This window comes from Williamsia sp. M5A3_1d, from assembly GCF_053345315.1.
This window is the reverse complement of the sequence record NZ_JBKEZX010000005.1, coordinates 1-57,671: the sequence shown is the minus strand read 5'-3', so window position 1 is coordinate 57,671 and position 57,671 is coordinate 1. Positions and strand designations below refer to the sequence as shown.

General features: G+C 67.6%; 47 protein-coding genes and 1 tRNA gene (1 of these 48 running past the window's edge). 29 read left to right on the top strand and 19 right to left on the bottom strand.

What is annotated here, in order from left to right; all coding sequences use genetic code 11:
* The 5 genes from ACLBW1_RS20590 to ACLBW1_RS20570 all read right to left on the bottom strand — a co-directional run.
* Window positions 1-563, bottom strand: the 5' portion of a protein-coding gene (locus ACLBW1_RS20590; RefSeq protein ID WP_447813682.1) for a D-alanine--D-alanine ligase family protein. It extends 496 nt beyond the left edge of the window; only the first 563 of its 1,059 coding nucleotides appear in the window; its start codon is at window positions 561-563; its stop codon lies beyond the left edge, outside the window.
* Window positions 556-1,878 (bottom strand): ATP-grasp enzyme, encoded by a 1,323-nt coding sequence (locus ACLBW1_RS20585; RefSeq protein WP_447813681.1) that lies wholly within the window; start codon window positions 1,876-1,878, stop codon window positions 556-558. The genes ACLBW1_RS20590 and ACLBW1_RS20585 overlap by 8 nt, the downstream gene beginning before the upstream one ends.
* Window positions 1,875-2,750: an O-methyltransferase gene (locus ACLBW1_RS20580; RefSeq protein ID WP_447813680.1), complete on the bottom strand. Its 876-nt coding sequence runs from the start codon at window positions 2,748-2,750 to the stop codon at window positions 1,875-1,877. Before ACLBW1_RS20580 ends, ACLBW1_RS20585 begins: the two co-directional genes overlap by 4 nt.
* Window positions 2,743-3,954, bottom strand: coding sequence for a sedoheptulose 7-phosphate cyclase (locus ACLBW1_RS20575; RefSeq protein ID WP_447813679.1), 1,212 nt, complete (start codon window positions 3,952-3,954; stop codon window positions 2,743-2,745). Before ACLBW1_RS20575 ends, ACLBW1_RS20580 begins: the two co-directional genes overlap by 8 nt.
* 63 nt (window positions 3,955-4,017) lie before the next feature.
* Window positions 4,018-4,689 (bottom strand): HAD family hydrolase, encoded by a 672-nt coding sequence (locus ACLBW1_RS20570; RefSeq protein WP_447813678.1) that lies wholly within the window; start codon window positions 4,687-4,689, stop codon window positions 4,018-4,020.
* 289 nt (window positions 4,690-4,978) lie between these two features.
* Between ACLBW1_RS20570 and ACLBW1_RS20565 the strand changes: the two genes are divergently transcribed.
* Both ACLBW1_RS20565 and zwf read left to right on the top strand, forming a co-directional pair.
* On the top strand, window positions 4,979-5,548 hold the full coding sequence (locus ACLBW1_RS20565) for a TetR/AcrR family transcriptional regulator (protein WP_447813677.1): 570 nt from the start codon (window positions 4,979-4,981) through the stop codon (window positions 5,546-5,548).
* 74 nt (window positions 5,549-5,622) lie between these two features.
* Complete coding sequence (gene zwf, locus ACLBW1_RS20560; RefSeq protein WP_447813676.1) at window positions 5,623-7,098, top strand: glucose-6-phosphate dehydrogenase; 1,476 nt, start codon at window positions 5,623-5,625, stop codon at window positions 7,096-7,098.
* A gap of 178 nt (window positions 7,099-7,276) precedes the next feature.
* On the opposite strand, the gene ACLBW1_RS20555 is transcribed toward zwf, so the two are convergent.
* From ACLBW1_RS20555 to ACLBW1_RS20545, 3 genes are all read right to left on the bottom strand, one after another.
* The gene (locus tag ACLBW1_RS20555) at window positions 7,277-8,266 is read right to left on the bottom strand and encodes a hypothetical protein (RefSeq protein WP_447813675.1); all 990 of its coding nucleotides are present in this window, start codon (window positions 8,264-8,266) and stop codon (window positions 7,277-7,279) included.
* Window positions 8,267-8,978: 712 nt separating this feature from the next.
* On the bottom strand, window positions 8,979-9,944 hold the full coding sequence (locus ACLBW1_RS20550; RefSeq protein WP_447813674.1) for a DUF4062 domain-containing protein: 966 nt from the start codon (window positions 9,942-9,944) through the stop codon (window positions 8,979-8,981).
* 133 nt (window positions 9,945-10,077) lie between these two features.
* Window positions 10,078-10,151: transfer RNA gene (locus ACLBW1_RS20545), tRNA-Leu, on the bottom strand.
* Window positions 10,152-10,374: 223 nt separating this feature from the next.
* On the opposite strand from ACLBW1_RS20545, the gene ACLBW1_RS20540 reads away from it, so the two are divergent.
* A complete protein-coding gene (locus ACLBW1_RS20540; RefSeq protein ID WP_447813732.1) occupies window positions 10,375-10,941 on the top strand; it encodes an ANTAR domain-containing response regulator in 567 nt (188 codons plus the stop codon).
* A 180-nt stretch (window positions 10,942-11,121) separates the two neighbouring features.
* Complete coding sequence (locus tag ACLBW1_RS20535; protein ID WP_447813673.1) at window positions 11,122-12,444, top strand: ABC transporter substrate-binding protein; 1,323 nt, start codon at window positions 11,122-11,124, stop codon at window positions 12,442-12,444.
* 111 nt (window positions 12,445-12,555) lie between these two features.
* On the opposite strand, the gene ACLBW1_RS20530 is transcribed toward ACLBW1_RS20535, so the two are convergent.
* From ACLBW1_RS20530 to ACLBW1_RS20515, 4 genes are read right to left on the bottom strand one after another with little or no spacing between them, the layout of a single operon-like run.
* Entirely contained in the window at window positions 12,556-13,383 is an 828-nt protein-coding gene (locus ACLBW1_RS20530; RefSeq protein WP_447813672.1) for an ABC transporter ATP-binding protein, read from the bottom strand.
* Complete coding sequence (locus ACLBW1_RS20525) at window positions 13,380-14,450, bottom strand: ABC transporter ATP-binding protein (RefSeq protein WP_447813671.1); 1,071 nt, start codon at window positions 14,448-14,450, stop codon at window positions 13,380-13,382. The genes ACLBW1_RS20530 and ACLBW1_RS20525 overlap by 4 nt, the downstream gene beginning before the upstream one ends.
* Window positions 14,440-15,432, bottom strand: coding sequence for a branched-chain amino acid ABC transporter permease (locus tag ACLBW1_RS20520; RefSeq protein WP_447813670.1), 993 nt, complete (start codon window positions 15,430-15,432; stop codon window positions 14,440-14,442). The genes ACLBW1_RS20525 and ACLBW1_RS20520 overlap by 11 nt, the downstream gene beginning before the upstream one ends.
* Before the next feature lie 5 nt (window positions 15,433-15,437).
* Complete coding sequence (locus ACLBW1_RS20515; RefSeq protein ID WP_447813731.1) at window positions 15,438-16,670, bottom strand: ABC transporter permease subunit; 1,233 nt, start codon at window positions 16,668-16,670, stop codon at window positions 15,438-15,440.
* Window positions 16,671-17,017: 347 nt separating this feature from the next.
* Here ACLBW1_RS20515 and polA point away from each other — a divergent pair, with 347 nt between their 5' ends.
* Window positions 17,018-19,693: a DNA polymerase I gene (polA, locus tag ACLBW1_RS20510; protein WP_447813730.1), complete on the top strand. Its 2,676-nt coding sequence runs from the start codon at window positions 17,018-17,020 to the stop codon at window positions 19,691-19,693.
* A 72-nt stretch (window positions 19,694-19,765) separates the two neighbouring features.
* Here polA and ACLBW1_RS20505 read toward each other — a convergent pair whose 3' ends face one another.
* Window positions 19,766-20,305: a 2'-5' RNA ligase family protein gene (locus tag ACLBW1_RS20505; RefSeq protein ID WP_447813669.1), complete on the bottom strand. Its 540-nt coding sequence runs from the start codon at window positions 20,303-20,305 to the stop codon at window positions 19,766-19,768.
* Between the two features lie 96 nt (window positions 20,306-20,401).
* Complete coding sequence (locus ACLBW1_RS20500) at window positions 20,402-21,208, bottom strand: class I SAM-dependent methyltransferase (RefSeq protein ID WP_447813668.1); 807 nt, start codon at window positions 21,206-21,208, stop codon at window positions 20,402-20,404.
* 199 nt (window positions 21,209-21,407) lie between these two features.
* Between ACLBW1_RS20500 and rpsA the strand changes: the two genes are divergently transcribed.
* The 3 genes from rpsA (at window position 21,408) to coaE (ending at window position 25,678) form a co-directional block, all read left to right on the top strand.
* The gene (gene rpsA, locus ACLBW1_RS20495; protein ID WP_447813667.1) at window positions 21,408-22,889 is read left to right on the top strand and encodes a 30S ribosomal protein S1; all 1,482 of its coding nucleotides are present in this window, start codon (window positions 21,408-21,410) and stop codon (window positions 22,887-22,889) included.
* Window positions 22,890-23,208: 319 nt separating this feature from the next.
* Entirely contained in the window at window positions 23,209-24,450 is a 1,242-nt protein-coding gene (locus tag ACLBW1_RS20490; RefSeq protein WP_447813729.1) for an MCE family protein, read from the top strand.
* A 34-nt stretch (window positions 24,451-24,484) separates the two neighbouring features.
* Window positions 24,485-25,678, top strand: a complete 1,194-nt coding sequence (gene coaE / locus ACLBW1_RS20485) for a dephospho-CoA kinase (RefSeq protein ID WP_447813666.1) — start codon at window positions 24,485-24,487, stop codon at window positions 25,676-25,678.
* Here the strand turns inward: coaE and ACLBW1_RS20480 are convergent.
* Complete coding sequence (locus ACLBW1_RS20480) at window positions 25,639-26,217, bottom strand: DUF402 domain-containing protein (protein WP_447813665.1); 579 nt, start codon at window positions 26,215-26,217, stop codon at window positions 25,639-25,641. The genes coaE and ACLBW1_RS20480 overlap by 40 nt on opposite strands.
* A 69-nt stretch (window positions 26,218-26,286) precedes the next feature.
* Here ACLBW1_RS20480 and uvrB point away from each other — a divergent pair, with 69 nt between their 5' ends.
* Window positions 26,287-28,440 (top strand): excinuclease ABC subunit UvrB, encoded by a 2,154-nt coding sequence (gene uvrB / locus ACLBW1_RS20475; protein ID WP_447813664.1) that lies wholly within the window; start codon window positions 26,287-26,289, stop codon window positions 28,438-28,440.
* A gap of 217 nt (window positions 28,441-28,657) precedes the next feature.
* Window positions 28,658-29,110: a universal stress protein gene (locus ACLBW1_RS20470; protein ID WP_447813663.1), complete on the top strand. Its 453-nt coding sequence runs from the start codon at window positions 28,658-28,660 to the stop codon at window positions 29,108-29,110.
* 32 nt (window positions 29,111-29,142) lie between these two features.
* Here the strand turns inward: ACLBW1_RS20470 and ACLBW1_RS20465 are convergent, their stop codons facing one another.
* The 3 genes from ACLBW1_RS20465 to ACLBW1_RS20455 form a co-directional block, all read right to left on the bottom strand.
* Window positions 29,143-31,449: a HelD family protein gene (locus ACLBW1_RS20465; RefSeq protein WP_447813662.1), complete on the bottom strand. Its 2,307-nt coding sequence runs from the start codon at window positions 31,447-31,449 to the stop codon at window positions 29,143-29,145.
* 129 nt (window positions 31,450-31,578) lie between these two features.
* Complete coding sequence (locus ACLBW1_RS20460) at window positions 31,579-32,760, bottom strand: DoxX family membrane protein (RefSeq protein WP_447813661.1); 1,182 nt, start codon at window positions 32,758-32,760, stop codon at window positions 31,579-31,581.
* A 142-nt stretch (window positions 32,761-32,902) separates the two neighbouring features.
* Window positions 32,903-33,586 carry an MBL fold metallo-hydrolase gene (locus ACLBW1_RS20455; RefSeq protein WP_447813660.1) on the bottom strand — a complete coding sequence of 228 codons (684 nt, stop codon included), beginning with the start codon at window positions 33,584-33,586 and terminating at the stop codon, window positions 32,903-32,905.
* A gap of 210 nt (window positions 33,587-33,796) precedes the next feature.
* On the opposite strand from ACLBW1_RS20455, the gene uvrA reads away from it, so the two are divergent.
* The gene (gene uvrA / locus ACLBW1_RS20450) at window positions 33,797-36,790 is read left to right on the top strand and encodes an excinuclease ABC subunit UvrA (protein WP_447813659.1); all 2,994 of its coding nucleotides are present in this window, start codon (window positions 33,797-33,799) and stop codon (window positions 36,788-36,790) included.
* A gap of 13 nt (window positions 36,791-36,803) precedes the next feature.
* Here uvrA and ACLBW1_RS20445 read toward each other — a convergent pair whose 3' ends face one another.
* Window positions 36,804-37,187: a DUF1844 domain-containing protein gene (locus ACLBW1_RS20445; RefSeq protein ID WP_447813658.1), complete on the bottom strand. Its 384-nt coding sequence runs from the start codon at window positions 37,185-37,187 to the stop codon at window positions 36,804-36,806.
* Between the two features lie 289 nt (window positions 37,188-37,476).
* On the opposite strand from ACLBW1_RS20445, the gene infC reads away from it, so the two are divergent.
* The 18 genes from infC to tyrS all read left to right on the top strand — a co-directional run bounded on the left by infC (window position 37,477) and on the right by tyrS (window position 57,365).
* Entirely contained in the window at window positions 37,477-38,118 is a 642-nt protein-coding gene (infC, locus tag ACLBW1_RS20440; RefSeq protein ID WP_447813728.1) for a translation initiation factor IF-3, read from the top strand.
* A gap of 52 nt (window positions 38,119-38,170) precedes the next feature.
* A complete protein-coding gene (gene rpmI, locus ACLBW1_RS20435; protein ID WP_447813657.1) occupies window positions 38,171-38,365 on the top strand; it encodes a 50S ribosomal protein L35 in 195 nt (64 codons plus the stop codon).
* A 68-nt stretch (window positions 38,366-38,433) separates the two neighbouring features.
* Window positions 38,434-38,814 (top strand): 50S ribosomal protein L20, encoded by a 381-nt coding sequence (gene rplT / locus ACLBW1_RS20430; protein WP_045823004.1) that lies wholly within the window; start codon window positions 38,434-38,436, stop codon window positions 38,812-38,814.
* A gap of 32 nt (window positions 38,815-38,846) precedes the next feature.
* Window positions 38,847-39,653: a TrmH family RNA methyltransferase gene (locus ACLBW1_RS20425; protein WP_447813656.1), complete on the top strand. Its 807-nt coding sequence runs from the start codon at window positions 38,847-38,849 to the stop codon at window positions 39,651-39,653.
* A gap of 140 nt (window positions 39,654-39,793) precedes the next feature.
* On the top strand, window positions 39,794-40,834 hold the full coding sequence (pheS, locus tag ACLBW1_RS20420; RefSeq protein WP_447813655.1) for a phenylalanine--tRNA ligase subunit alpha: 1,041 nt from the start codon (window positions 39,794-39,796) through the stop codon (window positions 40,832-40,834).
* Between the two features lie 47 nt (window positions 40,835-40,881).
* Window positions 40,882-43,398, top strand: coding sequence for a phenylalanine--tRNA ligase subunit beta (gene pheT, locus ACLBW1_RS20415; protein ID WP_447813654.1), 2,517 nt, complete (start codon window positions 40,882-40,884; stop codon window positions 43,396-43,398).
* 74 nt (window positions 43,399-43,472) lie between these two features.
* On the top strand, window positions 43,473-44,510 hold the full coding sequence (gene argC, locus ACLBW1_RS20410) for an N-acetyl-gamma-glutamyl-phosphate reductase (protein WP_447813653.1): 1,038 nt from the start codon (window positions 43,473-43,475) through the stop codon (window positions 44,508-44,510).
* Window positions 44,474-45,706, top strand: coding sequence for a bifunctional glutamate N-acetyltransferase/amino-acid acetyltransferase ArgJ (gene argJ, locus ACLBW1_RS20405; protein ID WP_447813727.1), 1,233 nt, complete (start codon window positions 44,474-44,476; stop codon window positions 45,704-45,706). The genes argC and argJ overlap by 37 nt, the downstream gene beginning before the upstream one ends.
* The gene (gene argB / locus ACLBW1_RS20400; protein WP_447813652.1) at window positions 45,703-46,644 is read left to right on the top strand and encodes an acetylglutamate kinase; all 942 of its coding nucleotides are present in this window, start codon (window positions 45,703-45,705) and stop codon (window positions 46,642-46,644) included. Before argJ ends, argB begins: the two co-directional genes overlap by 4 nt.
* Window positions 46,641-47,843, top strand: coding sequence for an acetylornithine transaminase (locus ACLBW1_RS20395; protein ID WP_447813651.1), 1,203 nt, complete (start codon window positions 46,641-46,643; stop codon window positions 47,841-47,843). Before argB ends, ACLBW1_RS20395 begins: the two co-directional genes overlap by 4 nt.
* A complete protein-coding gene (gene argF, locus ACLBW1_RS20390; protein ID WP_447813650.1) occupies window positions 47,843-48,766 on the top strand; it encodes an ornithine carbamoyltransferase in 924 nt (307 codons plus the stop codon). The genes ACLBW1_RS20395 and argF overlap by 1 nt, the downstream gene beginning before the upstream one ends.
* A complete protein-coding gene (locus ACLBW1_RS20385) occupies window positions 48,763-49,260 on the top strand; it encodes an arginine repressor (RefSeq protein WP_447813649.1) in 498 nt (165 codons plus the stop codon). Before argF ends, ACLBW1_RS20385 begins: the two co-directional genes overlap by 4 nt.
* 70 nt (window positions 49,261-49,330) lie before the next feature.
* Window positions 49,331-50,548 carry an argininosuccinate synthase gene (locus ACLBW1_RS20380; protein WP_045822997.1) on the top strand — a complete coding sequence of 406 codons (1,218 nt, stop codon included), beginning with the start codon at window positions 49,331-49,333 and terminating at the stop codon, window positions 50,546-50,548.
* Window positions 50,549-50,556: 8 nt separating this feature from the next.
* Window positions 50,557-52,023: an argininosuccinate lyase gene (gene argH, locus ACLBW1_RS20375; RefSeq protein ID WP_447813648.1), complete on the top strand. Its 1,467-nt coding sequence runs from the start codon at window positions 50,557-50,559 to the stop codon at window positions 52,021-52,023.
* A gap of 42 nt (window positions 52,024-52,065) precedes the next feature.
* Window positions 52,066-55,065: an alpha/beta fold hydrolase gene (locus tag ACLBW1_RS20370; RefSeq protein ID WP_447813647.1), complete on the top strand. Its 3,000-nt coding sequence runs from the start codon at window positions 52,066-52,068 to the stop codon at window positions 55,063-55,065.
* A 102-nt stretch (window positions 55,066-55,167) separates the two neighbouring features.
* The gene (locus tag ACLBW1_RS20365; protein ID WP_447813646.1) at window positions 55,168-55,389 is read left to right on the top strand and encodes a Trm112 family protein; all 222 of its coding nucleotides are present in this window, start codon (window positions 55,168-55,170) and stop codon (window positions 55,387-55,389) included.
* A gap of 21 nt (window positions 55,390-55,410) precedes the next feature.
* On the top strand, window positions 55,411-56,097 hold the full coding sequence (locus ACLBW1_RS20360; protein WP_447813726.1) for a DNA-3-methyladenine glycosylase: 687 nt from the start codon (window positions 55,411-55,413) through the stop codon (window positions 56,095-56,097).
* A complete protein-coding gene (gene tyrS, locus ACLBW1_RS20355; protein ID WP_447813645.1) occupies window positions 56,094-57,365 on the top strand; it encodes a tyrosine--tRNA ligase in 1,272 nt (423 codons plus the stop codon). The genes ACLBW1_RS20360 and tyrS overlap by 4 nt, the downstream gene beginning before the upstream one ends.
* Window positions 57,366-57,671 lie beyond the last annotated feature (306 nt).

Below are 57,671 nucleotides of genomic sequence, written 5' to 3'. Positions count from 1 at the left end.
GCCGCGGGCAGTTCTGCGACATCCCGCACCAGCGTCACGCCGTCGGAGTTGTCCGCGTCGACCGGCTTCACGACCACGGGCACCGGCAGGGTCGGCGTCTCGCCGCGCCGGACCACCTCGCCGTCGGGCACCCTGACTCCCGCGGCCGCGACGATCGCTCGGGTCGTCGCCTTGTCGGCGGCGATGGCCATCACCTCGCCCGAGTTCCCGAGCCGCCCGATTCCCAGCACGTCGAACACCGAACGGTACGAGGTCATCCCGGGACGGCAGAACATCTGCGGGACGACGACGTCGACCCCCCACGACTCGATCATCGCCAGCGCCCGACCCGCGGACATCGCCTCGGCACCGTCGATCGCGGCGGCGGTCAGGTCGTCTGGGAACGACCACGCACCGCCGGGTGCCACGTGGGCGATCCGATTGTCGTATCGCGTGTCCGCCCGCAGCGCCGACAGACACCCCGACGCGTAGAGGCGGGACAGGTCGGCGAAGGCGTCGTCGACCGGGGAACCCACGAGGTGCAGCACCAGGGTGCGACGCGATGTGGTCAAGAGGTCAGTCACCGCCGTTCTCCACCAGCTTGCCGATGTTGAAATCGATTCGACTCCACCCTCGTCGGGCCCGCAGGTTCTTCACCAACAGGGACGGGATCTGCAGGTGGTGCACCATCAGGAACGGCAGCGGGTCGTCGCGGTCGAAGATGGCGTCGGTGCTGCGGAGGATGCTCACGAGCCGCGCGCGTCGTCCACGTTCGGTGAGCAGACGCCACAGTTCGTGGTAGATCCAGTGTGTCGGGCGCGACGACGCGGTGGGGACCACGGTCGGATGGTCGTCGGTGAGATACGCGGCCGACACGTCGGGGTGGTCGTAGAACATCGTGATCGCCGAATGGGTTCGGGGGTTGCACTCGATGGCGTAGACGGTGCCGTCGGAGGCCTCGATGAAGTCGAAGGAGGCCTGTCCGGTGAGGTCGAGCGGTGCGAGGAAGGTCTCGACCCATCGGCGGATGTCGGGCTTGTCGACCATCTCGTAGTTGATCTGGAAGGCCGACGACTCACAGCAGGCGTACACCTGCAACCGACCGTCACGCACGGTGCCGTGGGTGCAGTACTCGGTGCCGGCGATGAATTCCTGGAGGATCCACGGGTCGTCGGCCGAGATCCCCAGGCGGGCGGCGAATGCGGCGTTCTCTCTCGGTGTCTCGCCACGTAACCGGGTGAGGTCCATCCGGCCCACGGGGTTGTAGGCGATCCTCTTGAGGATGTACTCGCGGCCCGGACGGAAGTCGAAGTCGTCGATCTGCGCGGGGTCGGTGATGCGCGCGAAGTGCGGGACCGCCAACCCCAACGCTGCTGCGTGGGCGGAGAACTCGTCTTTGTCGTCGAGCATGTGCACCGTCTTCTCGTCGCCGTGGACGACCTCGCAGTGTGCGTCGAGGATGCTGCGGGCGGCGGCCTCGTGGATGCTCGACGCAGGACTCGAGACGGGCACCACCACGTCGACGCCCTCGCGGACCACGATGTCGCGCAACGCTTCCGCGTAGCCGGATGCGGTCGGCTCGGGTGTGCAGTGGAAGGCGTCGACGGCTCGTGAGAACCGGTGTCCGGTCCAGCGGTACTTCGTCGACTCGACCAGCACCACCCGGTGGCCGGCGGCGTGGAAGGCGCGAGCGAGTGCCAGGGCCTTGGTCATCTTGCCCCCGGTCACCAGAATCGTCTTGCGGTGTACGGGCCGCGCCGGTTCGCCTGTCCGGCCCGAACGTACGCGACCCATCACCCAGGCGCCTCCCACTACGGCTGCGTCCACCGGGAGGGTCACCGTCAACGCCGCCAGCACCGCGAGGGTGCGCGCGGCGTCGGCCTCACGCAGTGATGTCACCGCGCGCGGTCCGGCACCCGACGGATCAGGGTGAGCCCGTCGCGCAGGGGCAGCACCACCTGCTCGACACGGTTGTCGTAGGTGAGTGCGGCATTGAACGTCGCGACCGCCGAGCCGTTCACCGACGGGGTGGCGCCGGTCGCGTAGGGCTCGCCCTGGAGCAGGGTGTTGTCGACGGCGATCAGTGCCCGGGGAGCGAGCAGCGACCCCTCCAGCAGGGTGTCGAGGTAGTCGAGATACCCCGGCTTGTCGGCATCGATGAACACGAAATCGAACGGCGCGATCTCGCCGGCACGGCATCGGTCGTCGAGACGCCGCAGCGTGTCACCCGCCGGCCCCACCTCGATCGCGATCCGGTCACCCACCGGCGAACGGTCGAAACAGTCACGTGCGAAGGCCGCCACCTCGGCGTCGATCTCGCACGCCACCACCTCGCTGCCCTCGCCGAGCTCCTCGGCCATCGCGAGCGCAGAGTAGCCGGTGAACATCCCGATCTCGAGCACGCGCCGCGCGGAGCATGCGAACACCAGGAACTTCAGTGCCTGGCCCTCCACGTGTCCCGACAGCATCTCCTGCTCGAGTCGCACCTCGGGTATCGAGGACGGGTTCGCATCCCAGTCGCGGTGCGCTGTGCGCCGGGCCAGGTCGGCCAGCGCCTCGGACTCCGCGGTGGTGCACAGATCCAGGTAGGGGTCGAGCCCGGCGGCGAGTGCCTCGGCACGCGTCGCCGAGGCGATGATCGACCGATCGAGTCCGTCGATCGCCTCCAGCTGCTCGCGCATGTCGCGCACCACCTCGGCGAGGATCGTCGACGGCGTGACCGGCCGCGGCACGGCCGGTGTCGACACCTCCGCGGGGTGGGTATCAGTCATGCGCACCGGTGAACATGTCGACACCGTCGCCGGCCCGATCGAACTCCTCCACCAGCTTCTTGTGCATCTGCAGCGCGTCGGCCAACTCGTCGGTCGTCACGTCGTTGAGGAAACGGCAGCTACCGATGGGGTCGGGGATGGCGGCGCGCAGCAGGCCGTCGCGGGTCTTGAGGATCGAACCGGTCGCCTCGGCGAGGAGCTCGGCGGTGAGGAATTCGCTGTCGAGGGCGAGACCGAGCCGGCTCATGACACCGAGCACGCGATCGCGTTCGGCCACCGTGAGGTGTCCGCGCTGCTCGGCCAGGGTCGTCGACAACGCCATGTCGATGTTGATCGCGTGGCCGTGGAAGAACGGCGCCGGGGGGGTGAGCTCGAGGGTCGGGCTCCACGTGTGCCCGAACGCGATCACGCGATCGAGATCGATCTCGTGGAGGTTGGGTGCCTCGAGATCGAGCATGGTGGCGATCGCGGCGTAGGTGAGCCGGTCGCCCACCGCGCGCAGCTCGGCGGATCCGTCGAGGTGGCCGAAGCGGGTGCGCAGGAGATCGGGACCGTGCTCGTCGAGCATGTCGAAGATCTCGGAGTTGCCGACCACCGAGATCTTGATCAGCTCGGCCATGCCGTTGCGGACCTGGTCCTCGGGAAGTGTTGCGAGGAACGAGAAGTCGAGCAGCACCTTCTGCGACGCGTGGTAGGCGCCGAGACGGTTCTTGTGCTTGCCGTAGTTGACCGCGACCTTGATCGACACGCTCGCGTCGATGAGGCCGATGAGTGTGGTGGGGATACGGATGTAGGGGGTGTTGCGGCGGTAGCTCGCGCAGGCGTATCCGGCGACGTCGGTGGTGAGGCCGCCGCCGACGACGAGGACGGGCTCGGTACGGACCAGGCCGAACGCGTCGAACTCGCCGACGATGGTCTCGAAGGTCTCCAGCGACTTGGCGGTCTCGCGGATCTGCACCGGCACCACGTGCAGGTCGAGGCCGTGATGGTCGAAGTAGGTGCGGATCGAGTCCTCGTACAGCGACAGGACGGTCTCGTCGATGACCATCAACGCACGTCCGTACGGGCGGTAGCTGTCGGCCAGTTCGGTGTTGTCGACGGCGAACACGCCGTCGACGTAGATCAGGTCGTATTCGATCTTCTCGTAGCCCTCGACGTGGAAGGCGCGATCGGTCGAGGTGACCTGTGCTTGCAGATTGCTCACTGTGGTGCTCCAGGATGTGTGCCGCGCGAGAGTTCGGCGGCGGAGTTGACGGGGGGTGGGGGATCAGGCGGTGCCGGCGGCGAGCTCGCGCACGCGAGCGGAGTCGAGGACCTCGACGACCTCGACGGCGGAGCCGAAGTCGCCGTCGGCGGTGTTCTCGTTGGGGAAAGCGATGCAGCGCACGTCGGCGGCGCCGGCGGAGGCGACGCCGCCCTCGTTGTCCTCGATCGCGACGGCGTGGCCCGCCTGCTCACCGAGTTCGGCGAGTGCGAAGCGGTACGCCGCGGCGTCGGGCTTGGGGGTCTCGACACTGTCGGAGTCGACGATGATGTCGAAGGTGTCGGCGCTGATGGCAGGGGAGAGGGCGTTGAGCAGTGCGGTGATGTTCTCCCGCGACGTGGTCGTGACGAACCCGAGCTTCACGCCGTCGGACTTCGCGGACTCCACGGTCTCGACCACGCCCTGACGCGGTCGGAGACCGGCGTCGGCGATCAGCGACTGGAAGATGCGCGACTTGGTCGCGTGTACAGCGGCGGCATCGACGTCGTCGCCGCGTGTCGAGGCGTACTGGGCGATGCGATCGGCCCCGCCGTTCGATCCGAGCATGCCGACATAGTCGTCGCGGGTCCAGGTCCAGTCGAGATCGTGCTCGGCGAAGGCCTGGTTGAAGGCCTGGCGTTGCAGCTCAGAGGTGTCGGCGAGTGTGCTGATGGAGCCGAACAGGATTGCGGGCATGGGGGCCTTTCACGGGGTGTGGGTGAGGAGTCGGCGGCGGAACGAACCCGAAAAGCAGGTCTCGACGGCCGGCACGTGAAACGATGATGGAGGGTGTGGGCGGCACACCAGACCAAAGGTGTTGGCGCCGTTGGTTTTCCACGCCAGACCCGTTACTTCTGACCTAACAGTACAGTATCGGTCTCCCGGTTCAATAGGTTTGCATCGGAAAAACGTGCGACGGTGGAGTGGTGACACTCCCCGCGGGTGAGACAGTGGAGGAGCCCCATCGACCCGTAGAGCTGAGGACATGACCGACACATCTGAGGACGCGCGTGTGGCGCGCACCCGGGGTGACGTGTCTCGCGCCGCTCTGGAAGTCCTGACACAAGAGGGATGGGACGCCGTCTCGCACGCCCACATCGCGCGGGTCGCGGGGTACTCGAAGACGACGCTGTACACCCACTGGCCGTCGAAGATCGACCTGGTGGGCCTCGCACTCGACGCGCTGGGGGACATGCCGCACTCGGTGCCCACCGGCGACATCCGTACCGACCTGATCAACGAACTCCGGGAGTTCCGCGCGGCCGTGGTCGACATCAAGCTCGACCGGATCCTCATCGTCCTCGCGCAGTGGGGGACCTCGGTGGAGGAGATCGCCGAGATCCGCACGCGATTGATCGCCGACGGCGAGGGCGTGGCGCGCGCCATGTTCGCGCGCATCGCCGACGATGTGATCGCCGAGGCGGCGATCCATCTGCTCTCGGGTGTGGTGGTCTGTCCTGCGTTGATGCACGGCCAGGTACCCGACGACAAGGTGATCGAAACCTCGGTCGACATCATCCTGGGCGGGATCGAGTCGATCCAGCGTCTGGACTGACCGGACCACCCCGGCCGGACCGACTGCGCACTGGTCGTCCTGCCGTCTCGCCGTCCGGGTGGGACGATCGGGCGGTGACCGATTCCCCAGGCCGTGATCCGGACCGTGACCACCCCGGCGATGTCGATCCCCACGTGGTGGTGTTGTTCGGCGCCACCGGTGATCTGGCCCGCCGGAAGTTGCTGCCCGGCCTGTTCCATCTGTCCATGTCGAAGCTGACCCCGGCGATCCGGGTGGTCGGCACCTCGCTCGACGACATCGACACCGCCGAGTTCCAGGCGATCGCCCGCGCGGCCTGCCACGAGTTCTCCAGCCGCAGCCTGACCGACGAGGCCGTCGACGAGTTCGTCACCTCGGTCACCTACATCCCGCAGGGTGACGGTCCGGGGGCGCTGGCGGAGGTCGTGAAGGCCGCCGCGGCGACGATCGGTGGATCGCCCCGCCTGCTGCATTACCTCAGCGTGCCGCCCAGGGCCGCGATGGCGGTGCTCGAGATGCTCCACGAAGCCGACCTCGTGGCGAACTCGCGGGTGATCATGGAGAAGCCCTTCGGAACCGACCTCGAGAGTGCGCGGAGGTTGAACGCATCGATCCACACCTGGTTCGACGAGGACCAGATCTATCGGATCGACCACTTCCTCGGAAAGGAGTCGGCGCAGAACATCCTGGCGTTCCGTTTCGCCAACGGGTTGTTCGAACCCATCTGGAACCGCAACTTCATCAGCTACGTCCAGATCGACGTGCCCGAGACGTTGACGCTGGAGGGCCGTGCCCAGTTCTACGAGTCGACCGGCGCGTTCCGCGACATGGTGGTGACCCACCTGTTCCAGATCCTCGCGTTCGTGGCGATGGAACCGCCGACCGCGCTCGCACCCGGGCCCATCGGCGAGGAGAAGAACAAGGTGTTCCGGTCGATGAAGCCGCTCGACCCCGCCGACGTGGTGCGGGGCCAGTACATCGGCTACCGCGACGAGCCCGGCGTGTCGTCGGATTCCGAGACCGAGACCTTCATCGCACTCGAGTGCGGTATCGACAACTGGCGCTGGGCCGGTGTGCCGTTCTATCTGCGGACCGGCAAGTCGCTCGGAGACGGCCAGCGCATCATCTCGATCGGGTTCCGGGAACCACCGAAGAGCATGTTCCCCAGTGGGTCCGGCGTGGGACAGCACGGCCCCGACCACCTGACGTTCGACCTCGCCGACGTGTTCAAGGTGTCGCTGTCGTTCTACGGCAAGCGCCCGGGGCCGGGGATGAAGCTCGACAAGCTGAGCCTGCAGTTCGGCATGAGCGACCACGAGCACGCGGGATTGGTGCTCGAGGCCTACGAACGACTCATCCTCGACGCGATGAAGGGTGACCGGACGCTCTACACGACCGCCGAGGGCATCGAGCGACTGTGGGAGGTCTCCGCGCCCCTGCTGGCCGACCCGCCGCCGGTGCGCAGCTACAGCCCGGGTTCCTGGGGGCCCAACTCGATCCACCAGTTGATCGCCCCGCACGCCTGGCGTCTGCCCTTCGAACGGAACTGGCGTAGCAAGGACAGGGAGTGATCTGGCTTGGAGGCAATGGCGCTCCGGATGTGGTCCGCCCGGCCGGCGGACCTCGGTGCCCCCGGCGAATCACCCGAGGTGATTCACAGAGAGTTTCGACAGCATGGCCGAGGGTTGCCGGGTGCGCTGCCGTCCACTGCCTATCGCCGGCGCTTGGGACGTGCGAGACGAACTGCGCCTAACAGTCAGTCCGGGAAGCAGTTACAAGCACCTCGGTCAAATCTGTTAGATCGTGTAAGACCGTGGTGTCGTGTTGCTCTGCCAGGCCCAACTGGTTGATGTGCATGGCCCACTGACGTTCGGTCACGACGACATCGCAGTAGGGAACTGCCGTCGACAGAAACAGTAGATCGTTAAGATCGTTGCGGGTCCAGGGTTGTTGCGGGTTCCGTAAGCGAACCCGGCGGAGTTCGCTCATGACCCACCGGCTGGGTATGCCCCTCAGAAGATCGTATTGCGCCTCCTTGCTGCCGATCAGGCCCCCGAGGTCGACTTCGCTGCGGTCACACTCGGCGATCAGCGGGTCGAAAATGTCTGCGAGTTCTGACATGACCGCCACGTCGTCGAGGCGGCCGCGCAATTTTTGTTCGATAATTGCCTTGCCAAGCGTGGCCTGTCCGTCGGCGAAGCCTTGCGAGCTGGCATGAATTTGAGAGGCCGTTTCGAGCATCTTACGGGCAGCATCCGGTGCCTCCTCCGGGGCAGCTAAGATGAACTCTTCGACCTTGTTGCGGATGCGCGCCTTGACCTTTGCCCGTACGGCGGGCGGTAACGCGTCCTCGTTCATCACCTCAAAGCCCGCGACTAGATCTAGGTCGGTGCCGAAAGCGTGCTTGAATCCGACGCCGAAGAGGTTGATTTGTGACCGCAGAGGGTCGCCGGTGAGGTACTCCCGAATCTCGGCCGGGACAATTTTCTGAACGGCGGCGATCGCGTGAAACTTGGTCAGTTCAGCCATCGTCTCGCCGAGTTCACCACGGCTGCGCCCTGTCCCGCGGCGCTGAGTCTCGTAGTAGTGCGCACACGACAGAATGAATGACACCTGCCCCCGTTCTACAGCCGCCCTCGCGAGGTCGAGAACATCGGTGTACCGATCCCCGTCTGGCTTGCCGACCCGGCACTTGGTGAGGGCGATCCACTCGGATTGATCTAGGTAGTTCCGCATCATCCGTTCATTGTCTCGTCTACATCTGACATCGTCCCTGTCTTCTTCTGTTGGTACCTAACGCGCTGTAGCGTTAGATTATTGACGCCAATACGTACGCTCTGCGGCTGGCTCAGGTAACGAGCACCCCCAAGTCGCGACGGTCGGTGCCGCTGCCGTCTTGGTTAGCCGATTGGATGCACGCTTACGTCGCCGAGCACCCCCGCGGAGACGAGCCCACCGCGCTCTTGTGGCCGAGCCGAAGAAACGCCGGGTGCCGGGAAAGGCGGCTGTGGCAGAGCCGCACTGGTCGCACCTGACCGAGCTGGGCACGTGGTTTGAGACGGTCCTCGCCCCGGCGCTGGTCCGGGCCGGACTGCCGGTAAACCGACCAGCACGCGATGGACAGACGGCGGTTCGCGGTGTGCGAGTGCACGACTACTCGCGGCACACCTTCGCGACAATGCAGCTGTTGGCGGGCGTGCACTTCATGCAGGTGTCGAAGTGGCTCGGCCATGGCAGTAACCCGTTGACCCTTGACCCTACAGCGACTGGATCCCCGGCGAGGATGGCGGCGTGGCCAACGCCTTTCCAGAACCGGAACCGGTTGGCCGAATCGCGTGGGCAGGCACTCCGAATGTGGTTGAGCTATTCGGTCGATGAACTGTCGGGTGTCCGTCGAATTGCCCGTAAGATCGCGAGGTGGCGTAAGCCTTTCTCGGTGAGCCGCAAGTACTTATTTGTGTCCTGGACGGCACGTTTTTTTAACTCCTGTGTCAATCAGCCCCAACGCGCGAAGTTGAAACTCGATCGTTTCCCAGCTTTCGTTCGTCAGCGTAGTCCCGATGTCCTCGGCGTCTTTGGGGAGAACTTCTAAGTCCTCCTGGGAGACAAGCTTCGCCAATTCGCTATCGCATCGTTCTCGTGCCTGCTTTACCGAGGCCTCATCGATTAGTAGCGGTCCGATGCCTGAGAATAGTTTGTCCCAACTAGCAGTCACAGGCGATTGCTGATAATAGCGTTTGTAGTTCTGGCGGTAGTTCAACCGATAGGGAATCGTAATCTCCTCCTCGCCTTGTTTGAGTTGAGAAGTATCCTCTACCAGCGATCGCGTGGCATCCTCCTGAGCTTTTTCTGCTGCTGCGAGATCCTTTCGAAGGTCTAGAATTTCCTTCTCAACCTCGACGGTCATTGCTTTGTCGCCACGCACCCAGCCTACGCCCGGTTTTTTCTTTATCGCCTGCATTAAGCTTGTTACAATGAGGCCCCCTAACTCCGCTGGCGATTCAAAGAAGTTTACGGGACGGGACTTTACCTTATCGCGAAATTTGTCGAGCAGCTCTTGTGCATCTTTATCGAGATCAGTGTCTTCGGCTGGGATGTGACCCGGATGCTTATGGACAAATCCAAGTACGGGAATCCCGGAATCCACGGCGTAGTCGTATTCCTTTTCGGTGTAACTGATGCCTTCGGCGTCGATAATGCTTCCATACCGGCCTGCAACTACTACGATGTAGTAATCACTCTGGTCAATGACTTGCTCGATCAGTTCCCACTGGCTCTCGTCGGCCGATGGAAACATTTCCATTCCTGCTGGTAGGTGATCCATTCGGAGGATTGCCTGAATCACGGCCGCGCGTTCCTCAGTCAGGTCGGTGTACGTCGAACTTACAAAGACCTGATACCGCTTCTCATCCGCCACGCGCCAATCATGCCAGCGCTTAGAGCGGTAGCGCCGCGTTACGCCGCGCCGGTTGGGTAGCACCGGGGGTGGAATGGCCACCGCGTGGGCTAAGTCGGCTTCTTGTAAAACGCCCTGGCCAGCAGGTACGTAGTGCCCCCGGTCAGACTCGAACTGACACTGGACGGGTTTTGAATCCGTTGCCTCTGCCAATTGGGCTACGGGGGCGTCTGTTGCCTGCGCCGCGATCGGCGGGTGGCACGAGGGACCACGGTAGTGGATCGGCGCGCGCTGCTGCCAACCGGTACTGTCCATTCCTCACCCGGCAGTCGACAGTCGGCCGGTATCTGATCGTGGAGGTCCTCTTGTGACTGCAGCCTCGCCGACCCCGCCGACGCCGGCGTCGGTCGCGTCCTCCCAGCCCTCGGGTCAGACGCGCGCGCCGCACCGGGTGCTCGTCGCCGAGGACGACTCGTTGATCCGGATGGATCTGATGGAGATGCTCCGCGAGGAGGGGTACGACGTCGTCGGTGAGGCCCCCAACGGGCAGATCGCTGTGGAGCTGACCGAGTCGCTGCGACCCGATCTCGTGATCATGGACATCAAGATGCCGGTGCGTGACGGCATCGACGCCGCCGCCGAGATCGCACAGAAGCGACTCGCCCCGGTGGTCATGCTCACCGCGTTCTCGCAGCGCGATTTCGTCGAGAAGGCCCGTGACGCAGGGGCCCTCGCCTATCTCGTGAAGCCGTTCAGCAAGGCTGATCTCGTCCCCGCCATCGAGGTGGCCGTCAGTCGGTACACCGAGTTGACCACGCTCGAGACCGAGATCGCCGACATGACCGAACGTTTGGAGACCCGCAAGCTCGTCGAACGCGCCAAAGGATTGCTGATGAGCAGTCAATCATTAACGGAGCCCGAGGCGTTCAAGTGGATCCAGCGGGCGGCGATGGACCGCCGCACCACCATGAAGGTTGTCGCCGACGTGGTCATCGAGACCCTCGGCGAATCCTCCTGACGAGACCGCCGGTTTTCGGCGAATGTTACTCACGGGCAACACGAGGACGCTAGCTTGAGGCCAGCCGGGGCACGGTTCGGATGCTGTTGCATGCCACCTCGGAAGTCTTTTCGCAAGGAGAACAATGTGAAGTCGGGTCGCCATCTCATGAGTGGTGCAGTGATCGCAGCGGTGTCGGCAATGGCACTCGCCGGGTGTAGCAGCAGCGACAGCGGGGATTCCGGGGGCAGCTCAGGCGCCCCGTCGGAAAGCGTCAGCATCGAGTCCACCCCGGCCCCGGCGGGCCTGGGGCTGTCGCAGAAGCTGAACTGTCCCGGAGGGGTCGAGAAGGCCACTCCCGGTCCGGTCAGCACCGCACCGCTGAAGGTCGGCACCCTGTTGCCGGCCACCGGCAGCCTCGCCTACCTCGGACCGCCGGAATTCGCAGGCGTGAAGTTGGCGGTCACCGACATCAACGCCAACGGCGGTGTGCTCGGTCAGCCGGTCCAGGAGATCACCGGTGACTCGGGTGACACCACCACCGACACCGCCAGCGCCACCGTCGACCGTGAGCTCGGTGCGGGTGCGCAGGTCATCGTCGGCGCGGCGTCGTCGTCGGTGTCGCTGAAGGTCCTCGACAAGATCGCCACGGCAGGCGCCGTGATGTTCTCGCCTGCGAACACCTCCGACGAGTTCACCTGCTACAAGGACAAGGGCCAGTACTTCCGTACCGCGCCCGCAGACATCCTGCAGGGCCAGGCGCTCGCGCAGACCATGGCCGAGGACGGCGTGCAGCGTGTCTCGCTGCTGGCGCTCAACGACCCGTACGGCACCGGTCTGGCCGAACAGGCGCAGAAGAACCTGGAGGCCGCCGGTATCCCGGCCGACCAGATCCAGAAGATCATCTACGACCCCAACGCACAGTCGTTCAACGCCGAGGTCGACCAGGTGAAGAACTTCAACCCCGACGGCATCGCGGTGATCGGCTTCGACGAGAGCGCGAAGATCATCACCCGGATGCACGAGGTGGGCATCGGGCCGACGGACGGCAAGTCGGTCTACGGCGTCGACGGAAACATGGGCAACGCGCTCGGCGAGGCCGTCGGTGGTGGACTGCTCAAGGGCATGAAGGGCACCACGCCGCTGACCAACACCGGTGCGGAGTTCCAGGCTCGGCTCAAGGAAGCCGATCCCAAGCTGATCGACTACAACTACGCCGGTGAGAGCTACGACGCCACGGTGATCACCGCCCTGGCTGCGGCGCAGGCGAAGTCGACCAACGGACGATCGATCGCAGCCCAGATCAACTCGGTCACCTCCGGTGGCGAGAAGTGCACCTCGTACAAGGCGTGTCTCGACCTGGTGAACCAGGGCCGCGACATCGACTACGACGGTGTCACCGGAACCCTCGACTTCAACGAGGCGGGTGAACCGTCGATCGGTTCCTACGGGATCCTGGAGTTCGACGGGTCCAACAAATTGCTCGAGCCGACCCGCAAGTACGTCTCGGTGGCCGGTAAGTAGACACGCGTCACGACGAAACCCCGCACATCCCATGGGAGGTGCGGGGTTTCGTTGTCTGTGCGTCCCTGCCTGTGGTGCGCCCGGTCCGGGGTCCGAACAGGCTGCCGCCGACTACTTCTCGGAGCTACCCGCCAGCGTCCCCAGATACAGTTCGATGATCTTCGGGTCGTTGCGCAGCTTCTCCCCGGTGTCGGTGTAGGCGTTGCGGCCCTGGTCGAGCACGTAGCCGCGATCGCAGATCTGCAGGCATCGGCGGGCGTTCTGCTCCACCAGGATGATCGAGACGCCGGTGGCGTTGATCGCCTTGCACCGGATGAACACCTGGTCCTGGAACATGGGTGACAATCCCGCCGACGGCTCGTCGAGCAGCAGCACCGACGGTTCCATCATCAGCGCACGGCCCATGGCGACCATCTGACGCTCGCCTCCCGACAGTGAGCCGGCCTTGACCTTGCGGCGCTCCGACAGCAGCGGGAACAGGTCGGCCACCACCTCGAACCGTTCGGCGAACTTCTTCGGCCGCAGGTAGATCCCCATCTCGAGGTTCTCCTCGATGGTCAAGGCGGGGAACACGTTCTGGGTCTGCGGGACATACCCCACACCGGCCTGCACCAGCGTGTGCGCCTTGGCCGAGGTGATGTTCTTGTCGCGCAGTCGCACCGAGCCGTTACGGATCGGGATCAGACCGAACAGGGCCTTGAGCAGGGTCGACTTGCCTGCGCCGTTCGGGCCGATGATCCCGACGATCTCGCCGTCGTCCAGGTAGAAGTTGCAGTCGGAGAGGATGTCGATGCCCGGCAGGTATCCGGCGGTGATGTCGTCGGCGCGGATGAGCGCGTTGCCGGCGCGCCGCTGGTGTTCGGCGGGGGTCGCGGCCAGCTGGGCGGGGGTCAGTCCGGCCTCTCCGCCGGCGGTCTCGATGCCGTCGGGCTCGCTCATGGCTTGTCCTCGTCGGTGGGTCGGGATGTGGGGGAGTGTCGCGGTGTGGCGATGCCGGGCGGGGGATCGGACAGGTCGCCACCGGCCTGCAGGGTCTCCTCGATGGCCTCGTCGACCTCGTGGGCGAGCACCGCGGTCTCGCCGACCGGGTTGCCGTCGGTGTCGAACTCGAGCGCCTGATCGTGGTGGCCACCGAGATACGCGTCGACCACCGCCTCGTTGTCGCCGAGCCGGTCGGGGAGGGACTCGGCGATCACCGTGCCCTGCGCCATCACCACCACCCAGTCGCTGATGTCGCGGATCACGTCCATGTCGTGTTCGACGAACACCACGGTCATCCCGTCCTCGCGCAGCGACTTGATGTGCTCGAGAAGGCTCTGTGTCAGTGCGGGATTGACGCCGGCCATCGGCTCGTCGAGCATCACCACCTCGGGGTCACACATGAGAGCCCGTGCCATCTCGAGGAGTTTGCGCTGCCCGCCGGAGAGCGACCCGGCATAGTCGTCGGCCTTCTCCTCGAGGCGGAATCGACGCAGCAGGGCGTGTGCCCGTTCGGTGATCTCCTCTTCTTGTTTGCGCCACGTCCACGGCGCGAGCGCGGCGAGAAAGTGCTCGCCGCGCTGGTGGCGGCCGCCGAGGCGCACGTTGTCGAGCACCGACAACTTCGCGAGTGCGCGGGTCAGCTGGAACGTGCGGACCATGCCGCGACGCGAGACCTGGTGGGGGACCAGCTTTCCGAGCGGGTCACCGTTGAGCGACCAGGTGCCGGTGTTGGGTTTGTCGAACCCGGTGATGAGGTTGAAGAACGTGGTCTTGCCCGCGCCGTTCGGCCCGATGAGCCCGGTGATGGCGCCGCGCTGGATCTCGAGGTGGGCGACGTCGACCGCGGTGAGTCCGCCGAACTTCCGGGTGATGCCGTCGACGGTGATGATCGCGTCGGGTTTGGCGCTGCCCGGGCTCGGGTCGACGGCCGAGAAGATCTGTGCCCGTTCCTCGGCCGAGAGCGCGGTGAGCCGGCTCGTCGCGACGGGCGCCGTCGGCGTCTTCGGTGTGGTGTCACTTGGCATCGAGCTGGACCTCCCGCTTGTTGCCGAGGATGCCCTGTGGTCGGAACACCATCATCAGCGCGATGGCCAGACCGAGCAGGACGTAGCGGATCGCGCCGACCTGCTGCTGGCTCAGGTCGAGGATCGGGTTGTCGCCCGATGTCGCCTGGCGCAGCAGCACATCGGGGATGGAGAGCAGGAACCAGAAGAGCATGGCGCCGAGCACCGGACCGAACACCGTCGCCGCCCCGCCCAGGATCAGTGCGCCATAGGCGAAGAAGGTCTGCGCGGTGGAGTAGAAGTCGGGGTTGATCGACTGGGTCTGCAGGGCGTTGAACACCCCGGCGAGACCGCCGATGCATCCGCCGAGCACGAGAGCCTGCATCTTGTAGAAGTAGGCGTTCTTGCCGACCGATCGTGCCGCGTCCTCGTCCTCGCGGACCGCTTTGAGCACCCGTCCCCAGGGGCTGCGGACGAGCAGGAAGACGAACAGGCACAGCACTGCGACCACGATCCAGCCGATGACCATCGACCACAGGTCGCTGCCCTGGAACTTGATGCCGAAGAACGAGTACTGCTTGCCGTTGTCGAACGGACTCAGCGAGTAGAAACCGCCGGCGTAGCCGAAGAGACCGTTGGTGGAGCCGGTGACGCTGTCGGTGGAGGTCGATCGGAAGATGAGCCGCAAGATCTCCGAGGCGGCGATGGTGACGATCGCGAGATAGTCCGCGCGCAACCGGAGTGTCGGCAACCCGAGGACCAGCGCGAGAAGGCCGGCCGCGACGACCCCGATGATCGCTCCGGCCCACAACGGGAGGTCGTATTTGACCGACATGATGCCCACGCCGTACCCGCCGAGCAGGGCGAACCCGATCTGCCCGAAGTTCAGCAGGCCGGTGTACCCGAAGTGCAGGTTGAGGCCGATGGCCAGCAGGGCGTAGAAGATCGCCGAAGGACCCACCAACTGGGCCAGTGAGGTCTGCAGTGCTGCGATGAGATCCATGCCGGTCAGCCGATCCGTGCGCGGGATCCGAGGATGCCCTGGGGTCGTATGGCGAGGATGACGATCAGGACGACCAGACCGCCGATGTATTTCAGGTCGGGGTTGACCCAGTAGGTCGAGAGCTGGACCAGCAGACCGACGATCACACAGCCGAGGAGTGCGCCGTACGCGGTTCCGAGACCGCCGAGGGTGATGCCGGCGAACATGAGCAGCAACAGCTTGAACCCCATCTCCCACTGGACCCGGCCCGACAGCTCCGACAGGGCGAACAGCACGCCGCCGAGCGTGGCCAGGGCGCCCGCGAGCGCCCAGACGAACAGGATCACGCGATCGACGTCGATACCCGACGACGCCGCGAGGTCACGGTTGTCGGCCACCGCGCGCATCGCCTTGCCGATTCTCGTGCGCTGCAACATCGTGGCCACGGCGACGAGCACCACGAGACTGACGATGATGCAGAACAGGTTGACCGGGGTGATGGCGAAGGCACCCGAACCGATCTGGGTCTGGACCTGGTAGTCGGCGAAGGGTTCCGACCGGTCGGAGAAGAAGATGAGGATCAGGTAGCGGGCGACGAGCGACAACCCGATCGAGACGACGAGCTGCGCGACCAACCCCGATCGTCGGCGCCGCAGCAGGCGCCAGATGCCCAGCTCGTTGGCGACGCCGATACCCGCACCGATCACCACCGCGATGACGGTCGCGAGGATGAGGTTGAGGCCCAGCTTCACGTTGATGGCCCAGGCGATGACCGCGCCGAGGGTCACCAGCTCCCCGTGGGCGAAGTTGGTGAGACCGGTCGTCCCGAAGATGAGGCTCAGTCCGACACCGGTGATGGCGATGATGAGACCGAACCGCAGACCGTCGATGGCCAGTCGCGTCAGCTTCGACACCGCCGAGACCTCGGTGGAGGTCCGTTCGGCGCCGAAGGAGAAGATGACCGGCCGGTCGGTACCCGCGGTCAACACCACGGGGATCGACCGGGTCTTCTCCTGCACCGAGATGCCCTTGGGCAGCGTCGACTCGTCGATGGAGACGGTGTAGTTCCCCGGCGGCAGGCTGATCGACCAGGCGCCGGTGGCGCTCGACTTCGCGGTCCCCACCGTCGCACCCCCGGTGTCCTTGGCGGTGACCGTCACGTCGGCCACGCGCTCGGTCCCGTTGCGGAGGTTGCCGAAGATGCGTACGTCGCCGGGGGCGGCCGACGCCGTCGACGCGAGGGTCGAGGCCAGGATCATCGACGCGAACGCCGTCACCAGGAGCGTTGCGCACCATCGGATCACCGCGTTCCCCCGACGATGTCGCGGCCTCGCGGGTTCCCGCGAAACTGTGCCGTGCATGGGGCCGTCCACCTCCACAGATGTTCATCGTCGGCGCGATGCGCCCCGGGCGCCGCGTTCGTCACCGTGAGTTGGGACTCTAGTGCCCGAATGGACACCCGGCCGTGTGAAGCGCATTCCCGGTCGACATGTCGCAGGTCGTCGCGGTGTGTCCGACCGGCTCTCTAGAGTGGTTCGGTGTGAGCCCTACCGGAACCACCGCAGCCAAGACCGGCAAGACCAGCACCACCGGATCGCCGACCCTCATGCTGCTCGACGGCCATTCCCTGGCCTATCGGGCGTTCTTCGCCCTGCCGGCGGAGAACTTCAAGACCGCGTCGGGTCAGACGACCAACGCCGTCTACGGGTTCACCTCCATGCTGATCAACCTGCTGCGCGACGAGCAGCCCTCGCACATCGCCGCCGCGTTCGACGTGTCCCGACAGACGTTCCGGGCGGACATGTACCCCGAGTACAAGGCGCAGCGCAGCAAGTCGCCCGACGAGTTCAACGGTCAGGTCGATCTCACCAAGGACGTCCTCGCAGCGATGGGCATCCCGGTGATGGCCATCGAGGGTTACGAGGCCGATGACATCATCGCGACCCTCACCACGCAGGCCCGCGCACTGGATTTCCGCGTGCTCGTCGTCACCGGTGACCGGGATTCGCTGCAACTCGTCGACGACCACACCACCGTTCTCTATCCCAAGCGTGGGGTGTCGGAGCTGACCAGGTTCACCCCCGAGGAGGTCGACAAGAAGTACGGCCTCACCCCTGCCCAGTACCCGGATTACGCTGCGCTGCGCGGCGATCCGAGCGACAACCTGCCCGGTATACCCGGTGTGGGGGAGAAGACCGCCGCCAAGTGGATCCGGGAGTACGGATCGCTCGAGGCCCTGGTGCACAACGTCGACGCGGTGAAGGGCAAGGTGGGCGACGCCCTGCGCGAGCATCTCGCCTCGGTCCTGATGAACCGGCGTCTGACCGAGCTGGTGCGCGACATGGAACTGCCCACCGCGCCCGAGGATCTGGCTCTGCAGCCCTGGGATCGCGAGCGCATCCATCAGTTGTTCGACGATCTCGAGTTCCGCGTCCTCCGTGACCGCATCTTCACCACCCTGAGCTCGGTCGAGCCGGAGGCCGAGGCCGGGTTCGAGGTCCGCGGACAGATACTGGCCGCCGGGACCGTACGGGAGTGGCTCGACGCCCACGCCCGCACCGGTCGCACCGCCCTGTCGGTGGTCGGTCCCGCCCGCGTCCACGGCTCCGACACCGACGGGATCGCATTCGCCGCGCAGGACGGCGAGGCCGCCTGGCTCGACACCGCGATCGCCGATGCCGATGACGAGGCAGCGCTCGCCGAGTGGCTGGCCGACCCGACGTGTGCCAAGGCGATCCACGAGGCGAAGTGGGCGATCCATGCCCTGCGCGGACGCGGGTGGGCGATCGCCGGGATCACCAGCGACACCTCGCTGGCCGCCTACCTGGTGCGCCCGGGGCAGCGCTCGTTCAACCTCGACGATCTCGCCCTGCGGTACCTGCGGCGGGAACTGCGCGCCGACGACGTCGCCGACGAGGGACAGATGTCCCTGCTCGACGAGGAGGGCGCCGACGACTCCCGTCGCGCCCAGCAGGAGATGATCGCCGCGCAGGCGGTGCACGAGTTGGCGGCCACCCTCGACGGCGAACTCGCCGACATCGATTCCCTCGCCCTGCTCACCGAGATGGAGCTGCCGCTGCTGGTGGTGCTGGCCGACATCGAAGCCGCGGGCATCGCCGTGGACTCCGGTCATCTCGGCGACCTCGAGTCGCGGTTCGCCGACCGGATCCGCTCCGCCGCGGATCAGGCGTACGAGGTCATCGGGGAGCAGATCAACCTCGGCTCTCCGAAACAGTTGCAGGCCGTGCTGTTCGACAAGCTCGAGATGCCCAAGACCAAACGGACCAAGACCGGGTACACCACCGACGCCGACGCGTTGCAGACGCTGTTCGACAAGACCGAGCACCCCTTTCTCGCCCACCTCCTCGAACACCGTGACGCGACACGACTGAAAGTCACCGTCGACGGGTTGTTGAAATCGGTCTCCGACGACGGCCGGATCCACACGACGTTCAATCAGACGATCGCCGCGACCGGTCGGTTGTCGTCGACCGAACCGAACCTGCAGAACATCCCGGTGCGGACCGACGCGGGCCGCGACATCCGGAAGGGATTCGTGGTCGGTGAGGCCCCCGGTCGGCGATTCGAGTCGCTGATGACCGCCGACTACAGCCAGATCGAGATGCGCATCATGGCGCACCTGTCCGCCGACGCCGGTCTCATCGAGGCGTTCAACACCGGCGAGGACCTGCACAGTTTCGTGGGGTCGCGGGCGTTCGGTGTCCCGATCGACGAGGTGACGCCCGACATGCGCCGTCGTGTGAAGGCCATGTCGTACGGACTTGCGTACGGCCTCAGCGCTTTCGGGCTCTCGGCGCAGCTGAAGATCACCACCACCGAGGCCAAGGAACAGATGGAGGCCTACTTCTCACGGTTCGGCGGCGTGCGCGACTACCTGCACGAGACCGTGGAGGAGGCCCGCCGCAACGAGTACACCTCCACTCTGTTCGGGCGCCGGCGCTACCTCCCCGATCTCAACAGCGACAACCGGCAACGCCGTGACGTCGCCGAGCGTGCTGCGCTCAACGCCCCGATCCAGGGGACGGCCGCCGACATCATCAAGGTGGCCATGATCAATGTGCAGCAGGCGCTGCGCGATGCCGACATGAACTCGCGAATGTTGTTGCAGGTACACGACGAATTGGTGTTCGAGGTGGCCGAGGGCGAGCACGAGGCACTCGAGGCAATGGTGCGCACCCAGATGGGTGGGGCCATCGAACTGTCGGTCCCGCTCGATGTCTCGGTCGGATTCGGTCTGTCATGGGATGAGGCGGCGCACTGAGTCGGCTGTCGTCACCTCCGGCGGCGCGCGGACATTCTCAGCGACACGCATCTCTCGGCGTCTGGGTACCGCTCACGAGACGTTGACCAGGTCCACGCTCTCCCGCGCGTCACCGTCCCACCGACGTATCCCGGTGATGATCGGGGTCCACGGGACCGAGCGTGAGGCGTCGTCGGCCACCGCGATGCACCTGCCGACCTGGTCGTCGCGCACCCTTCGGGCGACGGTGACATGGGGCGTCCAGTGGTCGGGTTCGCAGTGTGCGAACATCTGGCCCTCCACGAAGTCCGTGGTGATCGCGACGACGTCCCGGTGCAACGCCAGGAGATCCCGAGTCGCCACCACCAGACGGGCGACGGTCGACCGGCCACCACGGAACACCACTGTGCCGCCGAGGTCCACGGCGAGAGGCAGGCGGTCGCCGAGGGACGCGAGAGCCCGGTCCACACCGGGGTCGATGAGATCGGCGGCGATCATCGTGATGTGCGGTCGGTTCGAGCTCGACCGGTGGTGTCCCTGGCTCGGTAGGTCTGCGTCGATCAGTGCCGACCAGACGCGGCGCACGGCCTCGTCGGTCCGGGGGTCCATGAGCAGTTCGATCGAATGCGCCATGACGCCATTGTTCGGTGCGGCGCTCGATCCCGCGGCGTCGAGGGTGGTCGGCGATCGGCTACGTGGTGGACGCCACCTCGGCCACCATCTCGCGTGTCAGGCCGGCGCGGTGCAGACGAAGATCGCCGTGCCCGGGAAGTACTGACCGCGCAGTGGACTCCACTGTCCCCACTCCTGGTCGAGCCAATCCGGCCACTCCGGTTCCACGATGTCGTCGAGCACGAGTCCGGCCGACCGGATCTCGCGGACCCGGTCACCGATGGTGCGGTGGTGTTCGACGTAGGTGACGGTGCCGTCGTCGTCGACCTCCACGTACGGGGAACGGTCGAAGTAGGGGATGGAGACGGTGAGGCCGGCCGGCCCGGGGTCGTCCGGGAAGATCCACCGCACCGGATGGTTGACGGCGAACACCCACCGCCCGCCGGGCCGCAGGACCCTGGCCACCTCGGCCATCACCCGCGCGGAGTCGGCCACGAAGGGCACCGCGCCGAACGCAGAGCAGGCGATGTCGAAGGACGCGTCGGCAAAGGGGAGGTTTTCCGCGCCCGCCTGCACCAGCGCCGGAGCCGCCGTTGCCCCCGCGGAGGATGCGCCGCTGCGCAGCATCGCCGCCGAGACGTCCAGACCGACCACCCGGGCCCCGCGCCCCGCCAGCCAACGGGCGCACGGCGCCGACCCGCAACCGACCTCGAGGATGTCGCGTCCGACCACGTCGCCGAGCAGTCTCGCGTCACCCTCGTGCAGGCCCTCGGGGCACCACACGAACTCGCCGTCGGGGGAGTCGGCGCCCAGGAAACGGCCGTGCTCGGCGTGGTAGGCCGCGGCGTCGGAATCCCACCAGCGGCGATTGGCGTCCTCGCTGGTGGCCGAGTCGGGACGCAGGCGCGTCGTCGGCCTGTTCACCTGTGCTCCCACACAATTCGGCGAGGCGGGGTCGGTTGAGGGCGCACCGAGGGGCGGTCGAGGCCATTTGCCCAGGACACAGCGCCTGGCGTAGCCTCAGACACGCGCGTGCCCACGCCCGCGTGGGAAGTCATGTCCTCATCGGACCACAACCCGCACGATCACCCCTACTACGACACTGTCCGGAGCAACCCAACATATGCCGTCCACCATCATCTCGCCGCAAGTTGCCATCAACGACATTGGCACTGCCGAGGATTTCCTCGCCGCAATCGACGCCACGATCAAGTACTTCAACGATGGCGACATCGTCGAGGGCACCATCGTCAAGGTCGACCGCGACGAGGTCCTGCTAGACATCGGGTACAAGACCGAGGGCGTCATCCCCTCGCGTGAGCTGTCCATCAAGCACGACGTCGACCCCAACGAGGTCGTCAACGTCGGCGATGCGGTCGAAGCCCTCGTCCTCACCAAGGAGGACAAGGAAGGTCGGCTGATCCTCTCCAAGAAGCGCGCGCAGTACGAGCGTGCCTGGGGAACGATCGAGGAGCTCAAGGAGAAGGACGAGGCCGTCAAGGGCACCGTCATCGAGGTCGTCAAGGGTGGTCTCATCCTCGACATCGGTCTGCGTGGCTTCCTCCCGGCATCGCTGGTGGAGATGCGTCGCGTGCGCGATCTGCAGCCGTACATCGGCAAGGAGATCGAGGCCAAGATCATCGAGCTCGACAAGAACCGCAACAACGTGGTCCTGTCGCGCCGCGCATGGCTCGAGCAGACCCAGTCCGAGGTCCGCAGCGAGTTCCTGCACCAGCTGGCCAAGGGGCAGGTCCGCAAGGGCGTCGTGTCGTCGATCGTCAACTTCGGTGCGTTCGTCGACCTCGGCGGCGTCGACGGTCTCGTGCACGTCTCCGAGCTGTCCTGGAAGCACATCGATCACCCGTCCGAGGTCGTCGCCGTCGGCGACGAGGTCACCGTCGAGGTGCTCGACGTCGATCTCGACCGCGAGCGTGTGTCGTTGTCGCTCAAGGCGACTCAGGAAGACCCGTGGCGTCAGTTCGCCCGCACACACGCGATCGGTCAGATCGTGCCCGGCAAGGTCACCAAGCTGGTGCCGTTCGGTGCATTCGTCCGCGTGGAAGAGGGCATCGAGGGCCTCGTGCACATCTCGGAGCTGGCCGAGCGCCACGTCGAGGTGCCGGATCAGGTCGTCGCGGTCAACGACGACGCGATGGTCAAGGTCATCGACATCGACCTCGAGCGTCGTCGCATCTCGCTGAGCCTCAAGCAGGCCAACGAGGACTACACCGAGGAGTTCGACCCCTCGAAGTACGGCATGGCCGACAGCTACGACGAGCAGGGGAACTACATCTTCCCCGAGGGCTTCGACCCCGACACGAACGAGTGGCTCGAGGGCTTCGAGAAGCAGCGTGAGGCCTGGGAGCAGCGGTACGCCGAGGCCGAGCGTCGTCACAAGATGCACACCGCCCAGATCGAGAAGTTCGCGAAGGCAGCGGAAGAGGCGGCCAACGCCCCGACCGATTACTCGTCGGAGTCGGCCTCGGCCGCCCCGTCGGAGGGTGGTTCCTCCTCGACCGGTGCAGCCGCACCGGCACGGGGTGGCTCGCTCGCCAGCGACGAGCAGCTCGCAGCGCTGCGCGAGAAGCTGTCCGGCAACGCCTGACATCTCCCCGCACGTAGTTCCGGCCGTGGGCCCCTCCTCATCGTGAGGAGGGGCCCACGCTCGTCTCGGCGTCCTCGTGGTCTGTGATGGGCAATGTCGATCACCACTGGTTCGAACAGTGACCCCATCCGGGTGACCTGGACCACACCGGTGGATCGAGGTGTCGAACGCGACTGTTCGGACACCGCGAACCGTGCCATCGAGCGTTGAAATCGTCAGATCCGGTGTGAGAGTGTTCCTCTCGGCGCACGCGTGAAGTGGTGATCTCACGACTCCCGGCAGGCGACCGTCGAGAGGGTGAGGTGGCGACGCCGTGAACATGGTGAGTCGGTTCCAGGTACGGCAGATCATCGTGCTGGTGGTCGTGGCCACCCTCTTCGGTGTCGTCCTCGCGGTGAAATACGCCCGCATCGACAACCTCGTCGGAGTCGGGATCTACACCGTGTCCGCGGATTTCCGGGACTCCGGTGGCATCTTCACCAACGCCGAGGTGACCTATCAGGGTGTCCCGGTCGGTCGTGTGGGCACGTTGCAGCTGCGTCCCGACGGGGTTCGGGTGAACCTGCAGCTCGATTCGGGTGGACCGAAGGTGCCGGCGACGGCGCAGGCGGTGGTGGCCAATCGGTCGGCGATCGGTGAGCAGTATGTCGACCTGCGGCCGTCGAGTGTCGGCGGCCCGTACCTGAAGGACGGGTCGGTCATCTCCGACACGACCATCCCGACGCCGGTGCAGGACGTGATCTCCTCGGCGGTCGACTTCACCGCGTCGGTCCCGCTGGGCGATCTGAACACCGTCATCACCGAGCTGGGCAAGGCGTTCAACGGCAACGGCGAGAACCTGCGGGTGCTGGTCGACTCGTTGGCGAACCTGTCGAAGTCGGGCAACGACAACCTGCCGCAGACAATCTCGTTGATCCGTAACAGCGACACCGTGTTGTCGACGCAGGCCGATCAGTCCGACGCGATCCTCGATTGGTCGAAGAACCTGAACTCCATCACGGCGCAGCTGGCGACGAGTGACCCGGATCTGCGGCGTCTGCTGACGACCGGGCAGACAAGTGCCACGCAGATCTCCGCGCTCCTCGAACGCAGCGGCGGCGACCTCACCTCGGTGCTGCGCAATCTCGCCGCCGATGTCCGCAACATCAAGGGCACGTTCCCGTTGGTCGGACCGGCGATCGGGATGCTGTCATCGCTCTCGAGTGGTAGTTACTCCACGGCCCCCGGCGACGGGACCATCCGATTCGGCGCCGTATTGGAGACCAACAATCCGCCCAACTGCACGGTGGGTTACGAGGGCACCGACGCGATCATCGCCGAGCAAAAACGCAAGAACCCGGACTTCGACATCAACTACGACGACTTCGCGTTCAACACCGACGCGCGGTGCGCGGTGCCCCAGGGCAACCCGACCGTGGTCCGTGGCGCCCAGAACGCGAAGTACGCCGACCCGAACACCACGCAGCCCTGGGATCGGAACCCGAAGAAGGATCCCGACAAGCTCAACCTCAACCCGCTCGCCACCCAGCTGTCGTATCTGTTGGGTGTCGTTCCCCGATAGAGCTGTCGGGGCGCCTGGTGACAGACTGGGCGCCGTGATCAGAGTGGGCCTCACCGGTGGCATCGGCGCCGGCAAATCGACCGTGGCACGTACCTTCACCGACCGCGGCGCCTACCTCATCGACGCCGACGTCATCGCCCGTGAGGTGGTCGCGAAGGGCAGCGACGGCCTCGCCGCGCTGGTCGAGGCGTTCGGCGACGACATCCTCACCGCCGATGGCGACCTCGACCGGCCGGCGCTCGCGGCGAAGGCCTTCGTCGACGAGGAGCAACGCAAGCGCCTCAACGCGATAGTGCACCCGCTGGTGGGTGCACGGACCTGGGAGATGCTGCAGGCCGCCCCTACCGACGCCGTGGTGGTGCAGGACGTCCCGCTGCTCGTCGAGGGTTCGATGGCCCCGTTCTTCCATCTCGTCGTCATCGTCCACGCCGACGAAGAACTCCGGGTTCAGCGCCTCACCGAGCTGCGCGGGATGGACGCCGACGACGCCCGCGCCCGCATCCGCTCCCAGGCCTCGGTCGAACAGCGCCGTGAGGTGGCCGACGTCTGGCTCGACAACAGTGGCACCGCGCAGGCGCTGGCCGACGCGGCCGCACGACTCTGGGACGAGCGGTTGGTGCCCTACGAGGCCAACGTCCGGTCGGGGTCGCGTGCCGAGCGCGCGCGCACGGTGCTGGTTCCGGCGGACCCGACCTGGTCCCGGCAGGGCCGCAGGCTCGTCCAGCGACTGCAGGCGGTGTGCGGCGACAAGGCGGTACGCGTGGAACACGTCGGCTCGACGGCCGTCCCCGGCCTCGACGCGAAGGACGTGATCGACCTGCAGGTGACCGTCGCCGATGTCGAGGCCTTCGAGGCGCTGCGACAACCATTGACCGACGGCGGCTTCCCGCGCGTCGAGGGGATCGACGGCGACCGGATCAAGCCTGCCACCGCCGAGCCCCGCGCCGACGACGGGCAGGCGTGGGCGAAGGCCCTGCACGCCGCCGCCGATCCCGGTCGGCCCGCGCACGTCCACGTCCGTGTGGACGGCGCGCCCAACGCGCGGTTCGCCGTCGCGTTCCGCGATCGTCTGATCGCCGATCCGGATCTGCGGGCGGAGTACCTCGCGGTCAAACGGTCGGCCGAGGCGACGGCGCAGGGCGACGCCGTCGCGTACGTCGAGGCGAAGGAACCGTGGTTCGACGAGGTCTACCCTCGCGTGATCTCCGACTCCGAGGCCCCCGGCTGACCGTCGGGACCGTCGGGCCATCGCAGCGGTGCGCCGCGGTCGGCCAACCATCTGTCCACATCGTGGTCCCGTTCGGCGCAGCCCACCAGTGCGGCCGCCGCGATCTCGACCGCGCGCACCGTCTCGGTCGCCGACAGCAGGCCGGCGGCGTGGGCCTCCACGAGTTCGTCGACATCGATGAGCTCCAGAGGTGTACCGGGTACGTCCACGAGGTCGAGATACCAGTCCTCGGCGTGCCACCGCCCCTCGACGTCGGGGCCGGAGAAGCGGCCGACATCGAGGTAGAGGCGTTGCCCGGTCCGGTGACCGGCCACGAAGTGGAAGATGCTGGCCCGTAGCCCCAGATCGGGCAACAGCCACGACTCGAGGTGGTGGAACCGCGGATGGTCGGCGGTACGTGACATGTACAGACCGAACGACGTCTCGGTGTACGTCCGCACCGGGCGCACGACGCCTTTGTTGTCGGTGTTGGTCATGGCGGGCACGTCGAACACCTCGCGTTTGGGTGGGTGCACCCCCGTCGACCCCGAGCCGTCCATGGGACGGGAGGTTATCGGAGCCCGGGACGATCGGCGCGGGTGTCGTACCCCGCGCCTACTCTGGAGGACATGGCTTTCGCGGCAGAACACCCCATCGTCGCCCACTCCGAGCATCGACCCGTCGGCGACATCGAACGGTCCGAGGCCGCCTTCGAGGTGGTCAGCGAACACTCACCCGCAGGTGACCAACCCGCGGCGATCGCGGCGCTGGAACAGCGCATCAACGCCGGGGAGAAGGACATCGTCCTGCTCGGGGCCACCGGTACCGGAAAGTCGGCGACCACGGCCTGGCTCATCGAGAAGGTGCAGCGTCCCACCCTGGTGATGGCGCCGAACAAGACACTGGCTGCCCAGCTGGCCAACGAACTGCGAGACATGTTGCCCAACAACGCCGTCGAGTACTTCGTCTCGTATTACGACTACTACCAGCCCGAGGCCTACATCGCCCAGACCGACACCTACATCGAGAAGGACTCGTCGATCAACGACGACGTCGAGCGGTTGCGGCACTCGGCGACCTCGAGCCTGCTGTCGCGCCGAGACGTCGTGGTGGTGGCCTCGGTCTCGTGCATCTACGGTCTCGGTACCCCGCAGTCCTACATGGACCGCTCGATCCACCTCGACGTCGGCCAGCAGGTCGACCGCGACGCCCTGCTGCGCCTGCTCGTCGACGTGCAGTACAGCCGCAACGACATGAGCTTCACCCGCGGCACCTTCCGTGTCCGCGGCGACACCGTCGAGATCATCCCCTCCTACGAGGAGTTGGCCGTCCGCATCGAGTTCTTCGGCGACGAGGTGGAGGCCCTGTACTACCTGCACCCGCTCACCGGTGACGTGGTCCGCCGCGTCGACACGCTGCGTATCTTCCCGGCCACCCATTACGTGGCGGGTCCCGAGCGCATGGAACGCGCGATGGCGAGCATCGAGGCCGAGCTGGAGGAACGCCTGGCCGACCTCGAGGGCAAGGGTAAGCTGCTCGAGGCGCAGCGCCTGCGCATGCGCACCACCTACGACCTGGAGATGATGCGTCAGGTCGGCTTCTGCTCGGGCATCGAGAACTACTCCCGGCACATCGACGGCCGCGGTCCGGGCACCGCGCCGGCCACGCTCATCGACTATTTCCCCGATGACTTCCTCCTGGTCATCGACGAATCACACGTCACCGTCCCGCAGATCGGCGGCATGTACGAGGGCGACATGTCGCGCAAGCGCAACCTCGTCGACTTCGGGTTCCGTCTGCCGTCGGCGGTCGACAACCGGCCGCTCACGTGGGATGAATTCGTCGACCGGATCGGCCAGACGGTCTACCTGTCGGCGACCCCGGGGCCGTACGAGCTGGGCCAGTCGAACGGCGAGTTCGTGGAGCAGGTGATCCGACCGACCGGTCTGGTCGATCCCCAGGTGGTGGTCAAGCCCACGAAGGGTCAGATCGACGACCTGGTCCACGAGATCAATCTCCGGACCGAACGCGACGAACGCGTCCTGGTGACCACGCTGACCAAGAAGATGGCTGAGGACCTCACCGACTACCTGCTCGAGATGGGTATCCGCGTGCGATACCTCCACTCCGAGGTCGACACGTTGCGCCGGGTCGAGCTGCTGAGACAACTCCGCGGCGGTGACTACGACGTGCTGGTCGGCATCAACCTGCTCCGTGAGGGACTGGACCTGCCCGAGGTCTCGCTGGTCGCGATCCTCGACGCCGACAAGGAGGGTTTCCTCCGCAGCACCACCAGCCTCATCCAGACGATCGGGCGCGCGGCCCGCAACGTCTCGGGCGAGGTGCACATGTACGCCGACAAGATCACCGACTCGATGCGCAACGCGATCGACGAGACCGACCGTCGTCGCGAGAAGCAGGTCGCCTACAACAAGGCCGCCGGTGTCGATCCGCAGCCGCTGCGCAAGAAGATCGCCGACATCCTCGACCAGGTCTACGCCGAGGCCGAGGACGCGGTGGAGATCGGCGGCTCGGGCCGTAACGCCAGCCGCGGTCGCCGCGCACAGGGCGAGGTCAGCAAGTCGATCAGCGCCGGGGTCATCGAGAAGCGAGACGTGTCGGCCATGCCGCGGGCAGAGCTCGCAGATCTCATCGCGTCGCTCACCGCGCAGATGATGAACGCCGCCCGGGATCTGCAGTTCGAGCTCGCCGGCAGGTTGCGCGACGAGATCTCCGACCTGAAGAAGGAGTTGCGCGGCATGGACGCCGCCGGCATCCGCTGACCGTCGCGGCCGCGAGTCGGAGCCGGCGGGTCCGAGCCGGTCACGGGTGATGTCGACTACGCACGATGACTCGATGTGGTGATACCCACGAATGACCGACAGAGGGTCTGTCGTGCAACTATTGTCCGGATATCGAAGCCGGTGATCGCCGACGTGTTGCGCGTCGGCGGAACCGCCTCGGTGCACAGGTCACCGATGGAAACAGACGGAGGAATGGATGAGCGCGTACCAGACAGTTGTCGTCGGGACGGACGGATCGGAGTCGTCGATGAAGGCGGTCGAGCGTGCGGGCGGCATCGCTGGAGACCGGGCCAAGCTGGTCATCGCGTGCGCCTTCTTCCCGCACGAGAGCAAGGACGTCAACACGATGTCCGACGTCCTCAAGGACGATGCCTACCAGGTGCACGGCAGCTCACCCACCGAGGAGATCCTGCGGACCGCACGCGAGCGCGCGGTCAAGGCCGGCGCGTCCACCGCGAACATCTCCACCCGCCCGGTGAAGGGCGCCCCGGTCGACGCTCTCCTGCAGCTCGTCGGTGACACCAAGGCCGACCTGCTGGTGGTCGGCAACAAGGGACTCAACTCGATCGCCGGTCGTCTGCTCGGCTCGGTGCCCGCCGACGTCGCCCGCAAGTCGGCGTGCGACGTGCTCATCGTCCACACCGTCTGACCGCTCGTCTCCGCCGCCCGACGGCCCGTCGCTCAGTCGAGTGACAGGCAGTCGGGCAGGTCGCGTGCGTGGACCAGGGCCAGTCGCTGTGTCGCACGGGTGAGGGCCACGTAGAGGTCGTTGAGACCGCGAGGCGACTGCGCGACGATCGCAGCCGGCTCGACGACCACCGTGCGATCGAACTCCAACCCCTTGCAGGCCGTCACGGCCAACACCCTCGTCTGCGCTCCCGCGGCCGCGGTGAACGCGTCCACGAGCACGTCGGGCACGATGATCGCGCCCACACCGGCCTCATCGGTGTCGCGCCACGCGGCGTCAACAGCAATGGCGGCATCGATGATCGCGGGTTCGGCGACGCGCTGCACCGACGGCGCGACGCCCGACCGCCGGATCGAGGTCGGGGGAGTGCGGGTCGGGTCGATCGCGGCCAGGACCCCGGACGCGACGGTCATGATCTCGGCGGGGGTGCGGTAGTTCACGGTGAGATCGTGTTGCCGCCAGCGTGCCGCGACGTAGGGCTCGAGTACCGATCCCCAGTCGCTGGTCCCTGCGGGGTCGCCGGTCTGCGCCGTGTCGCCGATGATCGTCATCCACCGATTCGGTATGCGGCGCATGATCATCCGCCAGCCCATGGCCGAGATCTCCTGCGCCTCGTCGACGATGACGTGACCGAACGCCCACGTGCGGTCGGCGTGGGCGCGTTCGGCGGTGGTGAGGGTCTGTCGACGGGTCTGGCGTGATGCGAGCTGTTCGGCGTCGATGAGGTCGTACGCCATCAGGATCTCGGGATCGAGTTCGTCCTCGAGGTCCTGCGGGGCCGACCCGGTGAGGATGTCGAGGGCGTCCTGCGCCTCGGTGATCTGCCGTCGCCACTGCGCCTGCTGCTCGCGTTCGTCGTCGCCGGTGTCGAACCCGATGATCTCGGCGAGCTCGTCAAGGAGTGGCACGTCCCCCACGGTGAAGCCGCTGCCCGACCGCGGATCCCGCCGCAGCGCGTCGCGCTCCTCGGCACCCCAACCGGGGGTCGCGACGCGGATCCGATCGGGGTCGCTCAACACCTCCCGTAGCAGACGATCCGGCGTCAGCTGCGGCCAGAATCGTGCCAACGTTCGCAGGATCGTCGGATCCTGCTCCATCTCGTCACGGATGTCGGCGACGTCGCCTGCACTCATCAACTGGGAACCGTCGATGGTGCTCGAACCGATACGGCCGGCGTGCTGCTCGGCGAGTGCGTCGAGCGCCGACCGTAGGAAGATCGGGCGGGCCTGGTTGTGGGGTCGCCGGCTCGACCGCGCCCGCCCCCGCGCCCGCTTGACGAGCGTGCGATCGATGACCAACGGGTACCCGTCGAACCGTACGGTGACCGGCTCGGTGGGCAGGATCTGTGCCTCGCGTACTGCGGTGCGCAGCACCTCGACCATCGCGAGGTCGCCCTTGACGGCGGCCGCGTGACGGTCGTCGGGTCGGTCTGCACTCACGCCGGGATAGAGGTCACCGACGGTCGAGAGCAGCACGCCGGTCTCACCGAGGGAGGGCAACACCTGGCCGATGTAGCGGAGGAAGTCGTCGTTGGGGCCGATGATGAGAACGCCGCTGCGACCGAGTATCTCGCGATGTGTGTAGAGCAGGTAGGCGGCCCGATGCAGCGCAACCGCGGTCTTGCCGGTACCGGGGCCGCCCTGGACCACGGTGACGCCGCGGTGAGACGACCGGATGATGATGTCCTGCTCGCGCTGGATGGTCTCGACGATGTCGGTCATCTCGCCGGTCCGCGCGGCGTTGAGGGCACCGATCAACGCCGCCTCGTTGACCACGTCGCCGCGACTCGTCGCGTCGAGGTCGCCGGAGTCGAGGCGTTCGTCGTTGACCGCCACCACCTGTCGGTTGCGGGTGCGGACATGGCGTCGCAGGGCGACCGAGTCGGGTGCGGCGGGCGTGGCCAGGTAGAACGGCCGCGACAGCGGTGCCCGCCAGTCGAGCAGCAGCGTGGTGTCGTGTTCGTCGTCGTCGAGGATCCCGATACGGCCGATGCGGCGCGTCTCGCCATCGTCCAGGTCGAGGCGTCCGAAATACAGATTGTGTTCGGCCGCATCGAATTTGGTGAGGTCGTCGGAATACATGCGTTCGTAGGACTCGCGCTCGGACTGCGACTGCGGGGTGCCGTCGGATTCGACGAGCGCGGTGCGCAGGCGTCGACCGGTCGACTGCCGCATGCGGTCGAGGCGGGCGTAGACGACGTCGAGGTGTGACTGCTCGGACGCGACGGGGGAGTCCGCGTCGTCCGCCGGGTCAGCAGCGGCGGCGGGACTCGTCGTGTCTTCTTCCCGGATCCGGGTCATGGATGTGTCGGGTGCCTTTCGTGGTGCGGCCGAGGCGGGTGCACGCTCTGTGTCCCGGCCCGACACGACGACGGGGTGTGCCGGCATCGTCGGTCACCGGCACACCCCGTCATCGATCGAACGGTGTTCTCAGCGAAGGTTCTTCGCTGCCTTCTCGGCGCGCTTGCGCGCACGACGGGAGAGCTTGGCGCCCTCGTCATTGGCCGTCGACGCCAGGTCCGCCGCTGCGCTGCGGGCGGCATCGGCGAACGCCGGTGCACGATCACGGGCCTGGTCGGCCAGCTCGGCGCTGCGGGCGCGGGCCTGCTCGGCGAGCTCGGCGCTGCGGGCGCGGGCCTGCTCGGCGAGCTCGGCGCGACGGTCGCGCGCCTGGTCGGCCAACTCGGCGCCACGGTCACGCGCCTGGTCGGCGAGATCGGACCCGCGGTCGCGCGCGGTGTCGGCGAGGTCGAGTGCGCGCTGGCGGGCGGTGTCGGCGAGGTCGGATCCGCGATCGAGTGCGGCGTCGGCCAACTTCGAGCCACGCTTGCGCGCCTTCTTCGCCGCCTTGTCGCCTTCCTTGCGGGCGACCTTCGCGGCCTTCTCGGCACGCTTGCGGGCGACCTTGGCGGCCTTCTCACCCAGTTCGGTGCCACGCTCGGCGGCGGCCTCGGCCAGTGGTGTGGCCTTCTCCTTGGCGATCTCGGCCAGCTTCGCGCCACGGTCGACCGCGACCTCGGCGAGTGGTGTCGCCCGCTCGCGTGCAGCCTCGAGCACGACCGGAGCCTTGTCCTTGGCGATCTCGGCGACGTGCGACGCACGATCGGCGGCCACCGAACGGAAGTGCTCAAAGCCGTCCCCGCTCGAGTCGCCGGTGAACGGGAGGGCTGCGGTGACGGCCTCGGTCGCGTGCTCGGCTGCCTTCTTGCCCCGCCACGCCAGCGAGGGCTTGCCCTCGGTGTCGACCGCGGTGATCAGCAGACCGCCGAGCAGCGACACGTTCTTGAGGAAGTCGACGAGAGCGGCGTTGCGCGCCTCGGGGTCCGACTCGTTCCAGAAGTCGTGGCCCGCCAACGTGGTCGGGACCAGCGACCCGGCCAGGCCGAGTGCCGCGATGCGCGGGAACTTCCCGGTGGCCAGCATCACGCCGCCACCGACCTGGATCGCCGCGTTGATGCGGACGAGGGTCTCGGTGTCGGAGGGGAGCGGGTCGGTGATGTCGTCGGGAAGGTTCTGCTGGGACTTCTTGACGAACGGTCGCGCGGTTTCGGCGAACTGTTCGGGATGCCGCAGCGCGGTGACGCCGGAGGCGACGAACACGCTGGCGAGCATCGGTCGGGCAATTCGGCGGATCAACACTGATGGCCTCCTCGGGACGCGGGCTCTGAGAGGTGACGGATCCATGTCACCTGCGGCACAGGGCCGTGTCGAGGTTACCGGTCGCCGACGACCGGTGGGGGGCACCCGGGCGTGGTCACCACCCGCGCTCACGCCATTCGCCCAGGTGGGGCCGTTCTGCGCCCAAGGTCGTGTCCAGACCGTGACCGGGATAGACCGAGGTCTCGTCGTCGTAACGGTCGAACAGTTTGGTGGTCACCTCACCCAGCAGGATCTCGAAATCGCCTTCCTGCCAGGTCTTTCCCACGCCACCGGGGAACAGGCTGTCCCCGGTGAACAGGTGCGTGCGGTCGCCGCCGTCGAACGCCAGCGCGATGGAACCCGGCGTGTGGCCGACGAGGTGGATGGCCGACAGGCGCAGGTTCCCGACCTCGATCACCTCGCCGTCGTCGATCAGACGGTCGGTGTCGACCGGGATCTCGGGGGCGTCGATGCGTCCGGCGAGCGTGGGCGCACCGGTCGATTCGCGCACCTGCGCCAGACCCTGCCAGTGATCGAAGTGCTGGTGGGTGGTGAGGATCCCGGTGAGCGTCCCGGGCAGGGTCTCGAGCAACGCGAGGATGCGGTCGGCGTCGTTGGCCGCGTCGATCAGGAGTCGGTCACCGGTCTCACGGCAGGTGACGACGTAGGCGTTGTTGTCCATCGGACCCACGGACAGTTTCGTGATGGTCGCGGTCGGTGTGGTGCGGCGGTGCGCGCCGGAGGTGTCGGACAGATCGCCGGTGTAGTCGTCGGACACGGTCATGTCGGGAGCGGTCATGGACTCACGCTACAACCGGTGACCCGCGCCACGGAGCGCTCGCCGAGGAGTCTCCCGGGTCGGTGGTGTCGGTGGTCGCCCCTACGATGGAAGCGTGCCCGGTGTGGCCGGGATCGGCCCGAACACACGGTGTCGACCCACGGTGTCGACCGACCGGGCGACAAGTGTGCACACGAGCGCGTCGTATCCGGCGCAGAGCAGAGGACAGCTGTGGCAGATCGTCTGATCGTCCGAGGAGCCCGGGAACACAACCTGCGAGGAATCGACGTCGACCTGCCGCGGGAGAGCCTGATCGTCTTCACGGGATTGTCCGGGTCGGGGAAGTCGAGCCTCGCGTTCGACACGATCTTCGCCGAGGGGCAACGGCGTTACGTGGAGTCGCTGTCGGCCTACGCTCGTCAGTTCCTGGGGCAGATGGACAAGCCCGACGTGGACTTCATCGAGGGCCTCTCGCCCGCGGTGTCGATCGACCAGAAGTCCACCAACCGCAACCCGCGGTCGACGGTGGGCACCATCACCGAGGTCTACGACTACCTCCGGCTGCTCTACGCACGTGCGGGCAAAGCGCACTGCCCCGAGTGCGGCGCGGCGATCGCCAAGCAGACCCCGCAACAGATCGTCGACCAGGTCCTGGCCATGGACGAGGGCATCCGGTTCCAGGTGCTCGCGCCGGTGGTGCGCACCCGCAAGGGCGAGTTCGTCGACCTGTTCGCCTCGCTGCAGACGCAGGGCTTCTCCCGCGCGCGCATCGACGGTGTGGTGCACCCGCTCACCAGCCCGCCCACGCTCAAGAAGCAGGAGAAGCACGACATCGAGGTGGTCGTCGACCGTCTGGCGGTGAAGTCGTCCGCGAAGCAGCGGCTCACCGACTCCGTCGAGACCGCGCTGCGGCTCGCCGACGGCGTGATCGTGCTCGACTTCGTCGATCTCGAGGAGGACGACCCCGATCGCGAACGCCGCTTCTCCGAGCGGATGGCGTGCCCCAACGGACACCCCATCGCCATCGATGACCTCGAGCCGCGGTCGTTCTCGTTCAACTCGCCGTACGGCGCGTGCCCGGACTGCGACGGTCTCGGCATCCGTAAGGAGGTCGACGAGGAACTCGTCGTCCCCGACCCGGAGACCACCCTCGCCGACGGCGCCATCGCACCGTGGTCGACCGGACACAATGCCGACTACTTCCTGCGGTTGCTGTCGGGGCTGGCCGACGAGATGGGTTTCGACATCCACACGCCGTGGAATCGCCTGCCCGTCAAGGCCCGTCGAGCCATCCTCAACGGCAGCGATCATCAGGTCCACGTCAAGTTCCGCAACCGTTACGGCCGCACCCGCTCGTACTACACCGAGTTCGAGGGCGTGATGAAGTTCCTGCACCGCAGGATGGAGCAGACCGAGTCCGAGCAGATGAAGGACCGGTACGAGGGGTACATGCGCGACATCCCGTGCCCGGTGTGCTCCGGCGCCCGGCTGCGTCCGGAGATCCTGGCGGTCACGCTCGACCACCCGCGGTTCGGTGAGAAGTCGATCGCCGACGTGTGTGCGTTGTCGGTCGGGGACTGCGCCGACTACCTCTCCGACCTCACCCTCGGTGCGCGCGAGCAGGCCATCGCCGGTCGGGTGCTCAAGGAGGTGCAGGCACGCATCACGTTCCTCCTCGACGTCGGTTTGGAGTACCTGTCGCTGTCGCGGGCGGCCGGCTCGCTGTCCGGCGGTGAGGCGCAACGCATCCGGTTGGCGACCCAGATCGGTTCCGGGTTGGCCGGTGTCCTCTACGTCCTCGACGAACCGTCGATCGGTCTGCATCAGCGCGACAACCGCAGGCTCATCGAGACCCTCACCCGTCTGCGCGACCTGGGCAACACCCTCATCGTCGTCGAGCACGACGAGGACACCATCCGGATGGCCGACTGGATCGTCGACATCGGTCCGCGCGCCGGCGAGCACGGCGGCAACGTGGTCCACAGCGGGAGTTACGAGGGTCTGCTCGTTAATCGCGAATCCCTCACGGGGGCTTACCTGTCCGGACGCGAGCACATCGACATCCCGGAGGTCCGGCGACCGATCGACCGCAAACGACAGCTGACGGTGGTCGGTGCGCGCGAACACAACCTGCGCGGGATCGACGTCAGTTTCCCGCTCGGCGTGCTGACCGCGGTCACCGGTGTGTCCGGGTCGGGTAAGTCGACCCTGGTCAACGACATCCTCGCCACCACCATGGCCAACAAGCTCAACGGTGCGCGTCAGGTGCCCGGTCGCCACACGCGCATCACCGGTCTCGACCATCTCGACAAGCTGGTGCAGGTCGACCAGTCACCGATCGGCCGCACCCCGCGGTCGAACCCCGCCACCTACACCGGCGTCTTCGACAAGATCCGCACCCTGTTCGCCGCGACCACCGAGGCCAAGGTCCGCGGCTATCAGCCGGGTCGGTTCAGCTTCAACGTCAAGGGCGGTCGGTGTGAGGCGTGCACCGGCGAGGGCACGATCAAGATCGAGATGAACTTCCTGCCCGACGTGTACGTGCCCTGCGAGGTCTGTCACGGCGCGCGCTACAACCGCGAGACCCTCGAGGTGCACTACAAGGGCAAGACCATCTCCGAGGTCCTCGACATGCCCATCGAGGAGGCCGCCGAGTTCTTCGAGCCGGTCACCTCGATCCACCGGTTCCTCAAGACGCTCGTCGAGGTGGGACTGGGTTACGTGCGACTCGGGCAGCCCGCACCGACCCTGTCCGGTGGCGAGGCGCAGCGCGTCAAGCTCTCGGCCGAGCTGCAGAAGCGCTCGACCGGGCGCACCGTCTATGTGCTCGACGAGCCGACCACGGGCCTGCACTTCGAGGACATCCGCAAGCTCCTCGCCGTCATCAACGGTCTCGTCGAGAAGGGGAATTCGGTGATCGTCATCGAGCACAACCTCGACGTGATCAAGACGGCCGACTGGGTCATCGACATGGGCCCGGAGGGCGGTTCGGGAGGCGGTGTCGTGGTCGCCGAGGGCACGCCCGAGCAGATCGCCGCCGTCCCGGAGAGCCACACCGGTGGTTTCCTCCGCGAGATCGTCGAGGCCCAGGCCACGCCGACCCGGAAGGCGGCGCCGACCCGGAAGAAGGCGCCTGCGGCGAAGGCCTCGGCCACCGCGGCGACAGCGAAGCCCACGAAGAAGAAGGCGCCGAACGGATCGCGCGCCCGCGCCGCGGTCGGCTGATCCTCGGCGGGGTTCAGCCGCGGACGGGGCCGGTGAGCTTCTCGCCCGGACCCGCGCCCGGCTCGTCGGGGATGCTGCTGGCCTCGCGGAACGCCAGTTGCAGACTCTTCAGTCCGTCACGGATCGGCGCGGCGTGCAGACCGAGGTCGGACACCGATGCGGTCACCAGGCCGGCGAGAGCGGTGATGAGCTTGCGGGCTTCGTCGAGATCGACCGATGCCTGCGCCGACGGGTCGTCGGCCAGTCCGAGTTTCTCGGCGGCGGCACTCATGAGCATCACGATCGACTTGGTGATGACCTCCACCGCCGGTACATCGGCCAGATCGCGCACGGGCAGGTCACCGGACTCGGGGGACGCATCGGTCCCGAGGTCGGCGGAATGTGAGTTTTCCGGCATGACTGTTAGACTTCCATGTCAGACCACCCCGGCGTGAGCTGGGGTTTGCAAGTGGAGTCCCGCTCCCACCGATCGACGTCCGTCTCGACGGATCGTTGCTCGGTCCGGTCATCCGCACACCGTTCCCGGTGCATCTGTCGGGAATAGGAGTCGGATACCTCCTGTTGGAGGTGGCACGTGCGTGAGCTGTTTCCACGGCTCGTCCGCAGGTGTGGACCGGTCGACTGCGGGCCCCACCGATGTCGTCATCGGCGGGGCCTTTTCGTTGAGTCAGGGGTGTTCCGCCTGCATCCGGCGCACGGCCCGCGGTGTACACCGCGGCACCCATTGTTTTCACCGAGGAGGCCCCATCAGCACAGAGACCCGCATCAACGAGCGCATCCGCGTACCGGAGGTCCGACTCGTCGGGCCGAATTCGGAGCAGGTGGGCATCGTGCGTGTTGAAGACGCCTTGCGACTGGCCCTCGAGGCCGATCTCGACCTGGTGGAGGTGGCGCCGAACGCCCGTCCGCCGGTGTGCAAGATCATGGACTACGGCAAGTTCAAGTACGAGGCCGCGCAGAAGCAACGCGAGTCGCGCCGTAACCAGCAGATGACGGTCATCAAGGAGCAGAAGCTCCGGCCGAAGATCGACGATCACGACTACGAGACGAAGAAGGGCCATGTGGTCCGCTTCCTCGAGGCCGGTTCGAAGGTCAAGGTGACCATCATGTTCCGTGGACGTGAGCAGTCGCGACCCGAACTCGGCTACCGCCTGCTGCAGCGTCTCGGCGCCGATGTCAGTGACTTCGGTTTCGTGGAGACGTCGGCCAAACAGGACGGCCGCAACATGACCATGGTCCTGGCCCCGCACAAGGGAGCCAAGACCCGCGCCAAGGTGACCCAGGTCCGCGACACGGGACCGGCGGACACCGACGCATCCGGCGCGTAACGCCGCCGGGTGTGCCGACGACCGGCGCACACATCTACAGACGAGGAAGAACATGCCGAAGACAAAGACGCACAAGGGAACCGCGAAGCGATTCAAGGTGACCGGCAGCGGCAAGATCACGCGTCAGAAGGCGAACCGTCGCCACCTGATGGAGCACAAGCCCACCAAGCGCACCCGTCGCCTGGACGGCACCGCCGTGGTCGCCGACAGCGACGCGCCGCGCATCAAGCGGCTCCTGAACATCTGAGCGACGCGCTCACACATCCGTTTCACCGATCGCCGAGCGCGGTCTCGACACAGTAAGAGGTATTCCACGTGGCACGCGTGAAAAGGGCGGTCAACGCCCAGAAGAAGCGTCGGACAACCCTGGAGGCATCCAAGGGTTACCGCGGTCAGCGTTCGCGGCTCTACCGCAAGGCCAAAGAGCAGCAGCTGCACTCACTCACCTATGCCTACCGCGACCGCCGTGCGCGCAAGGGTGAGTTCCGCAAGCTGTGGATCTCGCGGATCAACGCCGCGGCCCGCGCGAACGACATCACCTACAACCGCTTCATCCAGGGTCTGAAGATCGCCGAGCTCGAGGTGGATCGCAAGATCCTCGCCGAGATCGCCGTCAGCGATCCCGAGGCGTTCGCCGGTCTGGTGGCCATCGCGAAGAAGGCGCTGCCCGACGACGTCAACGCCCCGGCAGCCTGATCGACGCTCGATCTGCACACGGACGACCCGCTGTGGACCCCGCTCTGACCGAGCGATCCACGCGGGTCGTTTCGTTTGCCAAACTGCACCGCGCCGGTGAGCGCCGTGAACGGGGTGAATTCCTCGTCGAGGGTGCCAACTCGGTCCGAGCGGCGCTGGACTCCCGCGTCGCGCGCATCGTGCTGGTCCGCGAAGACGAGCAGAGCAGGCACGCCGCGATGCTCGACGACGCGCGGGCGGCGGGGATCGAGAACCTGACGGTCACGTCGCGTGCGGCGGACAAGCTCGCCGACACGTCCACCAGCCCTGGGATCTTTGCGGTCTGCGATCTGCTCGACGCGTCACTTGAGCAGATCCTCGACGCCGCCGGCGCCGCGTCGACCATCGCGGTCGGCGTCGACATCGCCGATCCCGGCAACGCAGGCACACTCATCCGCACTGCCGACGCGATGGGATGCGCGGGGGTGGTCCTCGTGGGTACGGGCGCGGTCGACCCACACAACGGCAAGGCCGTACGAGCCAGTGCCGGCAGCGTGTTCCACATACCGGTCGCGCGTGTGCAGGACCCGCATGCGGTCGTCGACGCCCTGCGCGCCGCGGGTTTCGCGGTGCTCGCCACTGCGGCCGACGGGGAACTCTCCCTCGATGCCGCCGACGCCGTGTTGTCCACACGGGCGGCCTGGCTGTTCGGCAACGAGGCTCACGGACTGCCGGCCGACCTGCTCGCCGCGGCCGATCATCGGGTGTCGATACCCATCCATGGTCGGGCCGAGAGCCTGAACATCGCGGCCGCGGCCGCCGTCTGCCTGTACGCGAGCGCACGAGCCACGCATCGCTGATCGCCACGCGGCGCGTGTGACCTGCGACTTTGGCCGGTCACCGCTGCGCCGGACGCCCGGACCGATCCGATACGCTCGACGTCGACACGGGTACGAGATCGGTTCGACCACCATGGACTACAAGAGGAGCTGGGTTCGTCGTGAGCAGCGAAACGTCGGGAGTCACCGAGGACCTGGACGCGGCAGCCGATGCGGCCGTCGCCGCGTTCGCGGCCGCCGGTGATCTGACCCAGCTCGCCCAGGCGAAGACCGACCACCTCGGTGACCGGTCGACGATCGCGCTCGCGCGCCGCGCTCTCGGCGACCTGCCGAAGAACGAGCGCGCCGACGCGGGCAAGCGCGTGAACGTGGTCCGCGCCCGGGCGCAGCAGGCCTACGACGAGCGGGTCGTGGTGCTCACCGCGGAGCGCGATGCGGCCGTCCTCGCCGAGGAGGCCATCGACGTCACCCTGCCCAGCGCCCGGCGACCGGTCGGGGCCCGCCACCCGATCACGGTCATCGCCGAACAGGTCGCCGACGTCTTCGTCGCGATGGGGTGGGAGATCGCCGAAGGCCCCGAGGTGGAGACCGAGCAGTTCAACTTCGACGCCCTGAACTTCCTGCCCGACCACCCTGCGCGCTCCATGCAGGACACCTTCTACATCGCCCCCGAGGGCTCGCGACAGGTGTTGCGCACCCACACCTCGCCCGTCCAGGTGCGGTCGATGCTGACACGCGAGCTGCCGATCTACGTCGCCTGTCCGGGGCGGACGTTCCGTACCGACGAACTCGACTCGACCCACACCCCGGTGTTTCATCAGGTGGAGGGTCTCGCCGTCGACAAGGGCCTCACCATGGCCAATCTGCGTGGCACGCTGGAGATCCTCGCGAAGGCGATCTTCGGTCCCGACACCACCACCCGGATGCGACCCAACTTCTTCCCCTTCACCGAACCGTCGGCGGAGGTCGACGTGTGGTTCCCGGCCAAGAAAGGTGGGGCGGGGTGGGTCGAGTGGGGTGGCTGCGGGATGGTGAACCCGAATGTGTTGCGCGCGGCCGGGATCGACCCGGAGGTGTACTCCGGCTACGCGTTCGGCATGGGCCTCGAGCGCACCCTGCAGTTCCGCAACGATCTTCCCGACATGCGCGACATGGTCGAGGGCGACGTCCGTTTCACGGTCCCGTTCGGCCCGGCGATCTGACCCGCTCCTCCTCTCCAGTCTCCGATCTCGAAAGTAGTTGAGCCACCGTGCGCGTACCCCAGTCCTGGTTGACCGAGTCCCTTCGACGCGGCGCCCCCGAGTTCGCGGCGTCGACCGCCGACATCGACGCGGGTTTCGTCCGTGTCGGTTTCGAGATCGAGGACGTGGAGGACTTCCCGACCATCACGGGTCCGCTGGTGGTGGGTCGGGTGCAGCAGATCACCGAACTCACCGAGTTCAAGAAGCCGATCCGCTTCTGTCAGGTCGACGTAGGTGAGGACACCCCGCGCGGCATCGTCTGCGGCGCACGCAACTTCGCCGAGGGCGATCTGATCGTCGCCGCACTCCCCGGCAGCGTGCTGCCCGGCGACTTCGCCATCGCCGCCCGCAAGACCTACGGCCACACCTCCGACGGCATGATCTGCTCGGTGTCTGAGCTGGGTATCGGCACCGACCACTCCGGCATCCTCGTGCTCGCGCCGGGCACCGCGGATCCCGGTGCCGACGCGCTCACCGCGCTGGGCCTCCACGACACCGCGATCGACGTCAACGTGACACCCGACCGCGGTTACGCCTTCTCGGTGCGCGGGCTGGCCCGCGAACTCGCCGCGAGCTTCGAACTGCCCTACGTCGACCCCGCAGGTTCCGACTCGCCCACCGTCGCCGACCGTGCATCCTCGGACGAGGGATCCTCGGACGAGGCGTGGCCGGTCCGCATCGATCCCGCGTCGTCGGCCACCCGCTACTGCGCGCAGGTCATCCGCGGCGTCGACCCGACGGCGTTGTCGCCGTGGTGGATCCAGAAACGACTGCTCGTCGCGGGCGTCCGGCCGATCTCTGCCGCCGTCGACGTGACGAACTACGTGATGCTCGAACTCGGGCAACCGCTACACGCCTTCGACGCCGCGAAGGTGCACGGCACCATCGTCGTCCGGCGTGCGAGCGCGGGGGAGGAGCTCACCACTCTCGACGGGGTGGAGCGCGTACTCGACCCGGACGACGTCGTCGTCACCGACGACCGCGGACCGATCGCTCTGGCCGGTGTGATGGGTGGCGCCGAGAGCGAGATCTCCCCGTCGACGGTCGACGTCATCCTCGAGGCTGCGACCTTCGACCCGGTGTCGGTGTTCCGGACCGGCCGCCGCCACCGGCTCTCCAGCGAGGCCGGCAAGCGTTTCGAGCGCACGGTGGACCCGCAGATCACCTCGGTCGCGCTGGCCCGCGCGACCGACCTCATCATCGAGATCGCGGGAGGCCGGGCAGATCCCGCCCACACCGACGTCGTGATATCGACGGCGCCGGTGACGGCGTCCATCGCCGCGGACCTCCCCGACCGCGTCGCCGGCATCACCTATGCACCGGGGACCACCGCGCGACGTCTCGAGCAGGTCGGTTGCGTCGTGAGCGAGGGCGCCGACGGCATGCTGGACGTCGTCCCGCCGTCGTGGCGCCCGGATCTACGGCAGTCGGCAGACCTCGTCGAGGAGGTGCTGCGACTGGAGGGGTTGGAGAACATCCCCGCGATCCCGCCCCGCGCACCTGCGGGCACCGGGCTGACGCGTGAGCAGATCCGCCGACGCAGTGTCGGTCGCGCGCTGGCCATGTCGGGGTTCGTCGAGGTGCTGCCCTTCCCGTTCATGCCCGCCGATGTCCTCGACCTGTGGGGCGTCCCCGACGACGACCCCCGTCGCGCAACGGTGCGGGTGCTCAACCCGCTGGAGTCCGCGCGTAGCGAGCTGAACACGACACTGCTGCCCGGCCTCGTCGAGATGGCGGTGCGCAATCTCGCCCGCGGTCAGCGCGACGTCGCACTGTTCACGATCGGGCAGGTGATGATCGCCGACGAGAACGTCCACCCCGTGGCCACCGTCGACGTGACCCGCCGGCCGACGCCGGAGGAGATCGCCGAACTGATGGGGTCGTTGCCCCGGCAGCCGTTGCGCGCCGCGGTTGTCCTGACCGGCGCGCGTGAGCCCGCGGGACCGTGGGGTGCGGGACGTCCGGTCGAGGCGTCGGACGCGTTCGACGCCGCGCGGGTGATCGGTCGGGCATCGGGTGTCGAGCTGACCATGGTCGCCGCCGAGCATGTCCCGTGGCATCCGGGGCGATGCGCCCGGGTGGTCGCCGACGACGGTGCCGGCGGATCGATCGACGTCGGGTGGGCAGGTGAGCTGCATCCCGCCGTCATCGACCGCGCGGGACTTCCACCGCGAACCTGTGCCGTCGAGCTCGACCTCGATCTGCTGCCGCGTTCGACGGCGCTGCCGGCGCCGCAGCTGTCGCTATTCCCTGCGGTGTTGCAGGACGTGGCCGTGGTGGTGGACGCCTCCGTCGCCGCCGCCGACGTCGAACGGGCGCTGGTGGCCGGCGCGGGAGAACTGCTCGAGGACATCCGGCTCTACGACGTGTTCACGGGGTCGCAGGTCGGGGAGGGATCCAAATCATTGACGTTCGCCCTGCGTTTCCGCGCTGCCGATCGAACCCTCACCGAGGACGACGCCTCGGGGGCGCGCGACGCGGCGGTGGCCCACGCGGGCGAGGTCCTCGGAGCTCGACTGCGCTGATGCCGTCCGTGTCGGACGGTCGAGACCCGACCCCGGTGGTGAATTAACTTGCAGCGATCTGCATAATGAATCACATGTCGATGTCGATTGCCGTGGCAGGTGCCAGTGGGTATGCCGGAGGCGAGATCCTGCGCCTGCTGCTCGGGCACCCCCGCGTGGCCTCGGGTGAGGTCTCCATCGGCGCGCTCACCGCGGGCGGTAACGCGGGAACGCGCCTCGGTGTTCATCAGCCCCATCTGTTCCCCCTCGCCGACCGCGTGCTCGCCGACACCACCGCCGACGTGCTCGCCGGCCACGACGTCGTCTTCCTCGCGCTGCCACACGGCACATCGGGACCCATCGCCGACGCGTTGTCGCCGTCGACACTCGTGATCGACTGCGGTGCCGACTTCCGGCTCTCCGATGCGCAGGAATGGACCCGGTTCTACGGCACCCCGCACGCCGGAACGTGGCCCTACGGCCTCCCCGAGATCCCCGGGAACCGTGACGTGCTCTCCGGTGCCACGCGTATCGCGGTGCCCGGGTGCTACCCGACCGTGTCCATCCTGTCGCTGCTGCCCGCCGTGACCGCGCACGTCATCGAGTCGGCCGTGACGGTCGTCGCGGTGAGCGGTACGTCCGGCGCGGGCCGCTCGACGCGTATCGACCTCCTCGCCTCGGAGGTCATCGGATCGGCACGCGCCTACGGCGTCGCGGGCGCGCACCGACACAATCCCGAGATCGCCCAGGCGCTCTCGGCCGCAGCGGGTGAACCGGTGTCGGTGTCGTTCACCCCCGTTCTCGTCCCGATGGCGCGGGGCATCCTCGCCACCTGCACCGCTCGTACCTCGGCGACCGCGGACGAGGTCCGCGCAATCTACGAGAAGGCCTACGGCGACGAGCCTTTCGTGCATCTACTGCCCGACGACCAGCTGCCCACCACCGGTTCGGTGATCGGGTCGAACTCGGCGGCGCTGTCGGTGTCGGTCGACGAACGGTCGCAGACGCTCGTCGTCGTCGGCGCGATCGACAACCTGACCAAGGGAACCGGAGGAGCGGCGGTGCAGTCGATGAACCTGGCGATGGGCTTCGGGGAATCCGAAGGGCTCTCGACCGTGGGGGTGGCTCCGTGAACGGGTCCGTGGTCCGTGGTCAGGGCGTCACCGCCCCGCTGGGCTTCCGCGCCGCGGGCCTGGCGGCAGGTATCAAGGCGTCGGGCCGACCCGATCTCGCGCTCGTGTTCAACGAGGGACCCGACTACGCGGCCGCCGGTGTCTTCACCCGTAACAAGGTCAAGGCGGCGCCCGTGCAGTGGTCGCAGCAGGTGCTGACCACCGGACGCCTGCGCGCCGTGGTGCTCAACTCCGGCGGCGCCAACGCCTGCACCGGCCCCGACGGGTTCGGCGACACCCACGCCACCGCCGAGGCCGTCGCCGCGGCTCTGAGCAACTGGGGTACCGAGACCGGCGCGATCGAGGTCGCCGTCTGCTCCACCGGTCTGATCGGCGACCGCCTCCCGATGGACAAGCTGCTCCCGGGCGTCACCGCGATCGTGCAGGACATGGCCGGCGGACTGTCCGGGGGCACCGACGCAGCCCACGCGATCATGACCACCGACACCGTGCCGAAGCAGGTGGCGGTCCACCACGCCGACGGCTGGAACGTCGGTGGGATGGCGAAGGGTGCAGGCATGCTCGCGCCGTCGCTGGCGACGATGCTCGTGGTCGTCACGACCGACGCCAAGGTCGATGCGGCCGTGTTGGATTCGGCATTGCGATCCGCGACCGCCCGGACGTTCGACCGCCTTGACGTCGACGGTTCGTGCTCCACCAACGACACCGTGCTGCTGCTCAGTTCGGGCGCGAGCGACATCGAACCCGACGCCGACGAGTTCGCCGCCGCGGTGTTCGCCGCGTGCGACGATCTCGCCGAGCAGTTGATGGCCGACGCCGAGGGCGCCACCAAACGGATCCTGGTCACGGTGACCGGCGCACACAGCGACGACGACGCGGTCACCGTCGCGCGGACGGTCGCCCGCGACAGCCTGGTGAAGACCGCGTTGTTCGGATCCGACCCGAACTGGGGACGGGTCCTCGCCGCGGTCGGGATGGCACCGGTCGAACTCGACCCCGAGACGATCACCATCGATTTCAACGGCCATATCGTGTCGCGCAACGGATGTGGTGTCGCCGGCGCGCGCGAGGCCGACCTGTCGGGTGCCGACATCGTGGTCACCGTCGATCTCGCGGTCGGGTCGGGCCGCGCCACCATCCGGACCACCGACCTCTCCCACGGCTACGTCGAAGAGAACTCGGCGTACTCGTCATGAGCCCCACCGGATCCGTGACGGGCGACCTCAGCCCGCTGGCCAAGGCGCACGTCCTCACCGAGGCGTTGCCGTGGCTGCAACGCTTCGCGGGCAAGGTCATCGTCGTCAAGTACGGCGGCAACGCGATGGTCGACGACGAACTCAAGGCCGCGTTCGCCCGCGACATGGTGTTCCTGCGGACCTGCGGGATCCACCCCGTCGTCGTCCACGGCGGCGGGCCGCAGATCTCGGCGATGCTCACCCGGCTCGGCCTCGCCGGCGAGTTCCGCGGCGGCTACCGCGTCACGACACCGGAGGTGATGGACGTCGTGCGCATGGTGCTCTTCGGTCAGGTCGGCCGCGAACTCGTCGGACTCATCAACGCCCACGGTCCCTACGCGGTCGGCATCACCGGCGAGGACGCCCACCTGTTCACCGCCACCCGGCGGACCGCACTGGTCGACGGCGTGGCCACCGACATCGGTCTCGTCGGCGACGTGACCACCGTCGACCCCCGCGCCGTCACCGACCTCATCGACGCGGGGCGGATCCCGGTGGTCTCGACCATCGCCCCCGACGCCGACGGCGTGGTCCACAACATCAACGCCGACACCGCTGCCGCCGCCCTCGCGCAGGCTCTCGGCGCCGAGAAGCTCGTGATGCTCACCGACGTCGAGGGGCTCTACACCGACTGGCCCGACCGCGGCTCGCTCACCTCCAGCATCGACGTCGACACCCTCGAAGCGCTTCTGCCGCAGCTCGACTCGGGGATGATCCCGAAGATGGAGGCCTGCCTGAGGGCGGTCACCGGCGGCGTGCCGCGTGCCCACGTGATCGACGGCCGGGTGCCGCATTCGATGCTGCTCGAACTCTTCACCGGAGAGGGCATCGGCACCATGGTCGTCCCGACCGCCAACCCGCACGACGACCCGCCACACGACACCGAGGTGAACCCATGACCGCACCGATGCAGCAGCGGTGGTCACATGCGCTGATGGACAACTACGGAACCCCCGCGGTGGCGTTGCGCAGCGGACGAGGCGCGGTCGTCACCGACGTCGACGGCACCGAGTACCTCGATCTGCTCGGGGGTATCGCCGTCAACGCCCTCGGTCATGCGCACCCGGCGGTGATCGACGCGGTCACACGACAGCTGAGCACCCTCGGGCACGTCTCGAACCTCTATGTCAGCGAGCCGGTCGTCGCTCTCGCCGAGACACTGCTGGCGCGGCTCGGGACCCCCGGGCGCGCGTTCTTCTGCAACTCCGGTGCCGAGGCCAACGAGGCGGCGTTCAAGATCGCCCGACGCACCGGCCGGCCGCACATCGTGGCCGCCGAGAACGGCTTCCACGGCCGCACGATGGGCGCCCTCGCCCTCACCGGTCAGCCGGCCAAGCGGGCACCGTTCGAGCCGATGCCGGCCGGGGTGTCCCACATTCCCTACGGCGACATCGACGCACTCGACGCCGCCGTCGACGAGCACACGGCTGCGGTGTTCCTCGAGCCGATCCAGGGGGAGGCAGGCGTGGTGGTCCCACCCGCCGACTACCTCGCCGCGGCCCGTCGCATCACCTCCGATCGGGGGGCGCTGCTGGTGCTCGACGAGGTGCAGACCGGTATCGGACGCACCGGTGCGTTCTACGCCCACCAGGCGGTCGGCATCGTCCCCGACGTCATCACCCTGGCCAAGGGACTGGGCGGAGGCCTGCCGATCGGCGCATGCCTGGCCACCGGCGCCGCGGCCGATCTCCTCTCACCCGGGCAGCACGGCACGACCTTCGGCGGCAACCCGGTGTGTGCGGCGGCGGCGCTCGCGGTGATCGGCGAGATCGACTCCGCAAGCCTGCTCGACCACGTGGCCGCGGTCGGCAAATCCCTCGCCACCGGCATCGAGGATCTCGGCCACCCGATGGTCTCCCACGTGCGGGGTGCCGGACTCCTCCTCGGTGTCGTGCTCACCGGACCCGTTGCGGCACATGTGGAGAAGGCCGCTCGTGCGGCCGGCTTCCTCATCAACGCCCCGGCCCCCGACGTCCTGCGACTGGCCCCGCCGCTCATCCTCACCGAGGCCCAGGCGAACGGTTTCGTCGCCGCTCTGCCCGGCATCCTCGACGCCGCCGGGGACGCGGCGGCCCACACGAATCCCGGAGCGGCCTGATGGTCCGACATTTCCTGCGCGACGACGATCTCACGCCGGCCGAGCAGGCCGAGGTGCTCGCGCTCGCCGCCGAGGTCAAGCGAGACCCCTTCGCGCACCGACCGCTCGAGGGACCCCACGGCGTCGGGGTCATCTTCGACAAGAACTCCACCCGCACCCGGTTCTCGTTCGAGGTCGGTATCGCACAACTCGGTGGTCACGCGGTGATCGTCGACGGCAAGTCGAGCCAGATGGGTCGCGACGAGACCCTCGAGGACACCGGACGGGTGCTCTCGCGTTTCGTCCGCGCCATCGTGTGGCGGACCTTCGGGCAGGAACGTCTGGAGGCGATGGCCTCCACGGCGACGGTTCCCGTCGTCAACGCCCTGTCGACCGAGTTCCACCCGTGCCAGGTGCTGGCCGACCTGCAGACCATCATCGAACGCAAGGGAACCGCCGCGGGCCTGTCGATGACGTACCTCGGTGACGGCGCGAACAACATGGCGCACTCGTTGCTCCTCGGTGGCGTCACGGCGGGCATGAACGTCACGGTCTCCTCGCCCGAGCAGTTCCGCCCCGCCCCGTGGGTTCTCGACGCCGTCGACGCCCGGGCCGCGCAGACCGGCGCCACCGCACGCGTGGAGGGCGACCCGCATGCGGCTGTCGCGGGCGCCGACATCGTCGTCACCGACACCTGGACGTCGATGGGCGACGAGGGCGACGGACTCGACCGCGTCGCGCCGTTCCGGCCCTATCAGGTGAACGAGTCGCTGCTCGCCGAGGCCGGCGACGATGTGATGGTCATGCACTGCCTGCCCGCGCACCGAGGCGAGGAGATCACCGCCGAGGTCATCGACGGATCGCGCAGCGTGGTGTTCGACGAGGCGGAGAACCGTCTGCACGCCCAGAAGGCCCTGCTCATCTGGCTCCTGGAGCACTCATGAGCGCCGCGCCGCTGGGACGCACGTCCCCGACCCGCGCGGGACGGCTGGCCGAGATCGTCCACATCCTCTCGGCCACACCGGTGCGTAGCCAGGTCGAGTTGCAGTCGCTGCTGGCGCAGGCCGGGATCGACGCGACCCAGGCGACGCTGTCCCGCGATCTCGACGAGCTCGGGGCGGTGAAGCTGCGCGCCGCCGACGGTGGCGCCGGTGTCTACGTCGTGCCCGAGGACGGGTCACCCGTGCGCGGTGTGTCCGGCGGGACCGATCGACTCTCGCGCCTGCTGGCCGATCTGCTGGTGTCGACCGACCACAGCGGCAACATGGCCGTGCTGCGGACTCCTCCGGGTGCCGCGCATTATCTCGCGAGCGCCATCGACCGTGCCAGCCTGGCTCAGGTGGTGGGCACCGTCGCCGGTGATGACACCATCTTCGTGGTCGCCCGCGACGGCACCAGCGGCGCCGACCTCGCCCGCATGATCGAAGGTCTCGCATGACCGCAATCGACCCCGGCCTCGCCGGAACCGACCTCGCCCGACACACGACAACCAGGGAGCCCCAGAACTCATGACCGAACGCGTCATTCTCGCCTACTCCGGAGGACTGGACACCTCAGTCGCCATCAGCTGGATCGGTCGCGAGACCGGCAAGGAGGTGGTCGCGGTCGCGATCGATCTCGGGCAGGGCGGCGAGGACATGGAGGCCATCCGGCAGCGTGCCATCGACTGCGGCGCCGTCGAGGCCGTGGTCGTCGACGCCCGTGACGAGTTCGCCGAGGAGTACTGCCTGCCCACGGTGCAGAACAACGCGCTCTACATGGACCGCTACCCGCTCCTCTCGGCGATCAGCCGCCCGCTCATCGTCAAGCACCTCGTCGAGAACGCGCGCTCGCACGGCGGCACCGTCGTCGCCCACGGGTGCACCGGCAAGGGCAACGACCAGGTGCGCTTCGAGGTCGGGTTCAACACCCTCGCACCCGAACTCGAGGTGCTCGCACCGGTCCGCGACTATGCGTGGACCCGCGAGAAGGCGATCGCCTTCGCCGAGGAGAACGCGATCCCGATCAACGTCACGAAGAAGTCGCCGTTCTCCATCGACCAGAACGTGTGGGGCCGCGCCGTCGAGACCGGTTTCCTGGAAGACCTGTGGAACGCCCCCACCAAGGACGTCTACGACTACACCGACGACCCGACCGTCAACTTCTCCGCGCCCGACGAACTCGTCATCAGCTTCGACAAGGGCCGCCCCATCGCCATCGACGGTCGCCCGGTGTCGGTGCTCGAGGCGATCCAGGAACTGAACACCCGGGCGGGCAAGCAGGGCGTCGGTCGCCTCGACGTCGTCGAGGACCGGCTCGTGGGCATCAAGAGCCGCGAGGTCTACGAGGCGCCGGGCGCGATGGTGCTGATCCGCGCGCACGAGGAACTCGAACACGTCACCCTCGAACGCGAGCTCGGGCGCTACAAGCGGCGCACCGACCAGAAGTGGGCCGAGCTGGTGTACGACGGGCTCTGGTACTCGCCGCTCAAGAGTGCGCTCGACGCCTTCGTCGCGCAGACCCAGGAGCACGTCACCGGCGACATCCGGTTGGTGCTGCACGCGGGCACCGTGGTGATCAACGGACGTCGCAGCCCGGAGTCGCTGTACGACTTCAACCTCGCCACCTATGACGCAGGCGACACCTTCGACCAGTCCTCGGCGAAGGGCTTCGTGCAGCTGCACGGTCTGTCGTCGAAGATCGCCGCCCGTCGCGACCGCGGCGACGTCGCACCTCAGGGGCAGTGACGGCACCGATGACCCCAGGAGCCGACGGTGACGGCACCCGCGAGGGGCACGGCACCAACACCGGTGCGCTGTGGGGCGGTCGGTTCGCATCCGGACCGGCCGACGCGATGGCCGCACTGAGCAAGTCGACCCACTTCGACTGGGTGTTCGCGCCCTACGACGTGAAGGCGTCGGCGGCGCACGCCCGTGTGCTCCATGGCGCGGGGTTGCTCTCCGACGACGATCTGGCGACCATGCTCGACGGTCTCGCGCGGCTCGGTGAGGACGTCGCGAGCGGTGCGTTCGCACCGGCCGAGTCCGACGAGGACGTCCACGGAGCCCTCGAGCGGGGGCTCATCGAGCGTGTCGGGGCCGACGTCGGCGGCAGGCTCCGGGCCGGTCGTTCGCGCAACGATCAGGTGGCCACGCTGTTCCGGATGTGGCTGCGGGACGCCGTCCGACGCGTCGCCGAGGGTGTCCTCGACGTCGCCGCCGCGCTCGTCGAGCAGGCCCAGCGGTACCCCGACGTCGCGGTGCCGGGCAAGACACACCTGCAGGCCGCCCAACCGGTTCTGCTCGCCCACCATCTGCTCGCGCACGCACACCCGCTGCTACGCGACGTGGATCGTCTCGTCGACCTCGACCGTCGCGCCGCGGTCTCGCCCTACGGCTCGGGGGCGCTCGCGGGGTCGTCGCTGGGTCTCGACCCCGACGCCATCGCCACCGATCTCGGGTTCGACAGCGCGGCCGAGAACTCGATCGACGCCACCGCGTCGCGGGACTTCGCCGCCGAGGGCGCCTTCGTCCTGGCCATGATCGGCGTCGACCTCTCGCGGCTCGCCGAGGACGTGATCCTCTGGACCACATCGGAATTCGGCTACGCCACCCTGGCCGACGCGTGGTCGACCGGTAGCTCGATCATGCCGCAGAAGAAGAACCCCGACGTCGCCGAACTCGCCCGGGGCAAGAGCGGACGCCTCATCGGCAACCTGACCGGCCTGCTCGCCACCCTCAAGGCGCAACCCCTGGCCTACAACCGTGACCTGCAGGAGGACAAGGAGCCGGTCTTCGACTCCGTCGCGCAGCTCGAGCTGCTGCTGCCCGCCATCGCCGGCATGGTCGCCACGCTCGAGTTCCACCCCCAGCGCATGGCCGATCTCGCCCCGGCCGGCTTCACCCTCGCCACCGACATCGCCGAGTGGCTGGTGCGACAGGGCGTGCCGTTCCGCGTCGCCCACGAGGTGGCGGGCGCGTGCGTGCGGGCCGCGGAGACGCGGGGGATAGGCCTCGACGAACTCGACGACGCCGACTTCGCCGCGATCTCGGACGACCTCACGCCCGCCGTGCGATCGGTCCTCACCGTCGAGGGGTCCATCGGCTCGCGTTCGGCGCGAGGCGGCACCGCGGGCGTCCGTGTCGCCGAACAACGGGCGCGGGTCGCCGACCGGATCGCGGCACTGCGCGGGTGGGATCGGGCGTCACAGGAACGTGAGTAGAGTGACACCGATCACGGATTCATCGACCAGGAGGTAGCCAGGGTGGTCGGCATCCCGAACGTCGGACGCGCGCTGGACCGGGTCGTCGCGACCGCTCAGAACGGTCTCGAGGTCATCCGCATGGGTGGGCTCGACACCGGCACGCGCCCGACCCCGTTCCGGGTCGAGGAGACCGCGCCGATGTATCGGCTGCGGCGCTACTTCCCGGACGATCTCAACGGCGGCCCGCCGGTGCTGCTGATCCCGCCGATGATGGTGTCGGCCAACGTCTACGACGTGACCCCGCACAACGGTGCGGTGTCGATCCTGCACGGTCAGGGCATCGATCCCTGGGTGGTGGACTTCGGCTCGCCCGACCAGGAGGCCGGGGGCATGGAGCGCACCCTGGCCGACCACATCGTGGCGATCGACCAGATCATCGACCTCATGCACGAGGAGACCGGACGTGACGTCCACCTCGTCGGCTACAGCCAGGGCGGGATGTTCGCCTACCAGGCCGCGGCCTACCGCCGGTCCCAGCAGATCGCGAGCCTCACCACCTTCGGCAGTCCTGTCGACGTGCTCGCCGCACTGCCGCTGGGTCTGCCCGCCAACATCATGGCCCCGCTGGCCGAGGTCTTCGCCGACAACGTCTTCAACCGGCTCAACATCCCGGGATGGTTGGCGCGCACCGGTTTCCAATTGCTCGACCCGGTGAAGGCTGCCCGCAGCCGTATCGACTTCCTACGTCAACTGCACGACCGCGACGCCCTGCTACCGCGTGAGGACCAGCGCCGCTTCCTCGAGGCCGACGGCTGGGTGGCCTGGTCGGGCCCGGCGATCGCGGAACTGCTGCGGCAGTTCGTGGTGCACAACCGGATGGTGTCGGGCGGGTTCGTGATCCGCGACCACCTCGTCACCCTGGCCGAGATCACCTGTCCTGTACTCGCTTTCGTCGGAGGCGCCGACGACATCGGCCAGCCCGCCGCCGTCCGCGGCATCAAGCGTGCGGCGCCCCGCGCCCAGGTCTACGAGACGATGCTGCCCGTCGGGCATTTCGGGCTCGTCGTCGGATCGGTGTCGGGGGCACAGAGCTGGCCGACCACCGCGCAGTGGATCCAGTGGCATGAGGGCAAAGGCGAGATGCCCGAGGCCATCGCGCCCATGGCGGAGACCCCGCAGGAGAACACCGGTTCCGGCGTCAGCCTCGCCTCGCGGGTCACCCACGGCATCGGTGCGGTCGCCGACGCGGGCGCCGGTGTGAGCCGCGAGGTGGTCGCGGCGGCGGGATCGTTCCGGCGCACGTCCCAGGCGGTGCTGCGGGAATCCGTGCGGACCCTGCCCCGCCTCATGCGTCTCGGCCAGATCCAGCCCGGCACACGGATCTCGCTGGGCAAGTTGATGAGCGAGAACGCCGAGCGAGCCGGCCGGCGTGAGCTGTTCCTCTTCGAGGACCGGGTGCTGAGCCACACCGAGGTCAACACCCGCATCGACAACGTCGTGCGCGGACTCATCCAGTGCGGGGTGCGGCCCGGCGAGCACGTGGGCGTCATGATGGAGACCCGTCCCAGTGCGCTCGTCGCCATCGCCGCCCTGTCGCGGCTCGGCGCCGTCGTCGTGCCGCTGCCCCCGTCGTCCGACCTCGCCACGATGCTGCGCCTGGCCGACGTGCTCGTGGTCGTCGCCGACCCGGTGAGCCTCGACGAGTGTGTCCCGCACGCCGAGCGTGTCCTCGTCCTCGGTGGCGGTGACGTCCGCGCCATTCCGCAGGCCGATGGCGACAAGGTCATCGACATGGAGCAGATCGACCCCGATCAGGTCGAGGTGCCGTCCTGGTACCGCAGCGACCCGGGTCTGGCGAGCGATCTGGCCTTCATCCTGTTCACCGGGGCCGACGGTGCCCTGCAGAAGTGGCCGATCAGCAACCACCGCTGGGCGATGTCGGCGTTCGGCGCCGCGTCGGCGGCCTCGCTCACCGACAACGACACGGTCTACTGCCTCACACCCCTGCATCACGCGTCGGGACTTCTCACCACCCTCGGCGCGACCGTCGTCGGTGGTTCGCGCATCGCGTTGTCGTCGGGGATCGGGCCGGAGAGTTTCGCCCGCGAGGTCTACCGCTACGGCATCACCGTCGTCTCCTACACCTGGACGATGATGCGCGACATCGTGCGCGACACCGATCTCGCGATCACCGACCACAATCCCATCCGGCTGTTCATCGGGTCGGGCATGCCTGCAGGCTTGTGGGACGACGTCGTCGAACGGTTCCCCGACGCCGGCGTCATCGAGTTCTACGCGACCGCCGACGGTGCGGCGATCCTCGCCAACATCTCCGGCGGCAAGGTGGGGTCGGTCGGACGACCGCTACCGGAGACCAATCGTGTGCGCGTCGCGGCGTGGGACGTGATCGAGGAACGATTCCTCCTCGACCCGCGCGGGTTCGTGCGCGAGGCCCACGTCGACGAGGTCGGCCTGCTGTTGGCGCAGACCAGGCAGCGTAACGAGACCGGGGCGACGGTGTTGCGCGACGTCTTCGGTCGCCACGATCGGTGGGAGACCTCGGGTCAGCTCGTCCGCCGCGACGTCGACGGTGACCACTGGCTGATGGCCGGCGTGCACAGCGTCATCAAGTCGTCGGAGGGTCCGGTGTACCCGCAGCCGATCATCGCCGCGCTGTCGCGACACCCCGACGTCGACCAGGTGGTCGTCTACCACGTCGGCACCCCGGGGTCGCAGCTCGCGGTGGCGGTGGTCTCACCCCGTCGTGCGACCAATGCCTTGACGGTCTCGTCCCTGCGTGTGGCGTTGGCGGGGCTGTCGGCTGCGGAGCGTCCGCACATCGTGTGGGCGGTCGACGACATCCCGGTCAGCCATTCGTACCGGCCGCTGCAGGGGTCGTTCCGGGCGCAGGGACTGCCGAAACCGAGCGCACGGGTCTGGTACCGCGACGACACCGGTCGCTACCGGCGTCTGACCCGCACGGTCCTCGCGGAGAAGGAATGGGAGATGGCGTCGGCCGAGGGCGCATCGCCCGATGCGAGCGCAGCCCGTTCGTCCTGAGCTGACGGTGCGTGCCAGGTGGTCGCACACGGGCCGCAACGGCGTTCGTAGAGTGGTGGGACACCTCGCACCGAGGTGTCGACACAGATCCGAGGAGCAGACATGCCGCTCGATGCCTTCCTGCGCGAGAGACTCGTCTGTCCGCAGGACCACGGCGAATTGTTGTACATCGAGTCGGTCGGAGGATCCGACGAGGTCCTCTACAACCCTCGGCTGCGGCAGGCGTACCGCATCGACGACGGCATCCCGGTTCTGCTCATCCCCGAGGCCCGCGCGGTGGGCGATGCCGAGCACGACGCGCTGATCGCGCGATCCGGTAACTGATCGGCCACGGTGTCCGGAGCGCTGCTGACGGTCGACGACCTGGCCGTCGACCCCGTCACCGCGGCGCGGCGCATCCTCGGGTGTGACCTCGTCGCCGCGGCCGACCTCGACACCGGCGCGGTGCGATTACGGATCGTGGAGGTGGAGGCCTACGGAGGTCCCCGCACGGGGCGCCACCCCGATCCCGCCGCGCACGGCTACGCAGGACCGACGCCACGCAACGGTGTGATGTTCGGCCGCGCCGGTCGGCTCTACGTCTACCGCTCCTACGGCATCCACCTCTGCCTCAACGTCTCGGCCGAGGTCGACGGCGAGGCATCCGCGGTCCTGCTCCGTGCCGCGGAGGTGCGCGAGGGCCTCGACGTGGTCGAGCGTCGCAGGTCACGGACACGCTCGTCGGTGGTGACCGCGAACCGACTGGCCATGGGCCCGGGCAACCTGGGGGCGGCGATCGCGGCGGACCTCGGCGACAACGGTCTCGACCTCTGCTCGCCGACGAGCCCGCTGCGCCTGGAACGCGGCGTGCCGCACGACGACTCCACGATCCTGTCCGGGCCACGGGTCGGGATCACCGCCGCCACCGGTCGGCCGTGGAGGTTCTGGATCTCCGGATCGTCGGCGGTCTCGGCGTTCCGGCCGGGTTCGGCTGCGGTCCGCAGACGTCGATTGGCCGCCGGTTCGATCGATGCGGAAGGATCGGACTGGTGAGCACCGACATCATCGACGAGCTGCAGTGGCGCGGCCTCATCGCGCAGTCCACCGACGTAGACCACCTCCGGGAAGCGCTGGCGGCGGGCGTCGTGTCGGTCTACAACGGGTTCGATCCGACCGGACCGAGCCTGCACGCCGGCCATCTGGTCCCGCTGCTCACCCTGCGGCGCTTCCAGCTGGCCGGACACCGGCCGATCGTGTTGGCCGGCGGCGCGACCGGCATGATCGGCGATCCCCGGGAGGTCGGGGAACGTTCGATGCAGACCTCCGACGTGGTCGGGGAGTGGGCTGAACGGATCCGCGCCCAACTCGAACGCTTCGTGGACCTCGACGACTCGCCGACCGGCGCGGTGGTGGTCAACAACCTGGATTGGATCGGTCCGCTCTCGGTGGTCGACTTCCTCCGGGACGTGGGCAAACACTTCCCCGTGAACGTGATGCTGTCGCGTGACGTGGTCAAACGGCGACTCGACGCCGACGGCATCAGCTACACGGAGTTCAGCTACATGCTGTTGCAGGCCTACGACTTCGTCGAACTGCACCGCCGGCACGGCTGCACGCTGCAGCTCGGGGGATCGGATCAGTGGGGGAACATCGTCGCCGGTGTGGATCTGGGGCGGCGAGTCCTGGGTGCGTCGCTGCACGCGATGACGGTTCCCCTGGTCACCACCTCGGACGGGAAGAAATTCGGCAAGACCACCGGCGGTGGTGGGGTGTGGCTCGATCCCGAGCTCACCAGCCCGTACGCCTGGTACCAGTACTTCGTGAACACCGCCGACGCCGACGTGGTCCGGTACCTGCGCTGGTTCACCTTCCTCGGCAGGGACGAGATCGACGAGCTCGAGGTCGCCACCGCCGAGACGCCGCACCTTCGTTCGGCGCAGAAGAGGTTGGCCGCGGAGATGACGACACTGGTGCACGGCGAAGAAGCCACCCGTGCGGTGCAGACCGCGAGTCAGGCGCTGTTCGGTCGCGCCGAGCTCGACGGCCTCGACGAGGCGACGATCGGCGGTGCGCTGTCGGAGACCGAGGTGGTCGACTACTCGACTGCCGACACCCCGACGATCGTCGAGCTGCTGGTGGCGACGGGACTCAGCGAGGGGAACAAGGCTGCGCGTCGCACCATCACCGAGGGTGGCGCCTACGTGAACAACACGAAGATCGCCGACCCCGAGTGGACGCCCACCCCCGCTGACCTGCTTGCCGGCGGATGGTTGGTGGTCCGGCGAGGCAAACGAAACGTCGCAGGCGCTCGGTTTCGCTGACGGCGCCAGCGCTGTGACCAGGCGATTTGACGCCCTGTTCCCGCCTGTGTAACTTTCATGTTGCACCGCAGCGCGGGGGACAGGCCGGAGAGCGAGAAGCCGGATAAACTGCCTGCGCTTGGGGTGCAAATCCCATGTAGGAGATCGCTGGGTAACAGCGCGCTCTGACGGGGCTCACGGAGCCTGATCCGCCAGCCGGTTGAAGACCGTGGGTGTGTGTTCTTTGAGAACTCGATAGTGTGTTGATGGATTGTTTATGCCATTTTTTGTGGTGTCGGTTTTGAGTCCGGCACTGTTTTGTGATGC

Excerpts from the sequence above, each read along its gene's own strand:
- ACLBW1_RS20580 (WP_447813680.1), bottom strand. The coding sequence starts at position 2,750 with ATGACTGATACCCACCCCGCGGAGGTGTCGACACCGGCCGTGCCGCGG.
- ACLBW1_RS20570 (WP_447813678.1), bottom strand. The coding sequence starts at position 4,689 with ATGCCCGCAATCCTGTTCGGCTCCATCAGCACACTCGCCGACACCTCT.
- ACLBW1_RS20565 (WP_447813677.1), top strand. The coding sequence starts at position 4,979 with ATGACCGACACATCTGAGGACGCGCGTGTGGCGCGCACCCGGGGTGAC.
- ACLBW1_RS20555 (WP_447813675.1), bottom strand. The coding sequence starts at position 8,266 with ATGATGCGGAACTACCTAGATCAATCCGAGTGGATCGCCCTCACCAAG.
- ACLBW1_RS20535 (WP_447813673.1), top strand. The coding sequence starts at position 11,122 with ATGGCACTCGCCGGGTGTAGCAGCAGCGACAGCGGGGATTCCGGGGGC.
- ACLBW1_RS20530 (WP_447813672.1), bottom strand. The coding sequence starts at position 13,383 with ATGAGCGAGCCCGACGGCATCGAGACCGCCGGCGGAGAGGCCGGACTG.
- ACLBW1_RS20525 (WP_447813671.1), bottom strand. The coding sequence starts at position 14,450 with ATGCCAAGTGACACCACACCGAAGACGCCGACGGCGCCCGTCGCGACG.
- ACLBW1_RS20520 (WP_447813670.1), bottom strand. The coding sequence starts at position 15,432 with ATGGATCTCATCGCAGCACTGCAGACCTCACTGGCCCAGTTGGTGGGT.
- ACLBW1_RS20515 (WP_447813731.1), bottom strand. The coding sequence starts at position 16,670 with ATGATCCTGGCCTCGACCCTCGCGTCGACGGCGTCGGCCGCCCCCGGC.
- polA (WP_447813730.1), top strand. The coding sequence starts at position 17,018 with ATGCTGCTCGACGGCCATTCCCTGGCCTATCGGGCGTTCTTCGCCCTG.
- ACLBW1_RS20505 (WP_447813669.1), bottom strand. The coding sequence starts at position 20,305 with ATGGCGCATTCGATCGAACTGCTCATGGACCCCCGGACCGACGAGGCC.
- rpsA (WP_447813667.1), top strand. The coding sequence starts at position 21,408 with ATGCCGTCCACCATCATCTCGCCGCAAGTTGCCATCAACGACATTGGC.
- ACLBW1_RS20490 (WP_447813729.1), top strand. The coding sequence starts at position 23,209 with ATGGTGAGTCGGTTCCAGGTACGGCAGATCATCGTGCTGGTGGTCGTG.
- ACLBW1_RS20480 (WP_447813665.1), bottom strand. The coding sequence starts at position 26,217 with ATGGACGGCTCGGGGTCGACGGGGGTGCACCCACCCAAACGCGAGGTG.
- uvrB (WP_447813664.1), top strand. The coding sequence starts at position 26,287 with ATGGCTTTCGCGGCAGAACACCCCATCGTCGCCCACTCCGAGCATCGA.
- ACLBW1_RS20470 (WP_447813663.1), top strand. The coding sequence starts at position 28,658 with ATGAGCGCGTACCAGACAGTTGTCGTCGGGACGGACGGATCGGAGTCG.
- ACLBW1_RS20465 (WP_447813662.1), bottom strand. The coding sequence starts at position 31,449 with ATGACCCGGATCCGGGAAGAAGACACGACGAGTCCCGCCGCCGCTGCT.
- ACLBW1_RS20460 (WP_447813661.1), bottom strand. The coding sequence starts at position 32,760 with ATGCTCGCCAGCGTGTTCGTCGCCTCCGGCGTCACCGCGCTGCGGCAT.
- ACLBW1_RS20455 (WP_447813660.1), bottom strand. The coding sequence starts at position 33,586 with ATGACCGCTCCCGACATGACCGTGTCCGACGACTACACCGGCGATCTG.
- ACLBW1_RS20445 (WP_447813658.1), bottom strand. The coding sequence starts at position 37,187 with ATGCCGGAAAACTCACATTCCGCCGACCTCGGGACCGATGCGTCCCCC.
- rpmI (WP_447813657.1), top strand. The coding sequence starts at position 38,171 with ATGCCGAAGACAAAGACGCACAAGGGAACCGCGAAGCGATTCAAGGTG.
- argC (WP_447813653.1), top strand. The coding sequence starts at position 43,473 with ATGTCGATGTCGATTGCCGTGGCAGGTGCCAGTGGGTATGCCGGAGGC.
- argB (WP_447813652.1), top strand. The coding sequence starts at position 45,703 with ATGAGCCCCACCGGATCCGTGACGGGCGACCTCAGCCCGCTGGCCAAG.
- ACLBW1_RS20395 (WP_447813651.1), top strand. The coding sequence starts at position 46,641 with ATGACCGCACCGATGCAGCAGCGGTGGTCACATGCGCTGATGGACAAC.
- argF (WP_447813650.1), top strand. The coding sequence starts at position 47,843 with ATGGTCCGACATTTCCTGCGCGACGACGATCTCACGCCGGCCGAGCAG.
- ACLBW1_RS20385 (WP_447813649.1), top strand. The coding sequence starts at position 48,763 with ATGAGCGCCGCGCCGCTGGGACGCACGTCCCCGACCCGCGCGGGACGG.
- ACLBW1_RS20380 (WP_045822997.1), top strand. The coding sequence starts at position 49,331 with ATGACCGAACGCGTCATTCTCGCCTACTCCGGAGGACTGGACACCTCA.
- argH (WP_447813648.1), top strand. The coding sequence starts at position 50,557 with ATGACCCCAGGAGCCGACGGTGACGGCACCCGCGAGGGGCACGGCACC.
- ACLBW1_RS20365 (WP_447813646.1), top strand. The coding sequence starts at position 55,168 with ATGCCGCTCGATGCCTTCCTGCGCGAGAGACTCGTCTGTCCGCAGGAC.